The following is a 57671-nucleotide window of genomic DNA, read 5'->3' as shown; positions in this document are numbered from 1 at the left end:
GGTAAATATTCCAGCGCTTCAAGTTCGCGATACTTATTAAAGGGCGTCAAAGTTATCGATGTGACACCTGACTCTAGTGGATTCCAGCTTATTGCATTTTTCTTTCTGGCTAGAGACGTTGCAGCGCCGTTTGCCCCGCCAGCCATAGGCAAAACATATTTAATATGTAATTTTGAAAAGCCTTCATCGCCTACACTGATTATGCGTTCAGTTTCAGTCTCGGTGTTTGCTTGCGGGAGATAGTATATGCCTTGCTCATAATGGCCACGAAATAACTCCGCGCTGAATAACCATTGATCGAGTTTGGGAATTTGATAATTGTAGAATCCAGCATAACTTAGCCAGCTGTCATTGGCTGAATATAAACCTATACCCAGTGCAACGGCTTGAGCTTGTCCAGCATGCTTTATGACACCTGCACCACCAATTGTTGTACTCAACGTTTCAGTTGAAAATATAATGGGCACAGCAACAAATTCTGCATCATAACTGTCGGCTGAATTCTTGGCTTGTTTATTCTTTTCTAACTCAACTGACGTTGATGTTGTTTGCTTATCGTCGCCCGCAATATCAACAGATACAATAGTATCTTCTGACATAAGGCTTTGAATAGGCTGTGTTTGAGCAAAGGCCCAACCACTATAAATAACGCAGTAAGTCACTAGCGCGGTTTTATACAACTGCACTCAATCTTCCTTCTAATACAAGGCACTGTTAAACGTGTGTAGCCTTGCAACATCTAGATGCCCCTAAGGGCTTTATTCTTGTAAATCGACAACCACTCGTGGGGTGAGTTTGGTCACGAGTTCGTAAGCGATGGTACCAATATGTTCAGCGACCTCTTCAACGGCTAGTGCTTGTCCCCATAACTGTACAAGATCACCAACTTGATCTGTCGCTTCTGCGCCTAAATCAACCGTTAGCATGTCCATCGATACGCGGCCAACAATCGGCACTCTTCGACCATTTAACCAAACAGGCGTTCCTTCAGGTGCATTACGGGGATAACCATCACCATAACCAATCGCGACCACACCTAATTTAGTGTCTTTATCGGCAGTCCAATGCGCACCATAACCCACACTTTGACCCGCTTTATGCTCACGTACAGCAATCAAATTAGATACTAACTCCATCGCAGGTTGTAAACCGTGATGGGTCCCCTTATCCCCAAATACAGGAGAAACCCCATATAAAGCAATACCAGGTCTTATCCAATCACATTGGCTTTGAGGCCAAAATAAGGTACCCGCTGAATTTGCTAAAGTGCGGTCCCCAGGAAGGTCAGATATGAGTTGAGTAAAAGCATCCATTTGTTGCTGAGTGAGATTATTGTCAGGCTCATCAGCACAGGCAAAGTGTGTCATTAAATGAACCGGCTTTTTCACGTTGGGGCAATCAATTAAACGCTGGTATACATCATCGAACTGTTCTAAGCCAAAACCCAGTCGATGCATACCTGAATCCACTTTGAGCCACACGGTGATAGGAGCTGATAATGTCGAGTTCTCAAGCATCTCAAGCTGAGATTCATGATGAACTACGGTGTCGATTTGATGCTCTACTAATAACGGAAGATCTGTCTGACGAAAGCAACCTTCAAGTAATAGCAGTTTCGCTTTCACCCCACCTTCACGCAATTGCAGCGCCTCTTCAAGCCTTGCCAAACCAAATCCATCGGCATTATCCACACACTGTGCAACATTCAGTAAGCCATGACCGTAACCATTAGCTTTAACCACTGCCATGACTTTACTGTTAGGAGCAATCTCTCTCAGCCTGACAAGGTTATCCTGTAAAGCCTGGCGACTAATTTCAGCACGGGGAAACGGTTTCAAATAATTAACCTTAAATGACGAATATATTCAGGTGTTCTTCACCATGAAAACAAAAAATTGAGCCTCTGTTTCATTAACAGAGGCTTGTTTGATAATAGCAATTTATAGACACAATACTGATTTATGAAACAGGATTAATCTTCATCAAATATTTGCGTTCCTGAGTAATTATCAAAGCGCGAGAACTGGCCTTGGAAGGTCAAAGGCACTCGACCAATCGGGCCGTTACGCTGTTTACCAATAATAATTTCCGCGACACCTTTTTGTTCAGAATCATCGTTATACACTTCATCACGATAAATAAACATGATCAAATCCGCATCTTGCTCAATCGAACCAGATTCACGTAAATCCGAGTTAACAGGTCGCTTATCAGCACGTTGCTCTAGCGAGCGGTTAAGCTGTGAAAGTGCAATAACTGGAATCTCGAGTTCTTTGGCCAGAGACTTCAGTGAGCGAGAAATTTCTGCAATTTCTAAGGTACGGTTATCTTTTAATGAAGGCACTTGCATTAACTGCAGGTAATCGATCATGATCATCGATAAACCGCCATACTCACGGGCAATCCGTCGAGCACGACTGCGTACTTCTGTTGGGGTTAAACCAGAGCCATCATCAATGTACATCTTGCCTTGCTCAAGCATGATACCCATGGTCGATGACACACGTGCCCAATCTTCATCATCGAGCTGACCGGTACGAATTTTAGTTTGATCCACTCGGCCTAAAGACGCGAGCATACGCATCATAATCTGTTCTGACGGCATCTCTAAACTGAAAATAAGTACCGGCTTATCCTCATTCATCGCAGCTTGTTCACACAAGTTCATCGCAAAGGTCGTTTTACCCATAGATGGACGTGCTGCCACAATTACCAAATCGCCAGATTGAAAACCTGCGGTCATTTTATCTAGGTCGCTAAAGCCACTCGACACCCCAGTTACACCGTTATGTGGGTTATTGTATAACTGTTCAATTTTATCGACGGTCTTTTCAAGAATTGATTTAATCCCTTCAGGGCCTTCATTGGCATTGGCACGGGACTCAGCAATCTTAAAGACTTTAGTTTCAGCTAAATCGAGTAAGTCACCTGAATTACGCCCTTCTGGGTTATAACCTGCATCGGCAATTTCATGGGCAACACCAATCATGTCACGCACAACCGCACGCTCACGCACGATATCGGCATACGATAAAATGTTACCGGCACTTGGGGTGTTTTTAGCAATCTCACCTAAATAGGCAAAACCACCGGCATCTTCAAGCTGATCTTCAACTTCAAGTCGCTCAGATACCGTAATCAAATCGATAGGTTGGCCGGTTTCAACAAGACGGCTCATCGCCGCATAAATCATTCGGTGAGAGCGAGAATAGAAATCATCTGCCACGATAGCCTCTGAGACTCTGTCCCAAGCTTCAGCATCGAGCATCAAGCCACCTAAAACAGACTGTTCAGCTTCAATAGAGTGAGGCGGTAATTTGAGCGCATCAACTTGTGCATCTCTTAACCTTTCTTTAGCCTTAAAAGGACCTTTTTGTGACATTAAAACTCCCAATTCCCAACCTGTTTGTAAAATATGGTATAACACCGAGGTCATGCAAACATGTTGCACCTTAAAATGTGCAACATTACCGCTCATGCGGACTAACAATAATAATATTTAAGGAAAGAACATGCGTATTGCACTCGTTGCAGCCCTTGTGCTGTCTTCCGGGCTAGCCCATGCCGATGAAGGCCAATGGCAACCCTATCAAATGCCTTCTATCGCAGATAAATTAGCACAACGTGGCATCGAAATTCCTGCAAAACAACTTGCAGATCTAACCCAATACCCAATGAATGCGGTTGTCGGCCTCGGCTATTGTACCGCCAGTTTCGTTTCGCCCCAAGGTCTAGTTGTTACCAATCATCATTGTGCCTACCGAGCAATACAATATAACAGTAAAACAGAACATAATTACTTGGCCGATGGCTTTCTTGCCAATACTAAAGCAGAAGAACCTTCAGCGGGTCCAAACGAGCGATTATACATTACTGAAGCCGTAACGGATGTCACTAAACAAGTAAATGCCGATTTAAGTAATGAGCCGCTTGCGCGATACGAAGATATTCAATCAAACCGCAAAGCGCTCATTAAAGAATGTGAAACCGATGAAAACTACCGCTGTTCGGTTAGTAGTTTCCATAACGGTTTAGAGTACTACTTAATTAAACAGCTGATTATTCGGGATGTTCGCCTAGTCTATGCACCACCAGAAAGCGTCGGCGCTTTTGGCGGTGACATCGATAATTACGAATACCCTCGCCACTCAGGCGACTTTACTTTCTTACGTGCTTACGTTGGCAAAGACGGTAAACCAGCAAGCTATGCTGAAGACAACGTACCGTTTGAGCCTAAGAGCTTTTTAAAAATTAATGCTGACGGCGTTAAAGCAGGTGACGGAGTCTTTGCTGCTGGTTACCCAGGTTCTACCAGTCGTTATCGTCTAACCAGTGAATTAGAGTTTGCTAGTGATTGGATGTATCCAACTTACGCCAAGCGCTATCAGCTACAAATCGACACCATTAATCAAATGGCGGCAGATAATAATACTATCGCGATAAAATATGCTGGCAGCCTTGCGTCAATGGCTAACCGTATGAAGAAACTTAACGGCTTGTTAGATGGCTTTAAAGCCACTGATATTGTCGGCATTAAGCAAGATCGTGAGAATGATTTCTTAACTTGGCTGAAAAAAGACACTCAAGCGAATCAGAACTTAATCACTGAATTAGAAGCGCTGCTTGCCAAGCAGCAAACTCAAGTTCAAACGGATTACTTTTTCAATAATGCGCAATCAAGTTCGTTATTGTCAGCAGCGAAAAAACTGTATCGTTTAGCGAAAGAAAAACAGCTCCCTGACGCAAAACGTGAACAAGGCTTTCAAGAGCGCGACATGAAAATGTTCGCCGCTAACTTAACACGCTTAGAACGCAGTTTTGATGTATCTGTTGATAAAACGCTATGGCTTCAAGATTTAAATGCATACATGGCACAAAGCCAGCGCGTGGCAATTTTAGATGATGCACTGAATAAAATCTCTGATTCAGAGGCACTATCAGCAAAATTAGATGGCTACTACGCTTTAACAGGTCTTACTGATAAAGAGCAACGACTTGCTTGGATGGAACAAGATGCACAAGCATTTGAAACCAGTTCTGATCCATTTATCCGTTTAGCTGTTGCACTGCACGACACCAATATGGCGCAAGAGAAAGCAGAAAACACATTAAAAGGTGAGTTGTCTACTGCACGCCCAGAATATATGGAAGCCATTATTGCTTACTACAAAGCCAATGATTGGCCTGTGTATCCAGATGCAAACCGTACCTTACGTATTACATACGGCATGGTAGATGGTTACCAATCAAGAGATGCACTTTACAAGCAGCCGTTTACACGCTTAGAAGGCATTGTAGGTAAGCACACTGGTGAAGCGCCTTATAACGCGCCGAAGAAGTTATTAGATGCAATCGCAACTAATGACTATGGCAACCATACTGTTGCGTCTGTCTATCAAGATCCTCGCTCATGGATTTGCAGCTTGTTCTCGTGTCTTGATAAACCAGAAGAGTTTAACTCAGTACCGGTTAACTTCTTATCAAGTGTTGATACTACAGGTGGCAACTCAGGTTCGCCGGTATTCAACGGTAAAGGTGAGTTAGTTGGTTTGAACTTTGATTCAACTTACGAAGCAATTACTAAAGATTGGTTCTTCAATCCAACCATTACCCGCGCAGTCCATGTCGACTTCCGCTATATCCTTTGGATGATGGATAAGGTTGATAATGCACAAAACTTAATGGATGAGTTAGAGTTAGTCAGAGACTAATTCTCTTGTTCATGAAACAAAAGGCACTTTTATCAAAGTGCCTTTTTTTATGCGTCTTTTTCATGAGCTTTTTGCCTGAACTTTTTGCCTGAACTTTTTACCTGAGTTTTTTGCCTGAATTTTTTGCCTGAATTTTTTGCCAGTGTAAGTCCAGATTACATTCGTCCAAATTACTTTTATTGCATTATTTCAAATCAAAGTATGCAGCCCATCACATTGCAATTTTACATATTCCAGACATAAAAAAACACCGCCAATTGGCGGTGTTTTCTTTAAAGCAAATTGCTATTAGTCTTCTGCAACAACAGAAACTTTAACAACAGCTTTAACTTCAGTGTGAAGCTGAACTTCAACTTCGAAGTCACCTAAAGTGCGTAAAGCACCTAAAGGTAGACGTACTTCAGCTTTAGCAAGCTCAACGCCAGCAGCAGTAACTGCATCAGCGATGTCGCGAGTACCAACTGAACCGAATAGTTTACCTTCGTCACCAGCTTTAGAAGCGATAACAACTGCTTCTAATGCAGCAAGCTTTTCAGCTCGTGCAGCACAAACACCTAATTCAGCAGCTAATTTAGCTTCTAATTCAGCGCGACGTGCTTCGAAAACTTTAACGTTTTCGTCATTAGCAACAACAGCTTTGCCTTGTGGCAAAAGGAAGTTACGTGCGTAACCGGCTTTAACTGAAACTTGGTCACCTAGGTTTCCAAGGTTAGCGATTTTATCAAGCAGAATAACGTTCATTATCTAATTCCTCTGATTAATACTGCGATTACTGATGTAAATCAGTGTAAGGCAGTAGAGAAAGATAACGAGCACGCTTAATCGCGCGAGCTAGTTGGCGTTGATATTTAGCACTAGTACCAGTGATACGGCTAGGAACAATCTTACCGCTTTCTGTTACGTAGTTTTTTAAAGTAACGATATCTTTGTAATCAATTTCTGCAACACCTTCAGAGGTGAAACGACAGAACTTGCGACGACGGAAATAACGTGCCATGTTGACAGTCTCCTAAGTTTTCAATTCGACATTTTCGGCGTGCATAACCAATTTATTTTGGCCATTTCGTCCTTGCTGCATAGAGATAAACCCTTCAACTTGGACCTGCACGCCTGCTTTTAATTCTTCTGTAACGCTATTAAAACGTTGTCCACTTAATATGACTTGGATGAGGCAATAAACGTTTCTCAACATCTGGCCTTCATACCGCTGCGCTTTGTGCTCTAACGTGATTACCTTATGTGGAATCCCGCTTGGGCTATCAAACCGCTTAGAACGAGTTATCGTTCCTGACAATACTAAGTGATTAACCACAGATTAATTATTCAGCAGATTCTTCAGCGCTTGCTTCAACTTCTTTTTCAGCAGCTGGTGCAGCAGTAGGAGCACGACGTGAATCACGCTCATCTTTTGCTTTAGCCATTGGAGAAGCTTCAGTAACAGCAGTTTTAGTGCGCATTACCATGTTACGCAGAACAGCGTCATTGAAACGGAAAGCTGTTTCTAACTCTTCGATAGACTCTGCAGTTGCTTCTACGTTCATAAGAACATAGTGAGCTTTATGTAGGTCTTGAATTGGGTAAGCCAATTGACGACGACCCCAATCTTCTAGACGGCTGATAGTACCGTTAGCATCAGTAATTACACTGCTGTAACGCTCGATCATACCTGGGACTTGTTCACTTTGATCTGGGTGAACCATAAATACGATTTCATAATGACGCATTTATTGCTCCTTACGGTTAATTAGCCTCACGTGTGGCTCAGTCAGACCAAGTTGGAGGCAAGGAACGAAATTAAATGACTGATTTGAGCGCGACATAGTACATAAACACAACAGCAAACTCAAGTAATACTTTGCCATCAAGTCTATTCGTTTAGTCTCTACTAAAAGTGAGACTGTCTTTTAACTTAACAACACATAAATACGATATAAAAATGAATAACTTAACCCTTCAAGACAGTGTTTAAGTAACGGATTGCTTTGCAGCCTACACGAATACAGGTATTATGACGCTTCATCCGTATTCCAGGCGTTCCTCATAACAACCCATAGATAAGCGTAATGAATAAAGTCATCATTTTTACTTCTACTTTGCTCGCCTCATCTTCTGCATGGGCATTAGTACCACCAGATTACAAAGAGCCACCAAGTGACTTTAACGCTGAAATTGAAGCGGGAATGCAACTAAACACCGGTAACAACCAGTCGCAAAACTTCAATGGCCGTACTTACTTAAATTACGACACTGAAAAAGCCCGACAAGAATTAACCTTAAAAGCCTACTATGCAGCTGATGATGAATCGACGACAGCTGAAAAATATGATCTTTACGCGCAATCTAGTTATAAACTGGATAGCGGTTATGTATTCGGACGCGGGGAATTCACTTGGGATGATTTTGGTAGTTATACCAAACTGTCAACGATATCTGCTGGTTACGGTTTCGATATTATTTCCAATTACCAAACCAAACTCAGTTTAGAAGTGGGTCCTGGTTATCGTTATGATTTGCCTAAAGCCACCGATTCCGATTTAAATCCAGAAGCCAACCAAGACATCATTTTACGTACTGCAGCAAAGTATTCGGTCAAGCTACAGGAATATACCAGTTTAAATGCCGATCTCACCTCAGAAGTCGGTGAAGACAACAATACCCTGACTTTAGATTTAAGTTATAAAAATACCTTTTTACAGGATTGGGCATTTAAAATTGGCGTTAATGTTAAGTACACCGCCGTTGTTCCTGAAGACAGTTTTAAAACCGATACCATTACCACGTTTAACCTGCTTTATACTTTCCAGTAGCATTCAAATTCAAAGCAAATAAAAACGGGCATAAGCCCGTTTTTTAATGCTGATAATTTATCTTAGCAAGATTAGCCTTTACGCTGGCGCACCGCTTCAAATAAACAAATACCCGTTGCAACAGATACATTTAAACTTGAAACACTACCCGCCATTGGGATAGATACGATTGAATCGCAGCTTTCACGTGTTAGGCGGCGCAAACCTTTATCTTCAGCGCCCATTGCGATAGCAAGTGGACCTTTTAAGTCGGCTTGGTACAATTCACAATCTGCTTCACCTGCAGCACCAATAATCCACACACCTTTTTGCTGAATATGGCGCATAGTGCGGGCAAGATTAGTCACTTGAAACAAAGGAACAGTTTCAGCTGCGCCACATGCCACTTTACTCACGGTTGCAGTTAAACCAACTGAATTATCCTTTGGTACAATAATACCTTGAACCCCTGCAGCATCCGCATTTCGCAAACATGCACCAAGGTTATGAGGGTCGGTAACACCATCAAGAATAAGTAGAAATGGCTGCTCTGTTTTTTCAAGCAAGGCATCTAAATCATTTTCAGTGAGTATTTTGGCTGGTTTCACTCGTGCGACAATACCTTGATGTTGGCTACTTGCTGATTTGTCATCAAGCACTTTACGTCCAGAGCGCTGCACAGAAACACCATATTGGTTTGCAGTGTTAATTAATGGCAGAACACGTTCATCTTCGCGTCCCTGTACTACCCATAATTCAATCACACGCTCTGGTGCATTTCGTAGCAAAGCTTCAACAGCATGTATGCCAAAAATGATATCTTGTTTTTTCATTTACTTATTTTCTCTTACGCTTTGCTTTAGTTGGTTTTTTTGCAGCTGTTGTAGCTGAGCTGTTTGCTGGTTTTTTAGATGATTTTCCTGCACTTTTTTTCTTAGCGCTAGATTTAGAACGTGGCTTTTTAGTACTTGGGCTACGTTTTGCCCCACTTTTCTCATCTTTAGCATCAGAACTATCTTTACCCGCTCCTGACTTGCTTGAACCAGATTTTCCAGCCCCCGCTTTAGCGCGTTCACGTGCTGTTAACGGTTTACGATTAGCTTTTTTACGGCTTTTCCCGTGATCGCCAAGCATGATAAGGTCTATTTGACGATCATCCAAGTTAACTGCGGCCACTTTTACATTCACTTCATCGCCCACTTGATATACGTTCTTGGTGTTTTCACCAATCAAACGTTGACGCATTGGATCAAATTGGTAGTAATCACTGACTAAACTTGAAATATGCACCAAGCCATCGATGTAGAGATCTTTCAGCCTCACAAATAAACCAAAGCTTGTTACCGAAGCGATAACTGCTTCAAAATCATCACCAACATGATCTTGCATGTATTCGCATTTAAGCCAATCAGCTACATCACGCGTCGCTTCATCTGCACGGCGTTCAGTCGTTGAACATTCCTCGCCTAACTTATCCAACTCTTCAAGGTCATAATGATAACCCCCTTCAGGAGTCCATTTATCCTTAACATTGGCATCTTGTGCAGCTAACAGGTAGCGGATCACACGGTGCAACACCAGATCTGGATAGCGTCGAATTGGCGAAGTGAAATGCGAGTATTCGGTTAATGCTAACCCAAAGTGACCATCATCATCAGGGCTATATACTGCTTGGCGCATTGAACGCAGTAACATGATTTGAATCAGTTCTGCATCCGGTCTATCAGCAATTTTCAGCATCACATCTTGATAATCAGATGGTGTCGGTTCATCACCGCCATTCATTGATAATCCGCGTTCAGCTAAAAACTCTTTAAAGTTTGCTAGCTTAGTTTCAGATGGCGCTTCATGGACACGATATAGCACTTCACCTTTATGTTTCTTCACAAACTTAGCAGAAGCGACGTTTGCGAGGATCATGCACTCTTCAATAATCTTATGAGCTTGGTTACGTCCACGGGGCACAATCGCTTCAATCTTACGTTGTTCATTAAAGATGAACTGGGTTTCAACGGTTTCAAATGCAATTGCACCGCGTTCAGCTCTACGCTCGTTCAAAGTTAAATACAGAGACTGTAAACATTGAAGATGCGGGAATAGTGCTTCATGCTCAGGCGCGATTTCGCCGCCTTCGAGCATTGCTGCGACTTGGGTATAAGTAAATCTTGCATGTGAATGCATCACTGCAGGATAAAACTTATAGCCAGATAACTTACCCGCCGCTGAAATTGTCATTTCTGCGACCATACATAAACGGTCAACATGCGGATTAAGCGAACATAAGCCGTTGGAAATTTTCTCTGGCAGCATTGGAATAACTTGCGATGGGAAGTACACCGAGTTACCACGGGCACGCGCCTCTTCATCTAATGCAGAATCAGTGCGCACATAATGACTCACATCTGCAATCGCTACCCATAAACGCCAGCCACCGCTAGGTTTTGTCTCAGCATAAACTGCATCATCAAAATCACGTGCATCTTCACCATCAATCGTCACTAAAGGTAAGTGACGTAAATCGACTCGACCTTGCTTATCAGACTCTGGTACTTCATCAGGAATGCGCTTGAGTTTTTTCTCAATCACTGATGACCATTTATGGGGTAAATCATAATTGCGCAGTGCAATTTCAATTTCCATACCGGGGGCCATCGTTTTACCAAGTACTTCAGTGACTTTCGCAGCGGCTTTAACAAAGCGGCCAGGTCTGCGGGTTAACTCAACAACAACCACGTCGCCTGCGCGAGCGCCATTGCTGTCTTCTTTAGCAATTAAGATTTCTTGGGTAATACGTCTATCATCAGCAATCACAAATGCCATGCCAGCATCAACGTGATAGCGACCTACTAATGGTGCTGCCCGTTGCTGAACTAGACGTACAATACGTGCTTCACGACGTCCACGACGATCTGAGCCCGCTTTTTGTGCTAGGACTTTATCGCCATGAAAATACATCTGCATATCGCGGTTATTAATAAATAAGTCATCTCCGCCTTCATCAGATTTAAAAAATCCAAATCCATCTCGGTGACCAATCACGCTGCCTGAAAGTAAATCCATCTTTTCAGGTAAACCATAGCTATGTCCGCGGGTGTAAACCAGTTGTCCATCACGCTCCATTGCACGCAAACGTCTTCTTAACGCTTCAAGATGATCTTCATCGACCATGTTTAATGCTGCGGCAATGTGCTCTCTAGTCACAGGTGATTTCTGGGCGCGTAAATACTCTAAGATGTATTCACGGCTAGGGATTGGGTTTTCGTACTTGTCTTGCTCTCTCTCAAAATGAGGATCGTTGATCATTCAATTTCCAAATAATTTACTCCAATGTTGGAGTATTAGCGTTTAGTGCAGCTGCGGCTGCTGTGCTCGCGCGACTATACTCGCGGGCATCTTAGCGGCTAATGTCTGCAATAATGAAGACGCTTTTTTCTGTGTCGCTTCATCATTAAATACGCTGTTATATAACCAATGGTAACCTAACTTGTAATCTACAGGGCTACCATAACCTTCGCCAAAAAGGCGAACTAACATTAATCGTGCTGGCACATCGCCATTAGCAGCAGCAGGCATCACATACTGCACTGCACGATTTTTATCTTTGACTACCATTTTACCGTGATAGTAATACTCGGCCAGTTTTAGCATCGTCTCTGCGCTACCTTGCTCTGCAGCAATTTGTAATTGTTTCATGCCTCTGGATGCATGCTGCGGCACACAAACACCATGATTAAGCATCTCACCCCATAAGAATTGATACATGGGCTGCTTTAGCACTTCGGCTCTCGCTTCGATGTCTTGTACTAGCTGGCAATCATCGGCTTTAACTTGCTGTAAATATTGATTCGTTCGGATCAATTTAAGTAATTGCTCATCATTATAAATATCCACTGAAGCCATTTCGGCAACGGTAATATATGGAATAAAACACAACAACAATAAACTTAAACGCAGCATAACGATTCTCAATGACACTTTAGTTACTCAATGCATCGGCATTATAGCTCAATTCTTGAGTATTAACTGCACAAACCGCAATTATTCAACACAATAGAAAACTGAATCGCTTGTATTAGATAGGAGAAAATGACGAAGGTAACTGGAGGATAACAGTGAATGTTCGATGTAAATTTTCAATCAATAAAACTAGGTCAACTACACAATAAAAAGGCCGCTAATTAGCGGCCTTCAATGTGTTAGTTAAATGGATTAACTAATACGATTGTTTCGTTTCTGTCAGGACCCGTTGATACGATATCAACTGGCGCTTCAAGTAACTCTTCGATACGCGCAATATAATTAAGTGCTGCTTGTGGCAGTTGCTCAATTGATGTCGCACCGAAAGTGGTTTCGCTCCAGCCTGGCATAGTTTCGAAAACAGGTGTTACCTGCTCGTAACCTTCAGCAGCTAAAGGAGTCACTGTTTCAACAGACCCATCTGGATACTGGTAACCAACACAAATCTTAACTTCTTCTAGGCCATCTAGAACGTCAAGTTTGGTTAGACAGAAGCCGCTTACACTGTTGATTTGAACTGCACGGCGCATTGCCACAGCATCTAACCAACCTGGACGACGTTTACGACCAGTTGTAGCACCGAACTCTTGACCTTTATGGCCTAAGTAGTCACCAATCTCATTCTCAAGCTCTGTTGGGAATGGACCAGCACCTACACGAGTGGTGTAAGCTTTCATGATACCTAATACATAATCTAAGTGGCGAGGACCAAAACCAGAACCAGTAGCTACGCCACCTGCTGTAGTGTTTGATGAAGTCACATATGGGTATGTACCATGGTCGATATCAAGTAATGTACCTTGTGCGCCTTCAAACAAGATTGGCTCACCCGCTTTACGGGCAGTATCTAGTAATTCAGTCACATCAGTACACATGCTTTTCAGATAATCAGCAATAGCTAATGCATCATCTAGCGTTGTTTGATAGTCAACAGCTTCACAATCATAGTATTCGGTTAGCATGAAGTTGTGATATTTCATCACTTCTTTTAGCTTAACAGCGAAAAGTTCAGCATTGAACAAATCACCTACGCGAAGACCACGACGAGAAATTTTATCTTCATAAGCTGGACCAATACCACGACCCGTTGTACCGATAGCTTGATTGCCGCGCGCTTTTTCGCGAGCCACATCAAGAGCACAATGGAAAGGTAGAATTAGTGGACATGCTTCTGAAATAAGAAGACGCTCTTCGACAGGAACACCACGCTCTTTAAGCATGTTGATCTCTTTCATCAAAGCATCGGGAGCGAGCACTACACCATTACCGATAATGCATTTCACATTGTCGCGTAAGATCCCTGACGGAATCAAATGAAGTACTGTTTTATCGCCGTCGATAACAAGAGTATGACCAGCATTGTGGCCGCCTTGGTAACGAACTACATATTTTGCCTGTTCTGTTAGAAGGTCGACAATCTTACCTTTTCCTTCGTCACCCCATTGAGTGCCGAGTACTACTACGTTTTTGCCCATCGTCTGCTGCAAGGTTGCGGTATAAAGGCGAATTTTAACAGATTTTTGGGGGTGTATTGCAAGTATTTTATGCGAAAATTATTAATAGTACTATGCCAGCAGACACCAATGATCCACCTAACCTCCTGAGAACATTCTTATTTTGGCTCGAAATCTCAGCTAAATATTTTTTCCATTGCAGTGGAAATAGTAACGGTCCAATCCCTTCTAAAACCAAAACTAAACCAATCGCAAACATCCACACTTGAAAATCCATCATTCATCCCACAATTTATTATTAACTCAACAACAGAACAGTGGCAGCATCAAACAAATGAAACACCATTATCATTTTGTATCATAGCTGTATTTGATAAAAAAAAGGCAATAAAAAACCCAGCATATAGCTGGGCTTTTTGAATTCCAAAAACGAATTAACGTTTTGAGAATTGTGGCTTACGACGTGCTTTACGTAGACCAACTTTCTTACGCTCAACTTTACGAGCATCACGGGTAACGAAACCAGCGCCGCGTAAAGAAGGACGTAGAGCTTCGTCTAACTGAAGCAATGCACGAGTAATACCGTGACGAATTGCACCTGCTTGGCCAGTGGTTCCACCGCCTTTAACAGTTACATAGATGTCAAGTTTATCTGTCATTTCAACTAGCTCAAGTGGTTGACGAACAACCATACGAGCAGTTTCACGACCAAAATATACATCTAGTGGACGTTGGTTAACAACGATTTGACCACTACCTGCTTTAGCGAATACGCGAGCAGTTGATGTTTTACGACGGCCAGTGCCGTAGTACTGAGTTGCAGACATTAGCTTACTCCCGGATTAGATATCAAGAACTTGTGGTTGTTGTGCAGCGTGGTTATGTTCAGCGCCAGAGTAAACTTTAAGTTTACGGAACATAGCGCGGCCCAAAGGACCTTTTGGTAACATACCCTTAACTGCTTTCTCGATAATCATCTCAGGCTTATGATCTTGCAGCTTTTCAAAAGTAATCTGCTTGATACCACCGATGAAACCTGAATGTGAGTAGTAAACTTTGCCTTTAGCTTTGTTACCAGTCACTGTAACTTTCTCAGCGTTAATAACGATGATGTAGTCACCAGTGTCAACATGAGGAGTATACTCTGGCTTATGCTTACCGCGTAAACGAGTAGCAATTTCAGTAGCGATACGACCTAAAGTTTTACCTTCAGCATCAACGACGAACCAGTCACGTGTGACTGTTTCTGGTGTAGCAGTAAATGTAGTCTTCATTTTACAAAAACCCAATGATTAAAATTCTGTCTCAATGCTGACTGCACATGCAATCAACACAATGACCATTTCAAAGCCCCTTCGAGCTGAAATTGGTTTAAATCTTCCACCCAAATTCGGTGGAGTAACGAGGGCAGGTGGCGGATTATAGACAAACTTGAGTTAAAAATCATCTAATTTTTTCATAATTATAAAAAAATCACCTATGAAGGTGATTTCTGGATTTTATGCTGAATATTCACTATCCCACCGACATGAGTTGTTCAATAAACACTCAAGCCTGTCAACTCAAATATAGCTAGCGAATAAGTTACCTATCTAAGTAAACCTAAATAGCAATTTGATATATGCCCTATTTAAGGAAGATGCTCTAAAGTTAAATAGTCATGAGACTGCATTTCAATCAGTCTTGAACGGCAGCGCCTAAACTCAAAGCTTAATAAGCCATCGGTATAGATATCTTCTAATGAGACTTCTGCAGAAATAATCAGTTTTACATTACGTTCGTAAAATTCATCGACCATGGCCAAAAAGCGCCTCGCGATATCGTCACCTGTGGTTGAAGACCCCATTTGCTCGAGGCCACTCACTAAAACAGTGTGATACAGCCTCGCCACTTCCATATAGTCACGTTGCGAACGAGGACCATCACATAAGTCTCTAAAGTTAGCTAATAAGACACCTTGAGATTGTTGGCGAATAGCAATCTCACGGCCTTCAATTTCAATAGAACCTGTAAGCACTTCTGATTCTGGCGCGAGTTGACCAAAGTAAGTGATTAAATTGGTATCCGCTTGCTGATCCAATGGGAAATGATAAATCTCTGCTTGTTCAAGAGTACGTAAACGGTAATCAATTCCCGAATCGACATTTAATATTTCACAATGCTCATTAATCAGTTTAATTGCAGGTAAGAACCGTGCGCGTTGTAAACCGTTCTTATATAAGTCGTCAGGAATAATATTAGAGGTCGCCACTAAGGCAACACCTTCTTTGAAGAGATATTGGAATAAGGTGCCCAGTAACATCGCGTCGGTAATGTCTGAGACAAAAAATTCATCAAAGCAGATTATCTTATATTGCTGCGCCATTTTCTTAGCAATGCTAATGAGCGGATCTTGTACCCCTTCCATTTCACCGAGGTCATGATGCAACTGGTGCATAAAACGATGGAAATGTGCACGCAATTTTTTATCTGTAGGCAGTGCATCATAAAAGGTATCCATCAAGTAGGTTTTACCGCGCCCTACTCCACCCCATAAATACAGCCCTTGAATCGATGAGTCGGATTTTTTCAATCCTATCGCACTAAACAACTTGCCAATACCTGAAGGTTGGACATCGGCAGCAATGACTTCTTCATAAACCCGTTGTAGCGATTTTACCGCTTGCTCTTGTGCTATATCGTGAGAAAAACCATCACGGGTTAAATCTTGCTGGTAATGCTGCCAAGGGCTTAACTGCGACACAAGTACGACTCTCTTATACTGCTGAAAATTCGAAACAATCATAGCATGCAGCTACAATTGAGGTAACGTTTTTAACTACAAAAAATTAACCTTTGTTAATATAGGCTGAACTTATTGAAACAGCGTAGACTCCGAGGTTATATATACCATGTACGATTATCAGATTAAATTTGATCAAAGGCGATAACTGTAAACTTTTACCGAGCCATGATTTAATTTTTCAAGGAGCAATAATTAATGAAGCCAAAATTAACTTTACTCTCAGCAGCAATTTTATCAGCCTCGCTATCTTTAATGCCGGCCTTATCACAAGCGGCAATTCCCCAAGCTGTTGATGGTCAAGCATTACCAAGCCTAGCGCCCATGCTTGAAAGAACAACACCTGCTGTTGTATCGGTTGCGGTAAGTGGTACCCAAACATCGAAACAACAAATCCCAGATGTATTTAAGTATTTCTTTGGCCCTAATGCGCCGCAAGAACAAGTCCAAGAGCGACCATTCAGAGGCTTAGGTTCTGGGGTTATTATTGATGCCAAAGAAGGCTATATCGTCACCAATAATCACGTCATTAACGGCGCAGATGAAATCAAAATTGGCCTACATGATGGACGAGAAATTGATGCTAAATTAATAGGCGCTGATCCAGAATCTGATATTGCGCTACTGCAAATTGAAGCAAAAAACCTAACGGCAATTAAACAGACTAACTCAGATGAAATTCGAGTGGGTGACTTTGCTGTGGCTATTGGTAACCCATTTGGCCTTGGACAAACCGTAACTTCAGGGATTGTTAGTGCTCTAGGGCGTAGTGGCCTTGGCATTGAAATGCTTGAGAACTTTATTCAAACCGACGCCGCGATTAACAGCGGTAATTCTGGCGGCGCACTCGTTAATTTAAATGGTGAGCTTATCGGTATCAATACAGCAATCGTTGCACCAAGTGGCGGTAACGTCGGGATTGGTTTTGCAATTCCCGCCAATATGGTGAACAACCTCATTAATCAAATTATTGAGCACGGTGAAGTGAAGCGTGGTGTACTTGGTGTCACGGGGCGCGATTTAGATAACGAGCTGGCAAAAGCGTTTGGCCTTGAAACCCAACATGGCGGGTTTATCAGTGAAGTCATGCCTGATAGCGCCGCTGATAAAGCAGGCATAGAAGCTGGCGACATTATTGTTAGCGTTAATGGTAAAAAGATTAAAAATTTCCAAGAGCTTAGAGCCAAAGTAGCCACAATGGGCGCTGGTGCAAAAGTTGAAATTGGCATTATTCGTGATGGCGATGAAGAAACCGCGAACGTAGTTCTAGGTGAATCAACCTCGAGTTCAGGTTCTGCCGATGATGCCCTCCACCCAATGTTAGAAGGGGCAGAACTGAGTAATAGCCGTAAAGGTATCGAAATTACGAGTATTGCACAGGGCTCTCCAGCAGCACGAAATGGCCTTCAAGAAGGAGACTTAATTGTCGGCTTAAATCGCAGTAAGGTCAAAAACCTGAACGCGTTAAAAGAAGAGCTAAAGAATCCACAAGGTGCTGTTGCGTTAAAGGTGCTCCGCGATAACAAATTAATGTACTTAGTACTGAGATAAAGCCTTAAATTAAATCTTATTATCAAACATAAATTAAGCATTGTAGTTTGTCGCTACGATGCTTAATTTTTTTAGTCATGATAATATTTGCTCATCTTTCCTATATGTAGTCGACCAATGAACTTCAAAGACACTATTCTTTACTTAAGCAAGGCTGTGGTATTTGGTTTGGTCATGGCTGCTGTATTCTTATTTGTTAATTCCATTACTAACAACAATAGCTTCAATAACGGCTTAACGACGACTCAACATCATAATGAATTGTCATTTGCTAGCGCTGTACGTAGAGCCGCTCCAGCAGTTGTAAACATATACAGCTTAAGTTTAGATCAAAATAGTCCACTGAACTCAAGCTCACTCCAAGGCCTTGGCTCCGGGGTGATCATGAGCAAAGAAGGCTACATTTTAACTAACTACCACGTGATCAAAAAAGCCGATGAGATTGTTATCGCGCTGCAAGATGGTCGTAAGTTTACGTCTGAAGTTGTGGGTTCAGATCAAATCACTGATTTAGCGGTCCTTAAAATTGAAATTGATGGCGACAATGTGCCTATTGTTCCTATTAATCTTAATAACCCCGCACAAGTGGGTGATGTGGTTTTAGCCATTGGTAATCCATATAATTTAGGTCAAACCATCACGCAAGGCATCATCAGTGCCACAGGTCGCAATGGCTTAAGCTCTGGTTACCTCGACTTTTTACAAACTGACGCAGCAATTAACGCTGGTAACTCTGGCGGCGCGTTAATTGATACCGGTGGTGAGCTTATTGGTATTAATACTGCTGCTTTCCAAATTGGTGCTGAAGGTGGTGGTCACGGGATTAACTTTGCTATTCCTATAAAGCTTGCCCATAGCATTATGGGGAAATTGATTACTAACGGCCGCGTGATCCGTGGTGCACTAGGTATTTCAGGCGAACCTTTGAGTCCTGTGATGGCGCAAATTCTCAATTTACCCGACCTTAAAGGCGTATTAGTCACAGGTGTTGATCCAAATGGCCCAGCATCAAAAGCAACGCTGCGTCCTCGTGATGTGATTATTCAATACGAAGAAGAAAGCGTACCAGGCGTTGAAATGTTAATGGATAGAATTGCCGAAACCACACCAGGTAATCAAGTGAATATCACTATTATTCGTGAAGGCAAACCACTAGAACTACCCGTTGTTATTGGAGAGAAGCTCCCTACTGATAGTTAATTTAAACTGGTTTATCCTCAAATAAAGCCTGCTCATGCAGGCTTTTTAATCACTCCAAATTCATGATGACTAAGTATTAAGACATAAAAAAGCCGCTCAAAAAGCGGCTTTAGTTATCAATACAGGTACTAGCTTAGCTAACGCGAACCACTTTGCCGCCTAAGCCTGCAAACTTATCTTCGATATGTTCATAGCCGCGATCTAAATGATAAATCCGATCGACAGTTGTGACACCATCAGCCATTAAGCCCGCAATCACTAAACTTGCTGATGCACGTAAATCCGTCGCCATCACTTGAGCACCATTCATGCGCTCTATACCTTTAATGATGCAAGTATTACCTTCAAGTTCCATCTCGGCGCCCATACGACTTAGCTCAGGTACATGCATAAAACGATTTTCAAAAATCGTTTCAGTCACATGACTGGTGCCTTCAGCTAATGCATTAAGTACACAAAACTGAGCTTGCATATCGGTTGGAAATGCAGGATATGGCGCTGTTTTAATATTAACAGCGACAGGACGTTTACCCTGCATATCAAGCTCGATCCAATCATCACCTGTGGTAATTTTCGCACCGGCATCTTCAAGTTTGGCAAGTACAGCTTCAAGTGATGAAGGGTCAGCATCAACACAACGAATACTTCCGCGCGTTACTGCTGCTGCAACCAAAAACGAACCGGTTTCGATTCGATCTGGCATCACTCGATGGTCACAGCCAGACAAACGTTCAACACCTTCAATTTTTAGTGTTGCAGTGCCTACACCAGATATTTTGGCCCCCATGCTAATTAAGCAATGGGCTAAATCATTAATTTCAGGTTCACGCGCAGCGTTTTCGATGATTGTTTCACCTTCAGCGAGCGTAGCGGCCATTAATAAGTTTTCAGTCGCGCCTACACTGACCATATCCATAAAGATATGTGCGCCCTTAAGACGGCCATCAACACGCGCTTTGATGTAACCTTCCTTCACCTCAATCTTAGCGCCCATTTGCTCTAAGCCTTGCAAGTGAAGATTTACAGGGCGGGCACCAATGGCACAACCACCAGGTAATGATACATCTGCAGTACCAAACCTTGCGAGTAATGGGCCTAAAATTAAAATAGACGCTCGCATGGTTTTAACGAGATCGTAAGGAGCACAAAACTCATTTAGGTTTTGAGTTGAAATACAGTACTTGCTGTCGCCTAACTCTTTCACTTCTGCGCCTAAACAACGCAATAACTTACACGTTGTATTGACGTCTCGAAGACTCGGTACGTTAGAAACGATAAAGTCAGTCTCTGCTAGCACACTTGCAAACAAAATCGGCAAAGCGGCATTTTTCGCCCCAGAAATGGTCACATTTCCAGAAAGCGGCTGACTGGCTTGAATTGTTAGTTTATCCACACTGACTCTCTGAAATTACATATTAAATAGTTTTTCACGCTTCCACTGTGTCGGCGTAAAAGTTTTGATGGTCAGCGCATGCAACTCACCACTGGCTATGAATTCATTCAATGGTGCGTAAATCGTCTGTTGTTGCTTTACTTTACTCATGCCATCAAAGCATTCGCCTACGGCAACGACCTTAAAATGACTACCGTCAGACGTGACATGAACTTCATCTACAGTGAGTGCGTCTGATAAAATTTGTTCGATTACTTTGCAATCCATGGAATTTGCTACCTTAAATTCAATGCTAGTTTTCTAGAAAAAAGGATTCTAAATCATATAACTCAATGAGTTTTTTTAGATGTTTACTCGGATTTGCCAATGTTCTTGGCTGAGTAGTGCTTTTACTGCAATTACCTAAGCATATCAGCTCAAGTAAAAATGCGACGCCTGCGCTGTCGGCATACTCTAAAGCAGACAAGTCTAACACTTGAGTGCTATCAGTAAACAACTGTTGTCGTTTTGGCCATAAATCAATGACCTCTGTTTGCCTTAATTGCCCTTTAATTTCACAAGTGTCACCTTGTTGTAAAAACTCAATCACGCAGCATTTTCCTTATCCTGTTTGTAATTGATTTCTTGTTGGGTGCGATCTTTTAGCATTTCAATCACCGAATCCACGCCTTTCTGGCGAATTAAGTTTGAAATTTCAGACTGTTTTGACGCAAGTAGACTCACCCCTTCAGCGACTAAATCAAATGCCTTCCAACTATCATCTTTAAGGCGTCTTGCTTTAAACATCACTTTAATCGGTGGGCGGCCATCTTCAATAATTTGCACATTTACATCGACGAATTTCTCATCGGCAAAATCACTCGCAGGGGAAAACTGTACTTTTTGACCTGTATACTCGGTAAAGGCTTGAGCGTAAGTCGCCACCAAGTAACCTTCAAACGCTTCGACAAAACGCTCACGTTGTTCTGGTGTCGTGTCGCGTAAATACTGCCCCATGACTTTATAAGCAGCATATTTGTAATCGACATATGGCATTAATTCTTCACGCACAATCACCTTTAAATGACTTAAATCTGCATCAATTAACGCTTTATCAGTATTAAAGCGATCAAAGGTTTTATTCGATACTTGCTGGACTAACTTAAAAGGGTCATGAGTATCTATTACTTCACTTGTCACTTCACTCGCAGACATTGTGAGACTCACAGTACTGCCAACTAACAACACCATAGTTTGCAAAATACGTTTAAAGACTTGGCTCATACTTCTCTCCTAATTATCCTTTGAAGAAACGCTATATAATAACTGCCCAATTAAATCCTCTAAAATCAATGCAGAGCGAGTGTCATGCACTCTATCCCCATCTGCTAACATTTCTATGTCATCGTCCATAAAGCCTGGGGTCAGCCCTAAAAATTGCTCACCTAATAACCCTGACGTTAAAATTGATAAGCTACTCGTTTCAGGGAACTGATTAAACTCTTTATCCATGGTTAAGGTAACTACGGGCACCAGCTTCTTATTATCCAGTGTAATTTTCGAGACTCGGCCAACGACAACACCGCCAACCTTCACAGGTGAACGCACCTTTAAACCGCCGATATTGTTAAACTCAGCTCTTAAAGTATAGGTCTCTTTACTCGACTTTAGTTCCACATTGGCAACGTTAAACACTAATACACAAAATGCCAACAACCCTGTTAGTAAAAAGAGCCCAACGAATAATTCTACTTTCCTTGTCAACATATGCTTCAACCACTTAATTAATGAATGCGAAATTTGTTACTGACCAAACATGATTGCTGTAAGCAAAAAGTCGAGTGCGAGTACCGCTAAACTTGCTTGCACCACTGTCGAAGTGGTTGCCTTACTTATCCCTTCTGGGTTTGGCGTGACCTCATACCCGCGGTACAAAGCAATCCAAGTTACTACCACGCCAAATAGAGCACTTTTAATCAAACAATTCACAATATCTTGGCGCCATTCGATAGATGCTTGCAGTATTGACCAAAAAGACCCGCTATCGATGCCTTTCCATTCAACCCCAACAAGATGACCACCTAAAATACCAACGAGGCAGAACATCATTGTTAATAAAGGTACACTTATCACCCCTGCCCAAAAACGCGGCGCAATCACTTGCCTTAATGGATCGATAGCCATCATCTCTAAGCTAGATAATTGCTCAGTGGATTTCATTAAGCCTATTTCTGCGGTTAATGCTGAACCTGCACGTCCCGCAAATAATAATGCCGTCACGACAGGGCCAAGTTCACGCAGTAAACTCAGCGCAACCATCGGGCCTAAACTTTCAACAGTGCCAAAATCAGCTAAAACGGTATAACCTTGAAGCGCCAAAACCATACCAATAAATAAGCCTGATACGATGATTATCACCATTGAGCGCACACCAAGCACATAAATTTGCTTAACCACTAATGGCAAACCTTTACTGATATTAGGCACATTGATAATCGCGCCCCAAAGCATTAAGCCTGCACGGCCTAGCCCTGCTAAAACATCCAATGCAACTCGGCCTAAGTCCGCCACACGACTAACTACGCCCATTTAGCATCTCCTGTTGGTAATCTTCAGCGGGAAAATGAAAAGGCACAGGCCCGTCTGGTCGGCCATTAATAAACTGTTCAATTTGAGGGTTATTTGATGCTCTAAGCTCGTCGGGAGTCCCTGAGGCAATCACTTTCTTTTCAGCAATCACGTACACGTAATCAGCAATGCTCAGAACAGCGTCAACATCGTGGGAAACAACGACAGAAGTGAGTTTTAAGGTACTGGATAGCTCACCGATTAATTTCACCAGCATCCCCATTGAAATAGGATCTTGCCCAGCAAATGGCTCATCATAAAGGATCATTTCAGGCTCTAAGGCAATCGCTCTCGCTAACGCTGCTCGCCTTTGCATACCGCCCGATAACTCATTAGGGTTCATCTGAGCTGCGCCTCGTAATCCCACCGCTTGCAACTTCATCATCACCACTTTACGAATAATGCTTTCAGGTAAACCAGAATGCTCACGTAATGCAAAAGCCACATTATCAAATACATTCATGTCGGTGAATAAGGCACCACTTTGAAATAGCATGCTCATGCGTTTACGCAGCTCAAATAATTGCTGACGTTTGAGTTGGTGAATATTTTCACCACTGAATAATACTTCACCGCTGTCTGGGGTTAATTGACCACCAATTAATTTAAGGAGCGTCGTTTTACCGATGCCGCTGGGGCCCATAATTGCGGTAACTTTTCCCTTAGGAATGTTCAAACAAATATCATCAAAGATGACACGTGAACCACGATTGAATTTCATATGACGAATTTCAACCAAAGGGGATGTATTTTGTAATGAACTTGAATCTGACATAGAGGAAATAATAGCCTTCCTGGCCCGCAAGATGTAGATCTGAATTGTACGAAATTGTGTAAGAACCTACAACAAATCAATCACCATGAGTTACAATCCACAACAATTATCGCATCTGCTCATATTTTTGTTAAAATTCTGCACAAATATAGCTATCAACACTTTTTTTGGACAAACATGCTTTTTAATATCTTGATGCTAATCGCTGGCCTAGGCGTATTAGTTTGGAGCGCAGATCGCTTCGTATATGGCGCAGCCGCTTTCGCTCGTAACCTTGGACTGCCGCCAATGCTGATTGGTTTAACCATTGTTGCAATGGGAAGTTCAGCACCCGAAATGTTTGTCGCAGCCACAGCATCAATGGAAGGCATGAGCAATACAGCCGTAGGTAATGTGCTGGGCTCAAACGTTGCTAACATCACCTTAATTCTTGGTATTACCGCCCTACTTGGTGCTATTTCAGTGAGTTCTCAAACACTCAAAAGAGAAATACCGCTAATGCTAGCAGCGACTGTTTTAGCCGGTTACCTCATCCATGACGGCATGCTAACTCGTTTTGAAGGCGGTGTTTTATTAGTCGCATTTTTTGGATTAATGGGCTATTTCATTTGGCAAGCCATGAGAAATAAGCAAATAGATCCGTTATCTGACGAATCTGATGCAGAGATCCCTAAAAATGTACCCACATTACATGCTATTATCTGGATCATTGTGGGCATGATCCTACTGCCGCTTTCTGCCGATTGGATGGTGACTGGTGCTGTAGGCATTGCCAAGACATTTGGGCTTTCCGACTTAGTCATCGGATTGACCATTATTGCAGTGGGTACCAGTTTACCTGAGCTTGCTGCATGTATTGCTGGGGTGTTGAAGAAAGAAGACGATCTCGCCATTGGTAACATTGTCGGATCGAACTTATTTAATATTTTAGCAGTATTGGCTATTCCTGGGCTCATCGCTCCAGGTGAGATTGATGCGCAAGCAAGTAGCCGAGATTTTTATATGGTGCTGGGTACCAGTACCGCATTAGCAGTACTCGTTTTATCCAGTGGCGCCAAAAAGCAGCTAACTCGCTGGCATGGCGTCATTTTATTAGTCGTCTTTATTGCGTACCAGATTGTCTTATTTCAATCTCAATAACGGGGCATAAAGACTTTTATCTCACTAATGCTAATGTTTAATTAGTGTTAGAACAGAGCGAGAGACCTATGATAGATCAGAAACAATTGCGCCAATGGGGCCGCCAGGTCATTGATATCGAGAAAACGGCATTAGATAACCTCTATCAATATGTTGATTCCGATGAGTTTGGCCAAGCTTGTGAACTTATTTTGCAATGTAAAGGCAAAGTCATTGTCATGGGTATGGGAAAATCGGGCCATATTGGTAACAAGATTTCAGCCACTCTCGCCAGTACAGGCACACCAGCGTTTTTTGTTCACCCAGGTGAAGCAAGCCATGGCGATTTAGGGGCTTTGGCTAAAAATGATATCGTCTTAGCAATTTCAAATTCTGGTGAATCAAGCGAAATTCTCACTTTGCTACCAGTAATTCAAAGAATGGGCGTACCGGTTATCGCGGTTACAGGGAAACCTAACTCGAATATGGCGCGCTTATCGAAATTGCATCTTTGTATTGAAGTACCAGAAGAGGCTTGTCCGTTAGGACTCGCACCCACTTCAAGCACAACTGCAACATTGGTCATGGGTGATGCACTAGCTGTCGCTTTGCTTCAAGCAAGGGGTTTTACCCGTGATGATTTCGCTTTATCTCACCCAGGCGGCTCTTTAGGCCGCAAATTACTGTTAAAAGTGTCAGATGTTATGCATCAAGGTGCTGATGTACCTATAGTTAACAGCAGTGTCTGCATCACTGAGTCCTTATATGAAATTTCAAATAAAGGTTTAGGCATGACTGCTGTGACTGATGATGGCGGTCAACTTGTGGGTATATTTACTGACGGGGATTTACGCCGCGTGATTGATGCAGAAAAGAATTTACGTACCACAGCCATTGCCGATGTCATGACACCAAACTGTATTACCATCAGTGCCGATATTTTAGCTGCACAAGCATTGCAAATTATGGATGAAAAAAGCATTAACGGCTTAATCGTGGTTGATAACGATCAACAACCTGTTGGCGCACTAAACATGCTCGATATGGTTAAAGCAGGAGTCATTTAATATGTCTGAAACACAAGTTCATCAAGGCTTATATGGCCCTGTCAGTGATGACATTTGGCAGCGCGCTAAAAAAATCAAACTGCTTATCTGTGATGTTGACGGCGTTTTTTCCGATGGCCGCATCTACTTAAGTAATGCAGGTGAAGAACTCAAAGCATTTCATACTCGAGATGGTTATGGCGTCCGCTCAATTTTAACCAGCGGTATTCAAGTCGCTGTGATCACAGGCCGTAAATCTGCCATTGTAGAAAACAGAATGACAGCTCTTGGCGTCAGCCATATCTATCAAGGCGTGGATGATAAACTTACCCCGTTTAAAGACTTGCTGAGCATTTATAATGTCAAACCTGATGAAGTCGCCTATATAGGTGATGACATGGTCGACTTACCCGTCATGAAAGAAGTGGGTCTTGCGGTTTGTGTGGCAGACGGTCACCCTTTTGTAAAACGTCACTGCCAAATGATTACTAGTATAAATGGCGGCAATGGGGCACTACGCGAATTAACTGATCTGCTATTGGTTAGCCAAGACAAATTTGAATCGGCCCATGGAATGAGTATATGAGCCGCACCACATTGGCCATTTTAGCCTTCTTTGGCGCTGCACTGATTTTATATTGGCAAGTCCAAGTCAAGCGCAGCCAGATGGAAGCATCAAAGCTGCCTGATCCTGCTCGTCCTGAGTTTATAGCTAATGACCTACGTAGTACTGAATTTAACGAGCAAGGCTTAGTCCAAAGTCGTGTATCAGCAAAACACATGGAACATTTTCAGCAAACAAATGAAACCTTGTTCACTGAACCTGTTTATCTTGTCTATCCAGAAAATGGTGAAGCTGAGTGGCAATTAACTGCTGATTTAGGCAAGCTTAATAAAGAAACTGGCAAAGTAGTGCTACAAAATAATGTTATTATTGATGCAATAAACATCAATGAACCAGTACAATCTTTGACAACCACTATGTTGGCTCTCGATTTGAACACTATGATCATGACGTCTGATCGACAAATATATGTCACAGGTCAAGATTTTAATATACAAGGCTTAGGCCTTTACGCTGATTTAAATGCCGAAGAATTAGAGCTTTTAAGTCAAGTAGAAGGAACGTATGAAGCAAAGTAATAACCTTACTGTCTCACTACAACATTTTGTAAAGTTGAGCCTAGTTGGAATAAGCCTAATTGGAATGACTGGCGTTAACGCTAAAGAAGGCGATCTACAACAAGAGCTAAAAGTCGCTGCTGTGAGCCAAAAAGCAGACATTAAAAATAACCAAGTTATTTTCTTTGGCCCTGTTAACGTCACCCAAGGCACGATTAACATTAATGCAGATGAATTACGCGCATTTAGTGAAGAGTCTGGTGGTCAAAAAACCATGGTTGCCACTGGTAATCCGGCTACATTCTCGCAAGAGTTAGATGATGGTCGTATTGGTACAGCCAGTGCCAATGAAATCAGATATGAGCTAGCCAGCAGTATTTTAACCTTAAAAGGTAACGCTAAACTTGATCAAGCAGGTAGCCAAGTTACCGGTAACCTCATCAGTTATAATATTGAAAAACAGCAATTGATTGCTGAAAGTACTGGCGACGGAAAAGACCGAGTCATCACAATTTTCCAGCCTGAAAACTACCCTGATTTAAATGAATCGAAAGACACTTCAGAGCAACCAGATAGCGCCTCATCTGAGCCTGTTTCAACAGAAGAAGTCACAGAGCAAGCACCTGAAGAAACAGCTGAGAAGTTAATTGAAAATCAATCTGATGCCGCTATCGAAAACACTGAAAATGGTTTGGATTCGGCAGCAGCAACTGAAGCTGAAACACCTTCAATAGCTAAGCCTGCATCAAGTGATGAACAATCAGCTTCAGATGCATTACCTGAAACACCAGCGCTAGAGCAAACTCAATAATGACCCAAATTACCTTAACAGCTGAAAACTTGGCTAAAAGCTACAAAAGTCGCCAAGTGGTCAAAAATGTCAGTCTTACCGTTAAAACTGGGCAAATTGTTGGGCTATTAGGGCCAAATGGTGCAGGTAAAACCACCACCTTTTATATGGTCGTTGGCTTAGTTAAAAGTGATAAAGGCCGCATATTAATTGATTCTGACGACCTCACGGCAGATCCAATGCACCTGCGTGCACGCAAAGGTATTGGCTATTTACCACAAGAAGCCAGTATTTTTCGCAAGTTAACCGTACACGATAATATTATGGCGGTGTTGCAAACCCGCAAGAGTTTAACGACTGAGCAGCGCATCGAAGAGTTAGAGCACTTATTAGAAGAGTTTAATATTACTCACATTCGCGATAGCCAAGGTATGGCATTATCGGGTGGTGAACGTCGACGTGTTGAAATCGCACGCGCATTAGCGGCAAATCCTAAGTTCATTCTGCTAGATGAGCCTTTTGCCGGTGTCGATCCTATCTCTGTGATAGATATCAAGAAAATTATTCAACAATTAAAAAATCGTGGACTTGGAGTACTCATTACCGACCATAATGTTCGTGAAACGCTTGATGTATGTGAGCGCGCGTATATTGTTAGCCACGGTGATTTAATTGCAGAAGGCACGCCTGCTGAAATCTTAGACAATCAGCAAGTCAGGTCAGTATACTTAGGTGAGCAATTCAAGCTATAGTTAGCATTCTTTAGTGCACAATATGGCATGTCGCGACCAGTATCAGTCCCACTTTTTAGTGCAATGTTCTAGACTGAACTTAAGCCAAGCTTCAGCTTAAGCCTAGAAGCAGTTTAAAAAGGTGCTAGACCCACACAATTGTTAGTCGCGACGATGAAACTCAATTAGGGATAAGCGGTAAATGAAAGCCTCACTCCAACTTAAAATGGGTCAACACCTGACTATGACCCCACAGTTGCAACAAGCCATTCGCTTATTGCAACTTTCCTCATTGGAGCTACAGCAAGAAATTCAACAAGCACTTGACTCAAATCCACTCCTTGAGCTCGAAGATGAGTTTGCTAAAGCAAAAGAACCAGTAAAAGAAAACGCCCAGCAAACCGATACTGATTTTAGTGATAACAGCCAAGTGACTGTTGAAAAAGACACCTCAACCGTAGACACCACTGAATCGTTGACCAAAGAATCCATGCCTGACGAATTACCAATGGATACCACATGGGATGAAGTTTACACAGCATCCCCAAGTTCAGGTTCTGGCGCAGTGGCTCGTGATGACGATATGCCTTTTCAGGGTGAAACCACAGAAGGCTTATATGAGCATTTAGAGTGGCAAAAAAATCTCACCCCTTTTTCTGAAAACGATCTGGTAATTGCCACAGCGATTATCGATGCCGTTGATGAACGTGGTTACTTAACCCAAACAACTGAAGACATATTGCAAGCTTTAGGCCTAGAAGATATTGAACTCGATGAAGTTGAAGCTGTACTCAAACGAGTTCAGCATTTTGATCCAGTAGGCGTTGCAGCAAGAGATTTAAGCGAATGCCTGATGATTCAGCTGGGCCAATACCCTAATGAAATACCTTGTATCGATAACGTTAAGCTACTGATTGCAGAACACCTAGACTTAATTGCAGGCCGCGACTTTAGATTATTAATGCGTAAAACCAAGCTTAAAGAAGATGATTTACGCGAAGCGATTCAATTTATTCAAACGCTTAACCCACGTCCAGGGTTACAGATCACTCCTATTAAAGATGAATATGTCATTCCAGATGTGACAGTGTTTAAAAAGAGTGGCCGTTGGGTCGTTGAGTTAAATCCAGATAACATGCCAAAAATTGGTGTGAATCAGCAATATGCAGCAATGGCAAAAGGCTCAGCAAACCAATCAGACAGCCAATTTATCCGTGGTCATTTGCAAGAAGCAAAATGGTTTATCAAGAGTATTGAAAGCCGTAATGAGACACTATTAAAAGTGGCTAATTGTATTGTGCAATTTCAGCAAGGCTTCTTTGAGTTTGGCGAAGAAGCAATGAAGCCAATGGTACTTAATGACATTGCTGAAGCCGTTGAAATGCATGAGTCGACGATTTCGCGTGTCACGACACAAAAGTATATGCACACCCCTAGGGGACTTTTTGAACTAAAATATTTCTTTTCAAGCCATGTGAGTACTGATGATGGCGGAGAGTGTTCTTCTACTGCAATTCGCGCATTTATTAAAAAGCTTGTTGCCGCAGAAAACCAGCAAAAGCCACTTAGCGATAGTAAAATGGCGACGCTATTGGCAGAACAAGGGATCAATGTTGCTCGGCGTACGATCGCCAAATATCGTGAAGCAATGCTCATCCCTCCCTCAAACCAACGCAAAAGCCTATAAGCCTTTGTTATTGGAGGATGATCTATGCAAATTAACCTGACTGGGCACCATGTGGAAATTACTCAATCTTTACGTGAGTATGTACAAACTAAGTTTTCAAAGCTTGAACGACACTTCGAACAGATCAATAATGTTCACGTTGTGCTCAATGTTCAAAAGCTGCAACAAATTGCAGAGGCAAAATTACACCTCAAAGGAGGTGAAGTTTTTGCGGTATCACAGAACGCTGATATGTATGTTGCAATTGACGCCCTGATCGACAAATTAGATCGTCAGGTAATTAAACACAAAGAGAAGTTAATTAAACACTAACGATGGAACTTCGCACCATTCTGCAGCCGGCGTGCACTACCTGCGCCACGCCGGGCAGTAAGAAAAAAGTACTGGAACTTATCAGCGATTTAATGGCTGCCCAGTACCCAACCCTATCTTCACAGGCTATTTTTGAAAGTTTAATAGCACGTGAAAAAATGGGTAGTACAGGTATAGGAAATGGCATTGCGATTCCTCATGGTCGATTAACTGATATCGAAGAACCGATAGCAATTTTGATCAAGTGTGAAGAAGGCATTGAGTTTGATGCTATCGACAAGAAACCCGTGGATATATTATTTGCGCTGTTAGTTCCTTCTGATCAATGCCAACAGCATTTAAGTACGCTGTCGAGTATGGCTGAAAAACTGAGCGATAAATTAATCCTTAAGCGACTTCGAAAGAGTCATGACGCTACAGAACTTTATCAGGTTATAACTGCATGAAACTTGTCATCGTATCAGGACGATCAGGCTCAGGTAAATCAGTAGCACTAAGGGTATTAGAAGATTTAGGTTATTACTGTGTTGATAACCTACCTTTACCACTTATTGGTAGTTTACTTGAACAGCTCAAAGGCAATAACGACCTTGTCGCGATTAGCGTCGACGTTCGTAATATTGAAGAGCAAGGCAAAGTGCTAGAAGAGCAAATAGCCTTGTTGTCTGACTCTAACGATACGACCATCATTAGTTTATTTTTAAATTCTAATGATAAAGTGCTGTTAAAGCGCTACAGTGAAACCCGCCGTTTACATCCTCTGTCAAAAAACCAAATTTCACTGCAAGAAGCGATTCAATTAGAAGGCCGTTTACTCGAGCCTATCGCTAAAATGGTCGATCACTACATTGATACTTCGCAGCTAACGATTTATGACTTAAGCGATCAAGTCAGACAAATCTTAATGGGCAGCATTGATAAAGAATTAGTGATCCACTTTGAATCTTTTGGTTTCAAACATGGTATGCCTACTGAAGCTGACTTTATGTTTGATGTACGCTTTTTACCAAATCCTCATTGGGAAACTGAGTTACGACCTCTAACAGGTCTCGATTTACCCGTGCAGGAATTCTTAGGTAGACAGCCTTTGGTGAATAAATTCATTTGGCAAATTGAAAACTTGTTCGAAACTTGGATGCCGCACCTTGAGCGTAACAACCGTAGCTACCTAACGATCGCGATTGGTTGTACAGGTGGTCAGCACCGCTCAGTTTATATTGCCGATCAACTAACAAAACGATTTTCTAATACTAAGCATCAAGTCAGTGCCCGCCATAGAGAACTCAAACTGTGACAACTGAATTGAGTATCTCGAAAGATATCACCATCAGTAACAAACTTGGACTCCATGCAAGAGCTGCAACTAAACTGGCCATACTAGCCACTGAGTTTGAAGCAAGCATAACCCTCATTCAAGGTGAAAAGCAGGCTAGCGCTGCCAGTGTATTAGGCTTATTAATGCTAGAAAGTGGCATAGGTAAAGTCATCACCGTCAAAGCACAAGGCGCTGATGCTCAACTCGCTTTAGATGCGGTATGTAAATTGATCAATGACAAGTTTGATGAAGAAAGCTAATCTCGACATTAATCACCAGTGTTGATATCAAACCCGTTGTAATCTCAATTGCCTCAGTCAACCCCAACGGTATACAAACTCTCTATTTATAATTATTCCCACCCTTTCTCCAGTTAATTCCCTTCAAGTTTGTTTTGTTCACTATACTGTTTAAAGTCCAACAAAAATCAATAAAGCGCTTAATTTTTATGCAGTAACTTGACGACGCTTAGAAACTGCTTCTCCCTTTCCACCCTGTTAAGTTAATATTGGCAATCGAATTTTTGAGGAGTGGCGAATGAGTATCGAAGTAATCGACAGCGAGCTTACCGAACAGCGCCTAAATCAGCTGACTCAAGCTTTGGGCAGCGGTATGTTTGTCCATGTTAGAAACATGCTCCATGATATGGCAGCATCAGATGTCGCCCTCATCCTTGAATCTTCTCCACCTAAAACTCGTCAAGTTCTATGGCAACTCATTGACCAAGAGCAAGCGGGTGATATTTTAGAAGATCTTGGTGAAGAACTTAAAGATTCGCTCATCAGCGGTATGACACCCGAAAAAGTCGCACAAGCTACCTCTGGTATGGATACCGATGACTTAGCCTATATCTTAAGAAGCCTTCCTGACGCAGTATATAAAAAAGTACTGCAATCAATGAGCAGCCAAGATCGTCACCGTGTAGAGCAAGCATTGTTATACCCTGACGACACCGCTGGCAGTATCATGAACACCGATACCGTCACCCTCAGACCAGACGTTAATATTGATGTAGTATTACGCTACCTTCGCCAGCGCGGGAATTTACCCGATACGACTGATACCTTGTATGTCGTTGATCGAAACGATCATGTATTGGGCGGAGTTCGCTTAGCCGACTTGCTCACTTGTAATCCGAGCGAAACGATCCGAACCATTATGGATCCTGAGCTTGAAAGTATCCCTGTGGCAATGCCTGATAATGAAGTCGCGCAATTATTCGAACGCCATGACTGGATTTCAGCCCCTGTCGTAGATGAAGAACAAAAGCTGTTAGGTCGTATTACCATTGATGACGTGGTCGATGTTATTCGTGAAGACGCCGAACACTCCATGATGGGGATGGCTGGTATGGATGATGACGAAGACACCTTCGGCCCCGTCATGAAAAGTACCTTCAGACGCTCTCTATGGCTCACAATTAACTTATTTGCTGCGTTACTTGCTGCATCAGTAAGTAACATGTTTGAAGGCACCTTAGAGCAGTTTGCCACCATTGCTATTTTAATGACCATTGTGCCAAGTATGGGCGGTGTTGCAGGTAACCAAACATTAGCGCTGGTTATACGTGGTATTGCACTAGGCCATATTGGTCAAAGTAACTCCCGTTGGCTTATCGGTAAAGAGTTAGCCATTGGTTTCCTTAACGGGATCATGTGGTCTGTACTGGTATTTTTTGCGGTATGGCTTTGGAAAGATGACATGGCATTAGGCGGCTTAATTGGCGGGGCCATGCTAATCAATATGACTGTCGCAGGCTTGGCTGGTGCAAGTATCCCGTTGATACTTAAAAAACTCAACATCGATCCAGCACTTGCTGGTGGCATGGTACTGACAACCGTCACTGATGTGATTGGCTTATTTGCATTCTTAGGGCTTGCAACAATATTCCTCATGTAATCAGTCACTTAATGTAAACGGTAAGTAAAAAATCCCACCATCGCTAGCCTCATCATACGAGGCTAGAACATCTATCCTAAGCTAATGGATAACATAAACAGCCAAACCCCTGCAGTTTACGAGCCTTGTACTCTATACATATTGGCTATCTTAAAGTTCAAACTCTCAAACGCAGATTTCACATAATAACTTCAGAGATTTATTCATACAAACCTACTTAGCTACACCTATGATTTATAAGAAATTAAAGCAGTCATTTTTGTAACTTTTATATAATTTATCACTGAAAGCTAAAACCACTGTTCCCGCCTATATTGCTAATTTACCTTCTTAGCTAGACGATCAAATTTCTGACACAAACTTAAGGTAAAATCCTTGCTGACAACACTGGTTATTATTCTTTACCAATTACACGCAACTTTGCACCAGATCAGACATTTTGCACCAATAAGGGGCGACCTTATATTTTAGAGTTATCACTTTAAAAAGTTAAGCCGCTGTTTTTAAATGAAAAAATATTTATCACAAAATTGGCACAAGTATTCCATATAGATATATACCACCTTAGGGGTAGTTTGATATTTGACCAATTTCACCACAAAAGACCCATTTGGAGCAACAGTGAAGACACAAAATATGATAAAGGAGAAAAACATGGAGCATCTAAAAGTTATCTTTGAGCAATGCCAATACCAATGGAACTTTTTTCATCATCTTGGTTTTAGCTGTTGGGATGTGGATAACAATATCAAGTCATAGAGTTATCGGCTTAAGTAATAAATTGAATACGAATAGTAACAGCATCAAGTTAAGTAGTAGGTAGTGTTATGACAGCAATAAACAGAACTTATACAACCGAGCTTAAACAGCAAGTGATCATGGAAGTTCAACAGCAAAACCGTTTAATTTCGGATGTTGCAAAACAGTACAGTGTGTCTGCTAAAACCATTTATCAATGGGTGAGAAAGAAAGACCAGAGACTTAGCGCTACTATGAACAAAAGCGCCACTATGAACAAAAGCGCCATCACAGCTGAAATAGCGAACTTACAACGTAAGCTGTCTCAACTAAACCAGCAACTGGTTGCAATCAATAGTAATTAGTTCGAAGCCAGTAATGAATATAAATAAGTGAACACAATAAAAATATTGGTTCATTAGCAGTTCAGGCAAGAAAAGTGGCTTTAGCTTTCGTCCCCCATCGAAGGTTAAGCAGTTAGATAATAACAGTCACTTCTCTTGTCAATTTTACAGTGAGAATTTGAGCAAATGAGTGAGTGGTTTGTCTTAAAATTTCAATAGCGGTTCAGGCAAGAAAAGTGGCTTTAGCTTTCGTCCCCCAGCGAAGGTTAAGCAGTTAGATAATAACAGTCACTTCTCTTGTCAATTTTACAGTGAGAATTTGAGCAAATGAGTGAGTGGTTTGTCTTAAAATTTCATTAGCGGTTCAGGCAAGAAAAGTGGCTTTAATATTCGTCCCCCAGCGAATATTAGGCAGTTATAATTAGCTGATAACAGTCACTCTTCTTGTCAATTTTATAATGTTTTATTGAACAACTAAGTTAAGCGAGTTACTCAATAATCATTAGCAGTTTCGGCAAGATAAGTTGTTTAGCTTTCGATCCCCAGCGAGAGTTAAAACTAGCAACATATCTTGTCAATTTATTATGCTGGATCTAGTGGTAATTAAGGTTAGGTTCACAGCGTAAAGTGCTACGACAAACTTGCTTGACTTCTCATCAGCGAAAGCGATTGGGAAGGGATAATAAAAATATAATGACAGGCAAGTTTGTCAGTTCATTCTTAATAATTGCTGTTGTGCCCCCATAAACAACAGCGGCTATTTTGAAGTACGTTACAGGGAATAAAAATAATAATATGTAACGATAAAATGTCGTAAGACAATGCAACAACAAAAGCCCTAATGAAATGGATTCATTAGGGCTTTTACCTTTCTATTCAATGGTACTTTTAATGACAGCTCGAATAACATCTGCATCTCACCATTTTTAAGTTAAAAACATACTGTCACAGGTACTGGTGATCATATTGTTCAGAATTAGCGGAATAAGAGCTTATTGACTCACTGACAGATAACGCTCTGTAGACCAATCAAAATAGTACTCTTTACCATCCCATTGATAAAAAGTCTGACCATCGCGCTGAATTACTCGCGCATTTTCTGGTAGCTGAGTCAGTCCTTTGGCATATTCAATACTGGTTGTAGTACGTTTAGGCGCTTCGATCGGCGTCGCTTTTTGAACGTAATTACTGCGCGGTCTATTATTCATATATCGATCACGGTAATAACGATCATAATAATCGTATCGATATGGGGAACGCCAACCATTATAGCCCCAGCGGTTATGCCATCGATTATTCCAACCGCTACTCCAACCAATACCAACGCTCGGGCCCCAATAATTGTTATAACCTACACCCCATCTCACTGACGATCCTGAATGGCGAGAGTACCGATCGTTTACATGCTTACCTGTCGAATAACTTGTAGCGTGCCGCGAATGTTCATCAGCAGCCACTTTAGAGAGCTGATGATGAGTATATACTTCAGCATTAATAGCACTTGAATACACAGTTAGTAAAAGAGGCGTGAGTATTATTAAACCGTAAAGCCTACGGTGCAAAAGCTCTCGGTCATCATGTTTATCAGTCATACTATTACTCCTTAGTTTCTTCAGCTCATTCCCACTTACCTGACAATTGGGTTCAAACAAAAACTCACATGAAGAAACGGGCAAACTTTACTCATTTCAGTTTACCTCAAAATTCCGTCCTACTAATAATCTTGGCTTAACCCAATATTATAAAAATGCTATAGTGCGCCCCAAAGAGCGATTAACAATAGAGTGAATAAGCCATGAGTTTTAAGGATTTACGTAGCTTTATCGATCACCTAGAAACCAACGGTGAACTGAAACGTATTAGTTATCCTGTTGATCCCAATCTAGAAATGACAGAAATTGCCGATCGTGTATTACGATCTGGTGGTCCAGCCCTGCTTTTTGAAAACCCAACAAATAACAGCATGCCAGTGCTAGTTAACCTGTTTGGTACACCTAAACGTGTGGCCATGGCATTGGGTAAAGAAGATCCATTAGCGCTGCGTGAAGTCGGTGAATTGCTGGCATTTTTAAAAGAGCCAGAACCTCCTAGTGGCTTTAAAGACGCGATTGCTAAAATCCCTAAATTCAAGCAAGCCTTGAACATGCCGCCTAAAACCGTGCGTAATCCTCCATGTCAGGAAGTGGTTATTACCGGTGACGATGTGGATTTAACCAAACTACCAGTTCAACACTGCTGGCCTGGGGATGTCGCTCCATTAGTAACATGGGGCCTGACCATCACTAAAGGGCCACGTCAGAAACGCCAAAACTTAGGTATTTATCGCCAGCAATTACTCGGTAAAAATAAGCTTATTATGCGCTGGCTTGACCATCGTGGTGGCGCGTTAGACTTTAAAGATTTTAAAGAAAAACACCCAGGTGAGCGCTACCCTGTTGTTGTAGCTCTAGGCGCAGATCCTGTGACCATTCTAGGCGCCGTTACTCCTGTACCAGATTCAATGAGTGAGTACGCCTTTGCCGGCCTATTGCGCGGTGAACGCACTGAAGTCTGTAAAGCATTAAGTTGCGACTTAGAAGTCCCCGCTACCAGCGAAATCATTTTAGAAGGTTATATTGACCCAGAAGAAATGGCTGAAGAAGGTCCTTACGGCGATCACACAGGCTACTATAACGAAACAGACAAGTTCCCAGTCTTTACTGTCACCCATATGACCCAACGTAAAGATGCTATTTATCACAGCACCTACACAGGTCGTCCACCTGATGAACCTGCGATGCTCGGGGTTGCACTGAACGAAGTATTCGTGCCAATTTTGCGTAAGCAATACCCTGAAATAATCGACTTCTACTTGCCGCCAGAGGGTTGCTCGTACCGTATGGCAGTGATTTCGATTCGTAAGCAATATGCAGGTCATGCTAAACGCGTGATGATGGGCGCTTGGTCATTCTTACGTCAGTTTATGTACACTAAGTTCATCATCATTGTAGATGAAGACGTGAACTGCCGCGATTGGCAAGATGTCATTTGGGCTATTACTACCCGTATGGATCCAACCCGTGACACTGTGATGGTAGATAACACCCCAATCGACTACTTAGATTTCGCTTCACCAGTAGCTGGATTAGGCTCAAAAATGGGCTTAGATGCCACTAACAAATGGCCTGGCGAAACTGACAGAGAATGGGGTACGCCGATAGTGATGGACACCAAAGTGAAAGAAAAGATTGATCATATTTGGGAAGAATTAGGTATTGATGACACTCCAACGCTATAATGGTGATCTATATCACACTAGCTTGACCTAGAACCCACATATAAAAAGAAAATAACCCTTCTCAGAAAGGGTCACAAAGGACGTTAGATGAACACCATTCGCTGTAAAGTTGAAAAAGTCACCGCGTTTAATGACGCAGTTTTTCAGGTATTTCTTAAGCCTGAAGCGGCTTTTGAGTTCCAAGCTGGGCAATACTTATCGATCGTGATGGGAGAAAAAGACAAACGTCCTTTCTCAATAGCATCTGCACCAAATGCAGAACTGCTTGAACTGCATATCGGCGCTGCTGTTTCTGAAAGCTACCCAATGCAAGTGGTAGAACGTCTAAAAAATGATGAATACATAGACATTGAAGCCCCAGCAGGTAATGCTTTTTTACGCGTTGAAAGCCAACGTCCACGTATTATGGTAGCTGGTGGTACAGGTTTCTCTTACATCAAAAGCATCATTGAAAATCAAATCGCGTTAGGTCAAACAGTAGCAACTCAATTCTACTGGGGCTGCCGCACTGAAGATGCAATGTACTATCAAGCGATTGCCCGTCAATGGCATGCTGATCACAACTGGTTAGAGTTTGTGCCTGTTGTCGAAGAAGCACCTGCTAACTGGAATGGCAAACAAGCCAATTTGCTTGAGCAAATTAAGCAAGACTATGTCAGCTTAGTGGGTTACGACATCTACATTGCAGGCCGTTTTGATATGGTTGGTGCAGCACGTGAAGTCTTTCGTGAAATGGGCGTTGATGAAGCTCACCTTTATGGTGATGCCTTCGCATTTATCAAATAAGTTTATTTAAAAGCACACTAAAAAAACCGACTTTTACCAGTCGGTTTTTTGTTTATCAGTAGCCATTTTCTAAAAACTGATATTCACTATTTATTTTCAAAGTTAAGTTAATTGAATCACCGTTTATCTTGAACAAGCCCTGTCAATTCATTACCATATTCGCCTATTTACTACTTTCTAGGCTTAATAAATAATGAAGTTATCTGTATTAGACCAACCCATTTATGACCATTTATATCGTGATATCAGAGAGTTTCGTAGCACCTTTGATTTGCCCATTGAAAATGCAGCTAGCCTAGACGACAAAGCAGATACCCTACACACTTCATTGATTATTGAAGAGCTCACAGAGCTCGCAGAAGCAGATTGCCGTGTTGAACAAGCTGATGCCATTGTTGATTCTGTTTATGTGCTTATGGGCCGTTTAGTACACCTGGGCGCATCGAATATGACCGATCGTTTAGAGATCAGCTATTTGATAGATTTATTACTCGCCGTTGCTAAAAACCGTGAAGTTAACTTCATTGAATGTTGGGATGAAGTTCATTCAAGCAACATGAGTAAAGTGTGCCGCAACGAGCAAGAACTCACCGAAACTATTGCTCATTATGCCAAGCAAGGTGTTGAAATTGTCGGTAGCACTAAAGGTGAGTTTATCATTGCCAAGTGTGCCAAAGATGTGGAAATGGCAGGTAAGGTGGTTCGCCAAGGTAAGGTATTAAAATCCGTTTATTATCGCCCTGCAGATTTAGCTAAATTAGTTACGAACTGATCTCCCTTTGAGCTGAGCCCCAAGCCGAAAACAAAAAAGCGCTCTCATGAGCGCTTTTTTATGGCAAATAATCACTGAGTGAGCACTTATTATGACATTCTATTAAGCATTTCTTTAAGAAACCGCCCAGCGCTGAAAACGATTGCCAATAATTCCACCTAAAATCAGCACAACCAAATACACCCAACCCGATAATGAAAAGTTAGCGATTGGCGTAAATAAAGCGCCCACATTACAACCATTGGCAAAGCGTGTGCCAAAGCCCATCAACAACCCGCCCAAAGCAAATAAGGCAAACTGTTTATAAGAATGATTTAAGCGTAATGAAAATCGGAACTTACCCATAAACAATACCGCAATTAACGCACCTAAAAATATCGCCATGTTCTGCACTGATATTTCATGGTCAAAAAATGCCGTAGTAAACATGCCTTCAGGGCGATCACTCATAGCTGAAATAGTCTCTAGCTCTACGCCAAACAACATCAGTCCTTTGGCAAACCAAATACCAAATGGCGTTGAAGCGCCCCAGCCTGACCCCGTACTAGCCATCATGACGCCAAATATAATTGCAATCACTAACGCTGTGGTGCGCATTTGCCATAAGCTAGCAAACCATGCTCGATATGTTTCCACACTCCACAACTTAAAGGGTTTGTCTTCTTGCTGAGCTAACTGTTGGCGGGCTAGCTCGCCATCGACGCCTAAATACGACCCATTCTGGCGACGGTGGCTCTCATACTTTTTAGCAAGTACTACGACAATGAATGCCAATAAACAGGTAATCACCATCGCCATAAAGTAGCCATTCAAAGGCGTATTAGCGAATAAGTCAGGTAAAAATACTCCTTTACCGTCATAGCTTTGAGAAGAAACCCAAGTATCAGTTATCCACTCCTGTCCGCTTTGTAATGGAAAGCCAAAAAATACCCCAGCGCCAAAAAACACTAACGTAGTCGCAGCCCGTGGAATATCACTGACAAATTCAACCATCATGCCAGTGGCGCAACAGCTTGATAAACTCATCCCAGCACCAAACATCACCCCGCCTAGCAATAAGCCCAAGTTGATTGGATTAATCCACAGATCAAACTGACTGTATCCGGTATTCATCAACAGACCTGCATTGATAAAGGCCGTAATAACAAACATAAACATCAAGGTTTGTAATAGTTGCGTTGAACCACGTCGATATGCACGATTAATACTTCCCGCAAAACCAATAGAGCCTTTCGCAAGGGCAAAACCTAAACTTAACCCTAGTAGTAACCGAAGAAACAACCCATCAGAGCTGAGCAAAGTGCTCCCAGCAACCAGAGTTAGCATGAGTATGATGAGACCAAACAGAGCTTGCTTGTTATTCATAGCTGTAACATTTACCAATATTTATGAAACAATTTAGTTACAAAGCTATTGATTTAAATAGCTTTTAATCGTTGTTAGTTTTTCGGTAATTGTGGTGAATCATCATACTGATGTCTATTGAAACCCGCCTGATTGATATACCACTTTGGACTAGCTCATGCCTGAAACAAAAAAATGCCACTCTATGAGTGGCATAGTGAGTAGAATAATGAATAGGATAGTGAGCAAGGTAGAATTATAAGCAGTATTAACATCGAGCTTTTATAACGTTTACGGCTCAGAGTCTGCCTTGTTGGATTGAGCAAGCTCGATGGTTTGTTGTAGCTTTTGTGGCTCATCCACCACCAGTAATAGCTGCTCAATTGGCTCTGGTAATTGCCCCATGGCGCCAAAATAACGTTGCGTTTGGTTAAAATCGACCGTCACATTGGCGACATCACCACGGCCAACAAACAAAATGTCTTCATCCTTGGTTTTGGTTGTTTCAGTGATGGTCACCGCTTTAATGTCAGCGATATTCACCATCAACAACCCCCAAATACTATTGTTAATCACCAGTTTGTCATCATGGGCATACAATGAATAATGCCGAGATATTCTGTAGTTCGCGATAAAGGTCAAAAAGCCATAACCGACAATAGCCGACACCAGAATTGCCGCTATTTCACTCCAGTCCACTAACAATAAATACGCGATAGTCGAGCCAATAAAACATAAGCCAATCATTAACCACATGAACCAAGCTTTGGCACTCAGTAGCTTAATATTGGTTATTGCTTTGGGGTGATTAGCACTAAACTTAGGAATACTGTAAAACCAATTAGCCGCTTCCCCCGCCATGATCATGCCTACCATTTGGCTTTTCTCATCGTCACTAATATTCAGTGCTTTTATTCTTGGGTCGCCTTTTAGTTTTCTTGCCTGCCATAAACCTTTAATCACACTAAATAATAAGTAAATTTCAAACAGTAGAATAACCGCAAGAATGGGATAGCGCACCCACATCACAAATTCAAAGTAACTGGCAATGTCTTCAGGAAAGCTCAAACGTGCCATCAAGGCGCTTAAGCTGAGTATCGCCAATATTTTCCATGGTTTTTGCTTACCGATATTGATAATTGCAATCCAATAAAGTACCGGTAAAACCAGAAAATAAAGCACAGAAATACCACTCACAACCGTCATTTCATAAGTGCTATTAAGCTGCTCAGGCATCACCTGAAAACCGATGACATAACTGATAATGGCCAGGGCTAAAAAGCCCAAACGAAATTTAAGCGAACGTTTCACAATACACTCCTTGTAACGATAAACCGTGAGCTAGCTGATTAGTGCAAAGCCAACCTATTCTGCTGAGGCAAAAACCAACTTAAGCCCTGAATCGCAGCGGTTGGAAATGCCATGCTGTGATCTGCCTCGGCAATAACCTGCAATTTGACATTAACCCCTTGGGTCGCCGACAGCCTATTTTTTTGCTCTAAGATGGCTTTAAATTCCTTCGCATCATTAACCATATCATGACCGAAATCAGTCAGCTCAGCCGTTTCATACTCGCCAATGGCAATAAACACCTTGGCATTGATGCTTTTAAGCATAAAGTCACTGCCGCGAAATTGCTTCATCAGTTGTTTATCGTTAAACCACAGAGAAGGGCTACTCAATAAGTAATTATTAAATAAATCCGGCTGGGTCAGTAAACTATAGGCGCCAAATAACCCACCTAAAGAATGACCCACTAAGGTGTTTTGGCTAGGTATAGTGCGGTAGGTTTTGTTGATATGGGGCATCAAGTTATTCGCAATAAAATGCAAATGGCGTTCGGCTTCGCCGGTTTTACGCTTCCAGCTTTCATCTGAGTTTGGGGTGTAATCACGAATACGACTTGCCGCAGGACTCATGCCCTCTTGCCAATCGATCCCCACTAAAATCGCTTGCTGCATATTGCGCATATTCATTGGTAATCGAGTAACACCTGAAACCACTTGAAAGTTGTACATGGCATCGGTCATATAGACCACAGGGTAATACTGAGCGGGATCGTTCTCTTGATAGCTATTAGGCAGCTTAATAAACACCTTATAGCTTCGGTCTGAGTCTTCTAGTGTAATGGAGCTTGTATTAGGAATGGAAAAGGCATCATTTGCCTTTGCTGGCGTCGGTAAGGTTGATAAACATAACCCCATTACCGCCACAACCAGCAATAAAAAAGTGTGCATCAGCTATCCTTGTTGATGTTGTTTTAGCGCTATTGATTAATGCTGAGCCTCTGATTGACCCAGCTATTATTCAGGCTATTGTACCGTTTTCACACTAAATTAGTAGGGCAACATATAATCAGCAGCGAGTGCAACGAACAAGGCAAATCCAGCCCAGTTATTATTCAAAAAAGCTTTGAAACAAGGTGCCCGTTCACGGCTGTAAATTAGCCATTGTTGGTAGCCACTAAAAACAATAAACGAGCTAATACCAATGCCATAAAATAAGCCGCGTTCAGCCGACCATCCTGCACAGATGAAACACACTAACGCAGCCAGTTGAAACAGTGCAATCCATTCTCTATCGTAGCGACCGAATAAAATTGCTGTCGATTTGATACCGACTTTTAAGTCATCATCTCTATCCACCATGGCATACATGGTGTCGTATGCGACTGTCCAGCACCAGTTAGCCGCAAATAGCCACCATGCTTCAATGGGGACATAACCCAGTTGGGCGGCATAGGCCATGGGGATTGACCAGCTCCAAACAATGCCTAAAAACATCTGTGGCATATTGGTGACCCGTTTCATAAACGGATACATGATGGTGAGAATGATACCCACCACAGAAAGCTTAACCACCAGCGGGTTTAAAAACAGTACTAAGCTAAAGGCGATTAATGCCATCACCACAAATAGTAATAAGGCTTCTTTACTACTGACTTCACCAGAAGCTAAAGGGCGGTGTTTAGTCCGCTCGACATGGGCATCGAGTTTTCGGTCGGCAAAGTCATTAATCACACAGCCACAAGCACGCATGATAAACACGCCAAATACAAAGATAACCAGTACCTTTATATCCGGCATACCACCAGCCGCTAATACCAGTGCCATAAGGCATGGCCACATGAGCAACAAAGTCCCAATGGGTCTGTCTAAACGTGTTAAACGTTGGTAAATCGAAATTTTCTCTTTTAGCGTCCATGAGGATACTGCCATGGCTAACTTCACTCCCGCATTTGAAGTTTATTCACTTCTTATTAGTCACACTGTCATGACGTTCTTTATTATGTGTTGGCCAAAATAATAATCTAACACGCTGAAAATTGAATTAATCAGCAAAAGCCATTAAAGCTTATTCTCATGGCAATTGCTTGATCGATATCAACAAATGATATTAAACAGAAAACGGCTCACTTTCTCTATTAACACGCTTCCAATTTGGCTAAAGAGACTAATAACCATTTGCTGCCAAAATCAGTAAAATTAACTTGTACTCGGGCTTTATCGGCTGTGCCTTCAAAGTCAGTCACTATGCCTTGACCAAATTTAAAGTGTTTCACTTTTTGTCCCACTTTAAAGCCACTGTCATTGGCGATTGACTGGCGAGGCACGTTAAATCGGCTGCTCATCGCTGGTGCTGATACCGACGCTTTCATGCGAATTTCTTCCACATATTCCGATGGGATTTCACCAATAAAACGAGAAGGACTGGCGTAATCTTCACGGCCATAAATGCGACGAGATTCAGCGTAACTGATGTACAGTTTTTGCATTGCGCGGGTCATACCCACATAACATAAGCGGCGTTCTTCATCTAAACGATCGCCTTCATCCAATGCCATTTTACTTGGGAAGATCCCTTCTTCAACGCCCGCCATAAAGACCACTGGAAACTCAAGACCTTTAGCCGAATGCAAAGTCATAAGCTGCACCGCATCGGTAAACTTATCGGCTTGCCCTTCACCTGCCTCAAGTGCGGCATGAGATAAAAAGGCATTTAGCTCGCCCATATCTTCCAGCTCTTCTGGCATCTCAAAACTGCGCGCAGCGGTGACTAATTCATTTAAGTTTTCTACGCGAGACTGGGCTTTTTCGCCCTTTTCAGCCTCGTACATGGCGCGTAAACCAGAACGCTGGATCACTGTATCAGCCATGCTATATAAACTCATGTCACTGGTGTCGGTGCGCATACCAATCACTAAATCCATGAAGCCATTAACGGCATTCGCCGCACGGCCAGTTAATACTTTCTCTTCCATTAATCGCACACTGGCTTGCCACATGGTCATTTCTTGCTGGCGAGCCGTTGAGCGAATAATTTCTAAAGTACGATTACCGATACCACGGGTTGGTGTATTCACCACTCTTTCAAAGGCTGCGTCGTCATCTTTGTTATTAATGAGTCGCATATAGCCCATGGCATCTTTAATTTCTTGGCGTTCGAAGAAACGCAAACCACCATAGATTCGGTAAGCTAAGCCTTTATGTAACAGCGCTTCCTCAAGGACACGTGACTGTGCATTTGAGCGGTATAAAATCGCACAATCAGCTAGATTGCCCCCTTTTGCATGCCATTCAGCCATTTTGCCGACAATAAAACGCGCTTCATCCATCTCATTAAAGGCGCAATAAATGGCGATGGGCTCACCGGCTTTATCTTCGGTCCACAGCTTTTTACCTAGACGCTCAGGATTATTAGCAATGAGTTCATTCGAGGCATTCAAGATATTGGCTGTTGAGCGATAATTCTGCTCCAGTCTAACCGTATTTGAACCAGGAAAGTCAGTTAAGAAACGGTGTAAGTTCTCAACTTGCGCACCACGCCAACCGTAAATAGATTGATCGTCATCACCCACAATCATCACATTAGCTGACTTACCCGCTAATACTCTGATCCAGGCATACTGAATCGCATTGGTATCTTGAAATTCGTCCACCAAAATATGCTTAAAACGTTCTTGATAGTGCGCCAATACGTGAGGTTTATTGAGCCATAACTCATGGGCGCGCAATAATATTTCAGCAAAATCCACCAAGCCTGCGCGATCGCATGACTCTTGGTAAATTTTGTAGATATTTAAAAGGTTTTGCTCAATGGGGAAATTGCCCGCATCGATATGCTTAGGACGTAATCCTTGGTCTTTTTTACCATTGATATAGCCTTGGCATTGACGAGGAGGATACTGTTTTTCGTCTAAATTTAGACTTTTAAGGATACGTTTTAGTAGACGTAATTGGTCGTCAGAATCAATGATCTGAAAGCTTTGCGGTAAATTCGCATCTTGATAATGGGTGCGTAATAAGCGATGCGCTAAGCCATGGAAGGTTCCAATCCACATGCGGCCCATGTTTGTGCCAACGACCTTTTCCACACGTTCGCGCATTTCTGCCGCCGCTTTATTGGTAAAGGTTACCGCTAGAATGGAGTATGGACTTTGTTGTTCAACCTGCATTAGCCAAGCAATACGATGGGTTAATACCCGCGTTTTACCACTGCCTGCGCCAGCCAAAACCAGCATGCTAGAAAGCGGTGCCCCTACGGCTTCGCGTTGCATTTCGTTTAAGCCATCTAATAATGATGATACGTCCATTGGTCCTCCCAAAAATCAAGCGGGCAGTATATCAGTTCAATGCCATGGGATCCTAGGGTGCAAGGAGGCTTAATCGTATAAGCACGGATAACAAGCGATGAATATCTTAATTACAGTTCATTGATACTCAAATTAAGAAGGGGATAATGAGCTAATTGTGAGTTTATATTAACGTTTGGTAACTCTTAATAGTGTTTGATAATTTATAATATTGTTTGATACTTTTTGGTGAGGAAGCCAGTTAAAAACTAACACATTCTGCCCCCCAAAAATTATTTCAAATTTTGAAGTTATCGTTTGAAAAAAATCAAAGTCGTGACGCTTCGCCCACACCAGACCAAAAGGGTATCAACAGCAATACCCTCTTGGATCACCCTGCCGCCTTAACGAAATTTTCTGAAAAGCGAAAGATTTCTACAAGGATGGATCCAGCTTTTAGCTTCTTTTTGATTCTACTTCGACCATCTTCGAAAATGACTAACGCTTTCGATGGGGCGTCCCTTCCCTTCGAAAGCTAGCTAGCCATCCATGGCTAGACTCACGCAATTTACTTGATGGCCTCAAGTCATATGGTGTCTTCAAATTGTATGCTCGAGCTTTTTAGAATACCCAAATGAAGTTAAATCGAAGAAGTAATAATCCCAGTGTAGATGCAGCAGCGAGCTTCCAAAACATGGATGTTTTGGCAGAGCTTACATGGATGTACTTGCAGCGCCTCGCAGTTGTATCTGCACATAAGCCTGCGGCAGGCAATTGGTTAAGTTGATGTTTTTACGATAATGTTTAGCGTAACAAGTACATCAATGGGGTAAAGTTAACATGTATAAAACCTCATTTGATTTAACTAGACTGGATAAGATAAAAAAGAGTAACTATGGATAAATTAAAAATCGAAAATATGAATGGCTTTACTCATCTTACTTTTGAATTATCGTCTGAAGAAGCTGATATGCTTCAGCGCAATAAAGAAATATTATCGAAGTATTTAGACCTTGAAGTTTTATTTGATCAAGTTATTGAAGAATTCTGGGAATATAAGAATAAAGTAGATTACTGGCGATTAAGGAGTGTATCTAAACCAATAGATTATGTATTGAATCATGAGATAAGAAGCTCTTTAAATCGGTTAGCTTTTAATTTACTTAATTTAGGTAAAGCTTATCTCGATATTCATTATCACGAAGACAAAAAAAGGTGTTTTTCTAGGGATTTAACAGGTAGTCAAGACATAGAACAATCAATCATAGATAAACGAGAAGAACTGTATAATAACAATTTGGGTTATGTCATAGCTTGTAAAATAAGAAATAATTCGCAACATAGAAATTTGCCAATCTCCACTTTCACAACTTCAATAAGTAATAATCAGCAAGATAATAAAACTCTAGTTGGTTTCAATATATTCATTAATTATGAAGAGCTTATCAAATTCAAAGTTCCGAAAGAGAAGTTATCTAATGGGATGAAATTTGAATTTACTGAAGCAATCGAAGGTTTTGCTCATGCTATATCTGAAATGCATATGCAAAATAGAACACTGGTAGAGAGTTCGGTGAAATTTGCAAAATCTGAGATTGAAAAATTTATTTCGAGTAAAGCTTCAGAAACAAATTTTGAACATTACATGGCTGAATTAGAGCTAATAAGTGGGCAAAAAGTTGGTGTTGATCTTGAGTGGTTTGAAGTCGCTGAGTATTTAAAACGTAAGCATCCTTTTGCAATCGATTATTCGAGATTTAGCTAAGATGTTTGATAAAAAATCCCTATGATTTTTGGCATTAGTTGCCATCACAGGGATTCTATTTTTATCGCTTCAACTACAAGTACAAACTAAATAATTAGTCTTTCCCTTGCTCACGTGCAATCGCACGGTAGGCAATATCAGTGCGGAAGTAGACGTCATCCCAGTGGATGGCATCGACTAACTTGTATGCGCTTGCTTGTGCTTCTGTAACTGTATTACCTAACGCAGTAGCACACAATACGCGGCCGCCTGCAGTGACAACGTGGCCGTCTTTCATTGCTGTGCCAGCGTGGAATACTTTGGCGTTGTTGTCGCCTAAAGATAAACCGTCAATCACGTCAGCTTTGCGGTATGCATCTGGGTAACCGCCTGCTGCAAGTACAACACCGACTGCTGCGCGTGAATCAAATTCTGCAGTCACAGTATCTAACTCACCACGGGTGGCTGCTAGACAAAGCTCAACTAAGTCTGATTGTAGACGCATCATGATTGGTTGTGTTTCTGGGTCGCCAAAGCGGCAGTTGTACTCAAGTACTTTTGCGCTGCCATCTGGAGAAATCATTAAACCTGCATATAAGAAGCCAGTGTATACATTGCCTTCTGCTGCCATGCCATCAACCGTTGGGCGGATAACATTTGCAATCGTCCAATCGTGAACGGCTTGGGTGACAACAGGGGCTGGTGAGTATGCACCCATGCCGCCAGTATTAGGGCCATAATCGCCGTTATCACGGGCTTTATGGTCTTGGCTGGTGGCCATTGCTAAGATGTTTTTGCCGTCTACCATCACGATAAAGCTGGCTTCTTCACCTTTTAAAAATTCTTCGATAACGACGCGAGAACCGGCTTCACCGAACTTGTTGCCTGCTAGCATGTCTTCGATAGCTGCATCAGCTTCAGCTTGGTCAGCAGCGATAATCACGCCTTTGCCTGCTGCTAAGCCGTCAGCTTTAATCACAACAGGGAAACCTGTTTTTGAGGTTAACTCTGCTGAGTACGCTTTTGCTGCTTCAATTTCAGTGAAGTTTGAGTAGTCAGCTGTTGGGATGTTATGACGTGCTAAAAAGTCTTTGGTAAAGGCTTTTGAAGACTCAAGCTGCGCAGCGCCTTGGGTAGGGCCGAAAATCGGTAATTTTGCTTCGTTAAAAGCATCGACTACGCCCAGTGCTAATGGCACTTCTGGACCAACAATCGTCAATTCAATTTTGTTGTCTTGAGCAAACTTAACTAACTCTGAAATCGCTTCAACGTTAATGTCGACGTTTTCTAGTTTTGGCTCTAAAGACGTGCCCGCATTGCCTGGCGCGACAAATACAGTGTCAACTTGTGGTGATTGTGCTGCTTTCCAAGCTAACGCATGTTCGCGCCCGCCGCCGCCTATTACTAAGACTCTCATTGATTCACCCTCAAACAATTAAAAATATAATCTTTTAAAAACGAAAAAAGCAGCCAAATGAGGCTGCTCTATTCAAATGCTATTTAGTGACGGAAGTGACGCATGCCAGTAAATACCATGGCAATGCCGTGCTCGTCTGCCGCTGCGATGATTTCTTCATCACGGATTGAGCCACCCGGTTGGATGATACAGCTAATACCTGCAGCCGCTGCTGCATCGATACCGTCACGGAATGGGAAGAAGGCATCCGATGCCATCACTGAACCTTCAACCACTAAACCTTCGTCAGCCGCTTTAATGCCAGCCACTTTAGCTGAGTAAACACGGCTCATTTGGCCAGCGCCGACACCGATAGTCATGCCATCTTTTGCGTAAACAATCGCGTTAGATTTAACGAATTTAGCCACTTTCCAGCAGAACATTAAGTCAGTTAGCTGCTCGGCTGTTGGTTGTATTTTTGATACCACTTTAACGTCAGCCACATCAACCATGCCTTGGTCGCGGTCTTGAACTAATAAGCCGCCGTTAACACGTTTGAAGTCTTGAGTCGTGGTTTTAGTATTCCACTGGCCGCACTCTAATAAACGTACGTTAGCTTTTGTTGCCACGATATCACGTGCTGCTTGGCTTACTGTTGGCGCAATAATCACTTCAACAAATTGACGGTCAACAATGGCTTTTGCGGTATCAGCATCTAACTCTTGGTTAAAGGCGATGATGCCACCAAATGCTGACGTTGGGTCAGTTTTGAATGCGCGATCGTAAGCTTCAAGAATGGTGTTGCCTAATGCCACACCACAAGGGTTAGCATGTTTTACGATGACACAAGCTGGGCCGTCAAATTCTTTAACACATTCTAGTGCTGAGTCAGTATCGGCGATGTTGTTGTATGACAGCGCTTTACCTTGCAATTGTGTTGCACTTGCAACTGAGGCTTCATCAATGTTGCTATCAACATAGAAAGCCGCTTTTTGATGGCTGTTTTCACCGTAGCGTAAATCTTGTTTTTTGATTAGCTGAGTGTTGAATGTACGTGGGAAGCTTGAATCTTCGTGACACTCATCTTTACTGTGGGCAGGAACCATAGTGCCAAAGTAGTTAGCAATCATGCCGTCATAAGCTGCAGTGTGCTCGAACGCTGCAATCGCTAGATCAAAACGGGTTTCAAGTGTGGTGCTACCTTCGTTTGCTTGCATTTCTGCAATGACGCGGTTGTAGTCGCTAGCGTTAACAACAATCGTGGTGTCTTTATGGTTTTTAGCGGTAGAACGCACCATTGTTGGGCCACCGATATCGATGTTTTCAACAGCATCGGCAAGGGTACAACCTTCTTTTGCTACAGTAGAAGCAAATGGGTATAGGTTAACGGCAACTAAATCGATTGGTTTGATGGCGTTTTGTTCCATCACGATTTCATCAATACCACGACGGGCTAGAATGCCACCGTGTACTTTTGGATGCAGAGTTTTAACACGACCATCCATGATCTCAGGATGACCTGTGTAGTCAGAGACTTCGGTCACTGGAATATTATTATCAGCAAGTAATTTAGCGGTGCCACCAGTAGAAAGTAATTCTACGCCTTGCTCATGTAATGCTTTAGCAAACTCAAGCATTCCAGTTTTATCAGATACGCTTAACAGCGCGCGACGAATAGGTCTGACAGTATTCATGTAGGTACAGTGTCCACTATTTATTTTAAGGAAGTTTGGCAAAACAGAATTACTCGAACACAGTTGCGTGAAATCTGTTTTGCCAAAGTTCCTACGCCCTTCATCTTATTGTTTTTAGGTGGGCCGTAATGAAACGCGCGTATTTTAACGTAATCAGTGTTATTTCGGGAAATTTATGCGCGATTTCACAATATTGAAATAAGAACAAAGTAAGGGGGTGAACTTTGTTCTATAAAACCCTTGACCTTGGATTTAACTCCAAGGTTTATAATTGGCTTATTAAGCTGGTAAAGGTTTGAATTTAAGTTTTCACTGGGCAGGTAAATATATGTATCGAATTGGCGAACTCGCGACTTTATTTGATGTTAAAACAGATACGCTGCGATTTTATGAAAAGCACGGTTTATTGGCATCTTCAACTCGTTCAGAGGCAGGGTATCGACTATATAGCCAAGATGATGCGCAAAAATTACGTTTTATTATTCGTGCGAAAGCGGTCGGCTTTAGTTTAAATGATATCGCAGAGCTGTTATCGATTGAGTTGGACAAAGCTAATTGGGCCTGCGCCGATGTGAAAGGCTTGGTGGATACCAAGTTAGAACAAGTACAGGCGAAGATCGCAGAGCTTGAATTTTTTGCCAGTTCATTAAATAAATTATCACAGGCGTGTTGCGGCGGACCTGATAGTGCTGAGCATTGCTCTATTTTAGAGGCGCTAGAATCAACCGATAAAGAGTTAAGCCCAAAAGTTGAACATCACCTTCATGCAGAAAAGCAGGGGTAGGACATATTATGTTATTAAGTAATTTTATTGAGTTATTTTTAGAGTCAGCGCCGTGGCTGTTATTAGGCCTAGTGTTGGCTGGCTTGTTAAAAGTGTTTGTACCGATGGCGTGGATGCAAAAACAGCTGGGTGGTCACGGTTTAAAAACTGTTGTTAAGGCTGCTGTTATTGGCGCACCTTTGCCGCTGTGTTCATGCGGGGTTATTCCGGCGGCAGTGGGACTTCGTCGCTCGGGTGCTTCAAAAGCTGCAACGACATCATTTTTAGTGTCGACGCCTGAAACGGGTGTCGATTCAGTAACGGTGTCTTATGTTTTATTAGGGCCATTTATGGCCATTATTCGCCCTATTGCTGCTATCACCAGTGCTGTTGTGGCTGGGCTATTAGTCGGTCGAGATGATAAGCCTGAAATCGTTGAAACTAAGTTAGATAAGGGTGAAAAATTAGCCCGCGAGCTTGGCGATAAAGGTGAAGTGACTTCTTCTTGCTGCAGTAAAAATAAAGCCAGCGCAGCGCCTAAATTTACACCTGATACAGCGCCTATGATGGCTAGTACAACTGAGACTAAAAGCTGTTGCTCAAGTAAGGCGGTACAGCCTGAAAAAACCAGCTGTTGTTCTAGTAAAGTGGATAAAGCTGAGGTTAAGTCAGACAAAGCTAGCTGTTGTGCAAGCAAAGCGGATAAAGCTAACCTTATGACAGAGGAGACCTGTTGTTGTTCAAGTAAGCCGGATCTCGCTGCTGAATCGTCTGAAAGCTGCTGTGAATCCACTAAAGACATGGCGACAGAGCTTAAAAGTGAGTCAATATTATCAAGAGTGAAATCAGGGTTGGTTTATGCCGCCACTGATTTAGTCAGAGATACCACGTTATGGTTGTTGGTGGGGTTATTCTTTGCTGCATTAGTACAGACGTTTGTGCCTGGTGATTTTCTTGCCAAGTGGGGTGATAGCATATTGGCTATGTTAGTGATGGTATTGATTTCTGTGCCAATGTACATCTGCGCTACAGCATCCACGCCAATTGCGGCTGGTTTGTTATTGGCTGGTGTTTCACCTGGTGCGGTATTGGTGTTCATGATGGCAGGTCCTGCTACCAATATCGCGACTTTAGGCGTTGTCACTAAAGAGTTAGGTAAGCGCGCCTTGTTTGGCTATCTAGGCGGCGTACTGGGTGTCGCATTAGCGTTTGGTGTATTGGTTAACTATCTTGTGGCAGAGTTTGGTTTTGTGGTGATGCCGCAAATTGGTCACGAGCATGAACTGCTTCCTTCGTATGTCACCATAGGCTCGGGTATTGTGTTGGCACTACTAATGGCAAAAGTGATTTACGATAAGTTACCTAAAAAGAGTATGAGAAGGGACTGTTGTTCTTAATGCTTGTATAGGTGGAACTTTAATTACTGAAAATATGCCGTTCAATAAAGGCCCGAAAGGGCCTTTTTAACGTCCGAACTATGTCCAATATGCCGCTGTTCCATTCTGAGTTTTATGCCACTTTCCATGCTGAAGGTAAGTCATTCGGTATCGAAAAAGTCCATGTTTTTGAGCGTTAACCAAGCTCAGTAAATATCATTGATAGGCATAGCCTATATTAAGAAAACTGCCTAGACCCCCTAAAAAGCCACTTATTATAGTTAATGCCGATCGGTTAAGAACACTTGAACGATCCTGCAGATGAAAGATAATCCCTACCAGTATTCTGGTGGGGATTTTTTATGTTTGCGCAAGAGCTTGAGTTAGTTCATGAGTCAGTAGAAGAAAGTGGGAATTATGCTTCTGTAATGGAAGCTATTGATTCACAGTGGATAGAACAATCATTACTTTCAGCCAACAAGGCAAGCATTCGTAATCGTCGCTTGCCTGCGCAGCAAGCCGTCTGGCTCGTGCTATGGATGGGATTAATCCGTAATCAATCCATAAAAGAAGTCTGCAGCTCAATGGATATCGCACTTCAACCTGGCAATAACAACTGGTCTCGTGTCGCACCGAGTGTACTAACAGATTGTCGCCGTCGCCTAGGTGAAGCCCCAATGTCATACCTATTTAAATCCACTATCTCAGCTTGGCTTAAGCAAGCTTTAGGTGGGAATAATGAGCTGGGGCTTACAACTCTCGCTGTTGATGGCACCGTGTTTCGTTGCCAAGACTCAGAAGAGAACGCAAACGAGTTTGGTTTTATTTCAAAAACACACAAACCTTATCCCCAGCTTCGACTTGTCAGCCTGATATCGACAGAAACCAGAATGGTATTGGGTGCGGCTTTTGATGGCTGTCACGTAGGCGAAATTACGCTGGCTCAACGCATAGCTCAAGACGCTTCAGATAACTCTTTAACGTTATTTGACCGCTGTTATTTTTCAGCTGACTTATTGCTAAACTGGCAAGCTGCAGGGACTCTGCGACACTGGCTGACACCAGTAAAGTCAAAAATGCGCTATGAGGTGGTTGAAGAATTTGCGAATAATGACTTACTCATCGATATGCCAGTCTCACCACAGGCGAGAAAGAAAAATCCAGAGCTCCCTGAAACATGGCGGGCACGTTTTATCGCTTATCAAGCGCCTAAAGGCGAAATAAAAGGCTTTGTTACCTCACTTATTGACCCCAAAAAGTATCCACTAGAAAAATTGCTTAATATTTACTGGCAACGCTGGGAAATAGAAGAAGGATACGGTGAGCTTAAGCAAACTCAACTACAAAGTAAGGTGACATTACGCAGCAGGTTTGCAGAAGGAGTAAGGCAAGAACTGTGGGGCATGCTTATCGCTTATAATCTTATCCGCCTAGAGATGGTTGCGATAGCAAAAGAGGCAGAGGTTGCGCCCTCTCGAATTAGTTTTACGGCAGCAATAAGTCTAATAGATACCCAATTGAGGTGGCAGGCTCTATCACCTGATGGAAAGTTGCCCGCTAAATTGAAACAAATGCGAGCCGATATAAAACACTTTATCTTACCTGATAAAAGAAAGCACCGAACGTATCCACGTTCAGTGCTTTATATACCTAGCCGCTATCCACTTAGATTTAAACAGTAATGCTTATCCGAACGGCATTAGTCTGATGACGGCTTTTTTGTGACTTCTATTTGCGCTATCAGCATGATATTAATATTGGGGTTATTTGTAATTAAAGTCTTTCCGATACATATGGTTACATTGTTAATGACTTGCTATGGAATACTTAATCTTAAAATAAGCTTAAGTGTTCATTAATACTATTAAAAAATTGGCATTTTGCTCACTAAATTAATAGTTAATTTTGTTGTAAAGCTATGATTATGGGTGTTTTAAAATTATATCCTTGATTTAATGTTTTATTTTTGTCAATAAAAACATCAGCTTAATTTTTTTGGGTTTATTTTTAATTATATAAGCATGTATTGATTTAGATCTGCGTCAAATTTCTAGCATAAAGGTTATAAATACAACATATCATCATGATGCGTGTGATTGTTGTCACTCTTTAAAAATGCGAAAAAGTCTAAGATACAAATGGGTTATACCTACAAAGTAGTATCAAACTTATTCGGAGTGATGATGAAAAATTTAACGAAATGCAGATTAGCATTCGTTGTTGCAGCAGCAATGGGGATTGCAGGTTGTGGTAGCGATGGTAAAGACGGCGAAGATGGCGCACCAGGTGAACCAGGTCCAGGACCAACTCCACCAGTAGTAGAAGCTTCTGAAGTGACTAATGTAGAATTTATTTCACATTTGGTTGAAGAAGGTCAAGTGACACTCGAGTTTGTGATTACAGATGAAGATGATGCATTAATCAATGGCCTTGAAAATGCTGCAGTATATTTAGCTGCAAAAACTGACCATGGCATTCAACGTTCGCGTGATGGCTCTGTTGGTGGCAGTGCATCTGCAAGCGATGAAGGTGCAACGTTAACTATGCTTGACGATGGTCACTACGAATTTGTCGCGCCAATGGCAGCTGTTCAAGCTGATACTGAAGGGCTAATTCGTTTACAAGTAGGTGGCGGAGATAACATCGCTTCTTCACCTTACATTATTGTAAACAAACCAGAGATGACTCACACAACAACAACTGAAACCTGTTATTCATGTCACGTTGATTACGCGACTTCAGATATCAGACATAGCGGTTATGTTGCTTTAAATACTGATGGCGAAGTAGATTTCGTTGGCGGTTGTATGGTTTGTCATAACAACGTAGCTCGTGATGTCGATTCTGAAGGAAACTCTTTAGATACTGGCGGATATGCTAAAGCGACTATGCAGAAACTAGGTCACATCAATCACCAGAAGTTTGAAAAAGACTTTACACCAACTAACTGTTATACCTGTCACGCTGAGCCAGTGATGAATACAAGTATTGCAGGTAATGGTTGTAGTGATTGTCACACAACGGGTTCTGCTTCTGCACAATTCATTATGGCAAACAGTGATTTTGATGCACGTGAATTCCACGCTAAATCAGAAAAAATTGGTATCGATGAGCGTCAAGTAATCCGTGCTGAGCATTCAACTACACTTTCTGCTGTATACATGAATGACACTGGTGCTTATTGTACTGACCTAAGTTTATTCAAAGGCGAAGAGCAACTAAGCATCGAAACACTATATGCTGACGGTACACTTAGTTATGCCAGCACATACATTCATGGTTACCACAATGAGTCGATTGTTGGGCGTGAGTCTCGTAGCTACGAAGAGTCATACAACGCTGACGGTTCTAAAACTTTCTGTCATCCAACATTAGATCTTCAAACAGCCCAAATAATGGCAAGCTCTCGCTTGACCTTTAAAGGTGGAAACTGGAACGATGATGATGGCAAATACGGTGTTTCATTCACTAGCTACTCGCCAGTAACTGAGCTTGCTGATTTATCACAAGAAACAGAATACGATCGTCGTCATGCTGTGACTACTGATAGCTGTACTACTTGTCACAA

The 57671-nt window shown here is 42.1% G+C and carries 55 protein-coding genes and 1 pseudogene (1 of these 56 running past the window's edge); 26 read left to right on the top strand and 30 right to left on the bottom strand.

All coding sequences use genetic code 11. The features are described from left to right. The 3 genes from LMH66_RS15655 to dnaB all read right to left on the bottom strand — a co-directional run. On the bottom strand, positions 1–686 hold the 5' portion of the coding sequence (locus LMH66_RS15655) for an outer membrane protein assembly factor (protein ID WP_229371103.1). The gene continues 637 nt to the left of window position 1, outside the view; only the first 686 of its 1323 coding nucleotides appear in the window; its start codon is at positions 684–686; its stop codon lies beyond the left edge, outside the window. Between the two features lie 72 nt (positions 687–758). Next, positions 759–1838, bottom strand: a complete 1080-nt coding sequence (gene alr, locus LMH66_RS15650) for an alanine racemase (RefSeq protein WP_229371102.1) — start codon at positions 1836–1838, stop codon at positions 759–761. A gap of 134 nt (positions 1839–1972) precedes the next feature. Further along, positions 1973–3382: a replicative DNA helicase gene (gene dnaB / locus LMH66_RS15645; RefSeq protein WP_102528049.1), complete on the bottom strand. Its 1410-nt coding sequence runs from the start codon at positions 3380–3382 to the stop codon at positions 1973–1975. Between the two features lie 130 nt (positions 3383–3512). Here dnaB and LMH66_RS15640 point away from each other — a divergent pair, with 130 nt between their 5' ends. Continuing rightward, a complete protein-coding gene (locus tag LMH66_RS15640; protein WP_229371100.1) occupies positions 3513–5711 on the top strand; it encodes a S46 family peptidase in 2199 nt (732 codons plus the stop codon). Positions 5712–5999: 288 nt separating this feature from the next. On the opposite strand, the gene rplI is transcribed toward LMH66_RS15640, so the two are convergent. From rplI to rpsF, 4 genes are read right to left on the bottom strand one after another with little or no spacing between them, the layout of a single operon-like run. Continuing rightward, positions 6000–6452 (bottom strand): 50S ribosomal protein L9, encoded by a 453-nt coding sequence (rplI, locus tag LMH66_RS15635; RefSeq protein ID WP_102528003.1) that lies wholly within the window; start codon positions 6450–6452, stop codon positions 6000–6002. Positions 6453–6480: 28 nt separating this feature from the next. Next, on the bottom strand, positions 6481–6708 hold the full coding sequence (gene rpsR / locus LMH66_RS15630; protein WP_055023454.1) for a 30S ribosomal protein S18: 228 nt from the start codon (positions 6706–6708) through the stop codon (positions 6481–6483). Between the two features lie 12 nt (positions 6709–6720). Further along, positions 6721–7023 (bottom strand): primosomal replication protein N, encoded by a 303-nt coding sequence (priB, locus tag LMH66_RS15625; protein ID WP_102528004.1) that lies wholly within the window; start codon positions 7021–7023, stop codon positions 6721–6723. Positions 7024–7030: 7 nt separating this feature from the next. Further along, complete coding sequence (gene rpsF / locus LMH66_RS15620) at positions 7031–7435, bottom strand: 30S ribosomal protein S6 (RefSeq protein WP_055023456.1); 405 nt, start codon at positions 7433–7435, stop codon at positions 7031–7033. Between the two features lie 339 nt (positions 7436–7774). Here rpsF and LMH66_RS15615 point away from each other — a divergent pair, with 339 nt between their 5' ends. After that, entirely contained in the window at positions 7775–8518 is a 744-nt protein-coding gene (locus LMH66_RS15615; RefSeq protein WP_102528005.1) for a DUF481 domain-containing protein, read from the top strand. 71 nt (positions 8519–8589) lie between these two features. Here the strand turns inward: LMH66_RS15615 and rlmB are convergent, their stop codons facing one another. The 8 genes from rlmB to zapE all read right to left on the bottom strand — a co-directional run bounded on the left by rlmB (position 8590) and on the right by zapE (position 16711). Beyond that, complete coding sequence (gene rlmB, locus LMH66_RS15610) at positions 8590–9330, bottom strand: 23S rRNA (guanosine(2251)-2'-O)-methyltransferase RlmB (protein WP_229371098.1); 741 nt, start codon at positions 9328–9330, stop codon at positions 8590–8592. Between the two features lie 4 nt (positions 9331–9334). Then, positions 9335–11800, bottom strand: coding sequence for a ribonuclease R (gene rnr / locus LMH66_RS15605; protein ID WP_229371096.1), 2466 nt, complete (start codon positions 11798–11800; stop codon positions 9335–9337). 42 nt (positions 11801–11842) lie between these two features. Further along, positions 11843–12454 carry a tetratricopeptide repeat protein gene (locus tag LMH66_RS15600; RefSeq protein WP_229371094.1) on the bottom strand — a complete coding sequence of 204 codons (612 nt, stop codon included), beginning with the start codon at positions 12452–12454 and terminating at the stop codon, positions 11843–11845. Between the two features lie 239 nt (positions 12455–12693). Then, positions 12694–13989, bottom strand: a complete 1296-nt coding sequence (locus LMH66_RS15595; protein ID WP_229371092.1) for an adenylosuccinate synthase — start codon at positions 13987–13989, stop codon at positions 12694–12696. Between the two features lie 67 nt (positions 13990–14056). Next, a complete protein-coding gene (locus LMH66_RS15590) occupies positions 14057–14245 on the bottom strand; it encodes a DUF2065 domain-containing protein (RefSeq protein WP_229371090.1) in 189 nt (62 codons plus the stop codon). Between the two features lie 157 nt (positions 14246–14402). After that, positions 14403–14795 carry a 30S ribosomal protein S9 gene (gene rpsI / locus LMH66_RS15585; RefSeq protein WP_102528011.1) on the bottom strand — a complete coding sequence of 131 codons (393 nt, stop codon included), beginning with the start codon at positions 14793–14795 and terminating at the stop codon, positions 14403–14405. Positions 14796–14810: 15 nt separating this feature from the next. Continuing rightward, entirely contained in the window at positions 14811–15242 is a 432-nt protein-coding gene (rplM, locus tag LMH66_RS15580) for a 50S ribosomal protein L13 (RefSeq protein ID WP_102528012.1), read from the bottom strand. A 356-nt stretch (positions 15243–15598) separates the two neighbouring features. Then, positions 15599–16711: a cell division protein ZapE gene (gene zapE, locus LMH66_RS15575; RefSeq protein ID WP_102528013.1), complete on the bottom strand. Its 1113-nt coding sequence runs from the start codon at positions 16709–16711 to the stop codon at positions 15599–15601. Between the two features lie 237 nt (positions 16712–16948). On the opposite strand from zapE, the gene LMH66_RS15570 reads away from it, so the two are divergent. Together LMH66_RS15570 and degS are read left to right on the top strand one after the other, a co-directional pair. Next, a complete protein-coding gene (locus LMH66_RS15570) occupies positions 16949–18301 on the top strand; it encodes a DegQ family serine endoprotease (RefSeq protein WP_229371088.1) in 1353 nt (450 codons plus the stop codon). A 117-nt stretch (positions 18302–18418) separates the two neighbouring features. Beyond that, positions 18419–19501, top strand: a complete 1083-nt coding sequence (gene degS / locus LMH66_RS15565) for an outer membrane-stress sensor serine endopeptidase DegS (protein WP_102528015.1) — start codon at positions 18419–18421, stop codon at positions 19499–19501. Positions 19502–19634: 133 nt separating this feature from the next. Here the strand turns inward: degS and murA are convergent, their stop codons facing one another. The 7 genes from murA to mlaF are packed head-to-tail and all read right to left on the bottom strand — an operon-like array spanning position 19635 to position 24276. Beyond that, on the bottom strand, positions 19635–20894 hold the full coding sequence (gene murA / locus LMH66_RS15560) for a UDP-N-acetylglucosamine 1-carboxyvinyltransferase (RefSeq protein ID WP_229371086.1): 1260 nt from the start codon (positions 20892–20894) through the stop codon (positions 19635–19637). 15 nt (positions 20895–20909) lie between these two features. Next, entirely contained in the window at positions 20910–21161 is a 252-nt protein-coding gene (locus LMH66_RS15555) for a BolA family protein (RefSeq protein ID WP_102528017.1), read from the bottom strand. A 25-nt stretch (positions 21162–21186) separates the two neighbouring features. Next, complete coding sequence (locus tag LMH66_RS15550) at positions 21187–21483, bottom strand: STAS domain-containing protein (protein WP_229371084.1); 297 nt, start codon at positions 21481–21483, stop codon at positions 21187–21189. Beyond that, entirely contained in the window at positions 21480–22157 is a 678-nt protein-coding gene (locus tag LMH66_RS15545) for an MlaC/ttg2D family ABC transporter substrate-binding protein (protein WP_229371082.1), read from the bottom strand. The genes LMH66_RS15550 and LMH66_RS15545 overlap by 4 nt, the downstream gene beginning before the upstream one ends. Before the next feature lie 9 nt (positions 22158–22166). After that, on the bottom strand, positions 22167–22640 hold the full coding sequence (gene mlaD, locus LMH66_RS15540) for an outer membrane lipid asymmetry maintenance protein MlaD (RefSeq protein ID WP_102528020.1): 474 nt from the start codon (positions 22638–22640) through the stop codon (positions 22167–22169). A gap of 36 nt (positions 22641–22676) precedes the next feature. Continuing rightward, positions 22677–23462: a lipid asymmetry maintenance ABC transporter permease subunit MlaE gene (gene mlaE, locus LMH66_RS15535; protein ID WP_102528021.1), complete on the bottom strand. Its 786-nt coding sequence runs from the start codon at positions 23460–23462 to the stop codon at positions 22677–22679. Beyond that, entirely contained in the window at positions 23449–24276 is an 828-nt protein-coding gene (mlaF, locus tag LMH66_RS15530; RefSeq protein WP_229371080.1) for a phospholipid ABC transporter ATP-binding protein MlaF, read from the bottom strand. Before mlaF ends, mlaE begins: the two co-directional genes overlap by 14 nt. Positions 24277–24453: 177 nt before the next feature. Here mlaF and LMH66_RS15525 point away from each other — a divergent pair, with 177 nt between their 5' ends. From LMH66_RS15525 to LMH66_RS15465, 13 genes and pseudogenes are all read left to right on the top strand, one after another. Next, positions 24454–25416 carry a calcium/sodium antiporter gene (locus tag LMH66_RS15525; protein WP_102528023.1) on the top strand — a complete coding sequence of 321 codons (963 nt, stop codon included), beginning with the start codon at positions 24454–24456 and terminating at the stop codon, positions 25414–25416. Positions 25417–25484: 68 nt separating this feature from the next. After that, entirely contained in the window at positions 25485–26462 is a 978-nt protein-coding gene (locus tag LMH66_RS15520; protein WP_229371078.1) for a KpsF/GutQ family sugar-phosphate isomerase, read from the top strand. A gap of 1 nt (position 26463) precedes the next feature. Next, positions 26464–27027 (top strand): 3-deoxy-manno-octulosonate-8-phosphatase KdsC, encoded by a 564-nt coding sequence (gene kdsC, locus LMH66_RS15515; RefSeq protein WP_102528025.1) that lies wholly within the window; start codon positions 26464–26466, stop codon positions 27025–27027. Then, the gene (gene lptC / locus LMH66_RS15510) at positions 27024–27584 is read left to right on the top strand and encodes an LPS export ABC transporter periplasmic protein LptC (RefSeq protein WP_102528026.1); all 561 of its coding nucleotides are present in this window, start codon (positions 27024–27026) and stop codon (positions 27582–27584) included. Before kdsC ends, lptC begins: the two co-directional genes overlap by 4 nt. Before the next feature lie 64 nt (positions 27585–27648). Further along, positions 27649–28101, top strand: a pseudogene (gene lptA / locus LMH66_RS15505) (lipopolysaccharide transport periplasmic protein LptA); the annotation flags it as partial. 272 nt (positions 28102–28373) lie between these two features. Further along, positions 28374–29105 carry an LPS export ABC transporter ATP-binding protein gene (gene lptB / locus LMH66_RS15500; protein WP_102528028.1) on the top strand — a complete coding sequence of 244 codons (732 nt, stop codon included), beginning with the start codon at positions 28374–28376 and terminating at the stop codon, positions 29103–29105. A gap of 181 nt (positions 29106–29286) precedes the next feature. After that, entirely contained in the window at positions 29287–30771 is a 1485-nt protein-coding gene (locus tag LMH66_RS15495) for an RNA polymerase factor sigma-54 (protein ID WP_102528029.1), read from the top strand. Between the two features lie 24 nt (positions 30772–30795). Further along, positions 30796–31083, top strand: coding sequence for a ribosome hibernation promoting factor (gene hpf, locus LMH66_RS15490; RefSeq protein ID WP_102528030.1), 288 nt, complete (start codon positions 30796–30798; stop codon positions 31081–31083). Positions 31084–31085: 2 nt separating this feature from the next. Next, a complete protein-coding gene (ptsN, locus tag LMH66_RS15485) occupies positions 31086–31529 on the top strand; it encodes a PTS IIA-like nitrogen regulatory protein PtsN (RefSeq protein WP_102528031.1) in 444 nt (147 codons plus the stop codon). Next, positions 31526–32377: an RNase adapter RapZ gene (rapZ, locus tag LMH66_RS15480; RefSeq protein WP_229371076.1), complete on the top strand. Its 852-nt coding sequence runs from the start codon at positions 31526–31528 to the stop codon at positions 32375–32377. The genes ptsN and rapZ overlap by 4 nt, the downstream gene beginning before the upstream one ends. A gap of 8 nt (positions 32378–32385) precedes the next feature. Then, the gene (locus tag LMH66_RS15475; RefSeq protein WP_102528050.1) at positions 32386–32658 is read left to right on the top strand and encodes an HPr family phosphocarrier protein; all 273 of its coding nucleotides are present in this window, start codon (positions 32386–32388) and stop codon (positions 32656–32658) included. 277 nt (positions 32659–32935) lie between these two features. Beyond that, positions 32936–34297, top strand: coding sequence for a magnesium transporter (gene mgtE / locus LMH66_RS15470; protein ID WP_102528033.1), 1362 nt, complete (start codon positions 32936–32938; stop codon positions 34295–34297). 827 nt (positions 34298–35124) lie between these two features. After that, positions 35125–35400 (top strand): transposase, encoded by a 276-nt coding sequence (locus LMH66_RS15465; RefSeq protein WP_102528034.1) that lies wholly within the window; start codon positions 35125–35127, stop codon positions 35398–35400. Between the two features lie 971 nt (positions 35401–36371). Here the strand turns inward: LMH66_RS15465 and LMH66_RS15460 are convergent. After that, a complete protein-coding gene (locus tag LMH66_RS15460; protein ID WP_229371073.1) occupies positions 36372–36971 on the bottom strand; it encodes a hypothetical protein in 600 nt (199 codons plus the stop codon). A gap of 203 nt (positions 36972–37174) precedes the next feature. Between LMH66_RS15460 and ubiD the strand changes: the two genes are divergently transcribed. The 3 genes from ubiD (at position 37175) to LMH66_RS15445 (ending at position 40214) form a co-directional block, all read left to right on the top strand. Further along, the gene (gene ubiD / locus LMH66_RS15455; RefSeq protein WP_229371071.1) at positions 37175–38656 is read left to right on the top strand and encodes a 4-hydroxy-3-polyprenylbenzoate decarboxylase; all 1482 of its coding nucleotides are present in this window, start codon (positions 37175–37177) and stop codon (positions 38654–38656) included. A gap of 87 nt (positions 38657–38743) precedes the next feature. Then, a complete protein-coding gene (fre, locus tag LMH66_RS15450; protein ID WP_102528037.1) occupies positions 38744–39442 on the top strand; it encodes an NAD(P)H-flavin reductase in 699 nt (232 codons plus the stop codon). Between the two features lie 193 nt (positions 39443–39635). Continuing rightward, entirely contained in the window at positions 39636–40214 is a 579-nt protein-coding gene (locus LMH66_RS15445) for a nucleoside triphosphate pyrophosphohydrolase family protein (protein ID WP_102529812.1), read from the top strand. A 114-nt stretch (positions 40215–40328) separates the two neighbouring features. Here LMH66_RS15445 and LMH66_RS15440 read toward each other — a convergent pair whose 3' ends face one another. From LMH66_RS15440 to uvrD, 5 genes are all read right to left on the bottom strand, one after another. Further along, positions 40329–41579, bottom strand: a complete 1251-nt coding sequence (locus LMH66_RS15440; RefSeq protein ID WP_229371069.1) for a YeeE/YedE family protein — start codon at positions 41577–41579, stop codon at positions 40329–40331. 270 nt (positions 41580–41849) lie between these two features. Next, positions 41850–42869 (bottom strand): hypothetical protein, encoded by a 1020-nt coding sequence (locus LMH66_RS15435; protein ID WP_229371067.1) that lies wholly within the window; start codon positions 42867–42869, stop codon positions 41850–41852. 38 nt (positions 42870–42907) lie between these two features. Beyond that, positions 42908–43795 carry an alpha/beta hydrolase gene (locus LMH66_RS15430; RefSeq protein ID WP_229371065.1) on the bottom strand — a complete coding sequence of 296 codons (888 nt, stop codon included), beginning with the start codon at positions 43793–43795 and terminating at the stop codon, positions 42908–42910. Positions 43796–43894: 99 nt separating this feature from the next. After that, positions 43895–44776, bottom strand: a complete 882-nt coding sequence (ubiA, locus tag LMH66_RS15425) for a 4-hydroxybenzoate octaprenyltransferase (protein WP_229371063.1) — start codon at positions 44774–44776, stop codon at positions 43895–43897. A 206-nt stretch (positions 44777–44982) separates the two neighbouring features. Beyond that, positions 44983–47151, bottom strand: coding sequence for a DNA helicase II (gene uvrD, locus LMH66_RS15420; protein ID WP_102529807.1), 2169 nt, complete (start codon positions 47149–47151; stop codon positions 44983–44985). 613 nt (positions 47152–47764) lie between these two features. Here uvrD and LMH66_RS15415 point away from each other — a divergent pair. Beyond that, complete coding sequence (locus tag LMH66_RS15415; RefSeq protein ID WP_157936180.1) at positions 47765–47917, top strand: hypothetical protein; 153 nt, start codon at positions 47765–47767, stop codon at positions 47915–47917. A 108-nt stretch (positions 47918–48025) separates the two neighbouring features. Continuing rightward, positions 48026–48895, top strand: coding sequence for a hypothetical protein (locus LMH66_RS15410; RefSeq protein WP_102526409.1), 870 nt, complete (start codon positions 48026–48028; stop codon positions 48893–48895). A gap of 94 nt (positions 48896–48989) precedes the next feature. Here LMH66_RS15410 and purD read toward each other — a convergent pair whose 3' ends face one another. Both purD and purH read right to left on the bottom strand, forming a co-directional pair. Beyond that, positions 48990–50291 (bottom strand): phosphoribosylamine--glycine ligase, encoded by a 1302-nt coding sequence (gene purD, locus LMH66_RS15405; RefSeq protein WP_229371061.1) that lies wholly within the window; start codon positions 50289–50291, stop codon positions 48990–48992. An 83-nt stretch (positions 50292–50374) separates the two neighbouring features. Further along, complete coding sequence (gene purH / locus LMH66_RS15400; protein WP_229371059.1) at positions 50375–51964, bottom strand: bifunctional phosphoribosylaminoimidazolecarboxamide formyltransferase/IMP cyclohydrolase; 1590 nt, start codon at positions 51962–51964, stop codon at positions 50375–50377. A gap of 328 nt (positions 51965–52292) precedes the next feature. Here purH and zntR point away from each other — a divergent pair, with 328 nt between their 5' ends. The 4 genes from zntR to LMH66_RS15380 all read left to right on the top strand — a co-directional run. Next, entirely contained in the window at positions 52293–52748 is a 456-nt protein-coding gene (gene zntR, locus LMH66_RS15395; RefSeq protein ID WP_229371140.1) for a Zn(2+)-responsive transcriptional regulator, read from the top strand. A gap of 8 nt (positions 52749–52756) precedes the next feature. Next, a complete protein-coding gene (locus LMH66_RS15390; protein WP_229371057.1) occupies positions 52757–54124 on the top strand; it encodes an SO_0444 family Cu/Zn efflux transporter in 1368 nt (455 codons plus the stop codon). A gap of 341 nt (positions 54125–54465) precedes the next feature. Beyond that, positions 54466–55785 carry an IS4 family transposase gene (locus LMH66_RS15385; RefSeq protein WP_229371055.1) on the top strand — a complete coding sequence of 440 codons (1320 nt, stop codon included), beginning with the start codon at positions 54466–54468 and terminating at the stop codon, positions 55783–55785. Between the two features lie 501 nt (positions 55786–56286). Next, the coding region (locus LMH66_RS15380; RefSeq protein WP_229371053.1) for a cytochrome c3 family protein at positions 56287–57671 on the top strand (1385 nt) is incomplete at its 3' end.

The organism is Shewanella sp. 10N.7, assembly GCF_020806285.1.
GTDB classification, from domain to species: domain Bacteria; phylum Pseudomonadota; class Gammaproteobacteria; order Enterobacterales; family Shewanellaceae; genus Shewanella; species Shewanella electrodiphila.
The sequence above is the reverse complement of the archived record's forward strand: the minus strand, read 5'-3'. Positions and strand labels throughout refer to the sequence as shown.

What these genes read in the sequence shown, in the direction of transcription:
- lptB (WP_102528028.1), top strand. Translation starts at nt 28,374, where the DNA reads ATGACCCAAATTACCTTAACAGCTGAAAACTTGGCTAAAAGCTACAAA.
- LMH66_RS15590 (WP_229371090.1), bottom strand. Translation starts at nt 14,245, where the DNA reads ATGGATTTTCAAGTGTGGATGTTTGCGATTGGTTTAGTTTTGGTTTTA.
- LMH66_RS15410 (WP_102526409.1), top strand. Translation starts at nt 48,026, where the DNA reads ATGGATAAATTAAAAATCGAAAATATGAATGGCTTTACTCATCTTACT.
- ubiA (WP_229371063.1), bottom strand. Translation starts at nt 44,776, where the DNA reads ATGGCAGTATCCTCATGGACGCTAAAAGAGAAAATTTCGATTTACCAA.
- LMH66_RS15415 (WP_157936180.1), top strand. Translation starts at nt 47,765, where the DNA reads ATGAAGTTAAATCGAAGAAGTAATAATCCCAGTGTAGATGCAGCAGCG.
- LMH66_RS15570 (WP_229371088.1), top strand. Translation starts at nt 16,949, where the DNA reads ATGAAGCCAAAATTAACTTTACTCTCAGCAGCAATTTTATCAGCCTCG.
- rnr (WP_229371096.1), bottom strand. Translation starts at nt 11,800, where the DNA reads ATGATCAACGATCCTCATTTTGAGAGAGAGCAAGACAAGTACGAAAAC.
- LMH66_RS15520 (WP_229371078.1), top strand. Translation starts at nt 25,485, where the DNA reads ATGATAGATCAGAAACAATTGCGCCAATGGGGCCGCCAGGTCATTGAT.
- LMH66_RS15385 (WP_229371055.1), top strand. Translation starts at nt 54,466, where the DNA reads ATGTTTGCGCAAGAGCTTGAGTTAGTTCATGAGTCAGTAGAAGAAAGT.
- LMH66_RS15640 (WP_229371100.1), top strand. Translation starts at nt 3,513, where the DNA reads ATGCGTATTGCACTCGTTGCAGCCCTTGTGCTGTCTTCCGGGCTAGCC.
- ubiD (WP_229371071.1), top strand. Translation starts at nt 37,175, where the DNA reads ATGAGTTTTAAGGATTTACGTAGCTTTATCGATCACCTAGAAACCAAC.
- LMH66_RS15595 (WP_229371092.1), bottom strand. Translation starts at nt 13,989, where the DNA reads ATGGGCAAAAACGTAGTAGTACTCGGCACTCAATGGGGTGACGAAGGA.
- mlaF (WP_229371080.1), bottom strand. Translation starts at nt 24,276, where the DNA reads ATGTCAGATTCAAGTTCATTACAAAATACATCCCCTTTGGTTGAAATT.
- kdsC (WP_102528025.1), top strand. Translation starts at nt 26,464, where the DNA reads ATGTCTGAAACACAAGTTCATCAAGGCTTATATGGCCCTGTCAGTGAT.
- LMH66_RS15495 (WP_102528029.1), top strand. Translation starts at nt 29,287, where the DNA reads ATGAAAGCCTCACTCCAACTTAAAATGGGTCAACACCTGACTATGACC.
- LMH66_RS15430 (WP_229371065.1), bottom strand. Translation starts at nt 43,795, where the DNA reads ATGCACACTTTTTTATTGCTGGTTGTGGCGGTAATGGGGTTATGTTTA.
- zntR (WP_229371140.1), top strand. Translation starts at nt 52,293, where the DNA reads ATGTATCGAATTGGCGAACTCGCGACTTTATTTGATGTTAAAACAGAT.
- purH (WP_229371059.1), bottom strand. Translation starts at nt 51,964, where the DNA reads ATGAATACTGTCAGACCTATTCGTCGCGCGCTGTTAAGCGTATCTGAT.
- mgtE (WP_102528033.1), top strand. Translation starts at nt 32,936, where the DNA reads ATGAGTATCGAAGTAATCGACAGCGAGCTTACCGAACAGCGCCTAAAT.
- rplI (WP_102528003.1), bottom strand. Translation starts at nt 6,452, where the DNA reads ATGAACGTTATTCTGCTTGATAAAATCGCTAACCTTGGAAACCTAGGT.
- LMH66_RS15390 (WP_229371057.1), top strand. Translation starts at nt 52,757, where the DNA reads ATGTTATTAAGTAATTTTATTGAGTTATTTTTAGAGTCAGCGCCGTGG.
- lptC (WP_102528026.1), top strand. Translation starts at nt 27,024, where the DNA reads ATGAGCCGCACCACATTGGCCATTTTAGCCTTCTTTGGCGCTGCACTG.
- degS (WP_102528015.1), top strand. Translation starts at nt 18,419, where the DNA reads ATGAACTTCAAAGACACTATTCTTTACTTAAGCAAGGCTGTGGTATTT.
- LMH66_RS15600 (WP_229371094.1), bottom strand. Translation starts at nt 12,454, where the DNA reads ATGCTGCGTTTAAGTTTATTGTTGTTGTGTTTTATTCCATATATTACC.
- LMH66_RS15445 (WP_102529812.1), top strand. Translation starts at nt 39,636, where the DNA reads ATGAAGTTATCTGTATTAGACCAACCCATTTATGACCATTTATATCGT.
- purD (WP_229371061.1), bottom strand. Translation starts at nt 50,291, where the DNA reads ATGAGAGTCTTAGTAATAGGCGGCGGCGGGCGCGAACATGCGTTAGCT.
- rpsF (WP_055023456.1), bottom strand. Translation starts at nt 7,435, where the DNA reads ATGCGTCATTATGAAATCGTATTTATGGTTCACCCAGATCAAAGTGAA.
- LMH66_RS15615 (WP_102528005.1), top strand. Translation starts at nt 7,775, where the DNA reads ATGAATAAAGTCATCATTTTTACTTCTACTTTGCTCGCCTCATCTTCT.
- uvrD (WP_102529807.1), bottom strand. Translation starts at nt 47,151, where the DNA reads ATGGACGTATCATCATTATTAGATGGCTTAAACGAAATGCAACGCGAA.
- LMH66_RS15555 (WP_102528017.1), bottom strand. Translation starts at nt 21,161, where the DNA reads ATGGATTGCAAAGTAATCGAACAAATTTTATCAGACGCACTCACTGTA.
- dnaB (WP_102528049.1), bottom strand. Translation starts at nt 3,382, where the DNA reads ATGTCACAAAAAGGTCCTTTTAAGGCTAAAGAAAGGTTAAGAGATGCA.
- mlaE (WP_102528021.1), bottom strand. Translation starts at nt 23,462, where the DNA reads ATGGGCGTAGTTAGTCGTGTGGCGGACTTAGGCCGAGTTGCATTGGAT.
- LMH66_RS15465 (WP_102528034.1), top strand. Translation starts at nt 35,125, where the DNA reads ATGACAGCAATAAACAGAACTTATACAACCGAGCTTAAACAGCAAGTG.
- hpf (WP_102528030.1), top strand. Translation starts at nt 30,796, where the DNA reads ATGCAAATTAACCTGACTGGGCACCATGTGGAAATTACTCAATCTTTA.
- fre (WP_102528037.1), top strand. Translation starts at nt 38,744, where the DNA reads ATGAACACCATTCGCTGTAAAGTTGAAAAAGTCACCGCGTTTAATGAC.
- rpsI (WP_102528011.1), bottom strand. Translation starts at nt 14,795, where the DNA reads ATGTCTGCAACTCAGTACTACGGCACTGGCCGTCGTAAAACATCAACT.
- rapZ (WP_229371076.1), top strand. Translation starts at nt 31,526, where the DNA reads ATGAAACTTGTCATCGTATCAGGACGATCAGGCTCAGGTAAATCAGTA.
- LMH66_RS15440 (WP_229371069.1), bottom strand. Translation starts at nt 41,579, where the DNA reads ATGAATAACAAGCAAGCTCTGTTTGGTCTCATCATACTCATGCTAACT.
- LMH66_RS15525 (WP_102528023.1), top strand. Translation starts at nt 24,454, where the DNA reads ATGCTTTTTAATATCTTGATGCTAATCGCTGGCCTAGGCGTATTAGTT.
- LMH66_RS15460 (WP_229371073.1), bottom strand. Translation starts at nt 36,971, where the DNA reads ATGACTGATAAACATGATGACCGAGAGCTTTTGCACCGTAGGCTTTAC.
- rpsR (WP_055023454.1), bottom strand. Translation starts at nt 6,708, where the DNA reads ATGGCACGTTATTTCCGTCGTCGCAAGTTCTGTCGTTTCACCTCTGAA.
- LMH66_RS15545 (WP_229371082.1), bottom strand. Translation starts at nt 22,157, where the DNA reads ATGAGCCAAGTCTTTAAACGTATTTTGCAAACTATGGTGTTGTTAGTT.
- mlaD (WP_102528020.1), bottom strand. Translation starts at nt 22,640, where the DNA reads ATGTTGACAAGGAAAGTAGAATTATTCGTTGGGCTCTTTTTACTAACA.
- rplM (WP_102528012.1), bottom strand. Translation starts at nt 15,242, where the DNA reads ATGAAGACTACATTTACTGCTACACCAGAAACAGTCACACGTGACTGG.
- ptsN (WP_102528031.1), top strand. Translation starts at nt 31,086, where the DNA reads ATGGAACTTCGCACCATTCTGCAGCCGGCGTGCACTACCTGCGCCACG.
- rlmB (WP_229371098.1), bottom strand. Translation starts at nt 9,330, where the DNA reads ATGAAAAAACAAGATATCATTTTTGGCATACATGCTGTTGAAGCTTTG.